Below are 57,671 nucleotides of genomic sequence, written 5' to 3'. Positions count from 1 at the left end.
TTTTATCTCCTTTTAATGTAGATAAAAATGGAACAGCAGTTTTTCCACGATTTTTAATATACCCTTTACTCAATAAATCACCTGAATTAGCGGCTTTTCTTGCGTGGTTTTCTCCAATGTAACCCACAAATTGGGCGAGCTTCATCGCTGCAATATCGTCATATAATTTTTGCTCTGACAGAACCTTATGTAGATCCTCTTTTTTGATATTTAGCTCAACATGTCCTTTAATATTCTGTGATTGCCCATTTGGCTTGCCCTCTATACGTAAAATATATCCGCCTTCTACTCGAGGACCAAAAAGGGTAATTTTAACATTGTCTAAATGTCGTTCAAATGAGCGTACCTTTGGGACTATATGTGACACATTAATTTCATCCAACCCTTTGGTTTGATGGGTATTTGTGATTCTTAATGTATTTGTTTTTGCCATTTTGCTATCCCATCGCCTTATTTTATATTTTGTGTCATTGTCAACGTGCTTTCTTGCCCAACAAAACTTTCAAGGTAAACAAGACTTGCACCACCAGAGGCACTGGTGACACCGGTTAAGGCTTTGGTTTTGACATTTTTTCCAAATAAAATAAACATATTGGCGGCGTGATAACTGGCTTCAAACGCTTTAGTATTCCCTGTTTGGCTATCAAGGTATTTCATTGAATTTAACAGCACGTTATACCCTTGGTTTTCGTTATATCCCAAAAAGGCCGTCATATCTTCAATCGTTTGATTGCCCATCAAAACCACATTAGCGACTTCGCCTGCTACACGGTAAGCCACTTTCCCCCCTAATCGGATAGCGGCGCCAACCCCAGTAAATAACAACGCGATATCGACAGCGATCATCACCCCTTGTGCAAATTTCTCGCCATTTTCATCCGCTTTATTTTGGATATCGATATCTGAGGCAATATATTCAATCAGTTCATCGGCTAACTCTGTGTAGGTTTTCACCGTAAGGCTATCACCCCGAGTTGCCTCTCGCTTTTTGTGCCCTTTTTCATCTACTGTCCATTTATCAATCCAAGCATCGACTACCGTGTATCTCAGAGATACGGCAATCACTTTTTGGAGATCATTGACCGCTGTCATTTGTACATTAGAAGGTGTTGCCATCTGTTGAATATCATGCACACTCCCTGTCGGGCTTGTGTAAGCTTTACTGGTATAAGGTTCAAATGTTCGTTCTAAAAAAAATTCAATTTTATAGTGGTGACGTCCAAATTTATGCGATTTCCCCTTATAATGAAATTCACTGCCTTTTGGGCGTTCATGTTGAGAAACAAAAGCCAACATAAAACCGAGAAAAGCCTCAGGCGTCCCCAGTCGCTCCCTTAATGTCTCAAAAAAGCGATTATGTCCCATAATCTCTTCCGCAAGTTCTTTCATTTTATTCGGTGCGCTAGTGGACTGACTTATCGTTGAAACATATTCCAACAATGAATAGTAATCGACACCAACCGGAATTTTTTCTTTGGGAACTGTGCCGTCTTCATTTTCAGGATACTCTTCCCAGCCTTCATCAAACGGACTGGCAATATTTTGATTGTAATAATCAATATCGGCTTGTTCATGACTTAAAAAAAAGCAATCTTTGGTACTTTGTTCACACGGTTGGGCATCAACAGGATCACTCACCGGTTCATCTGTAAAATGTTTTTCACATTCCATCACGGCTCCTTTACTGCAACACAAGAAACTGGTTGCCACTGACATCATCAGCAAGAATAAATAACAGATTATCCATAAATTCGAGGTAGTCGTTCACCGGTAAGTAAGGCAATAACGTTTTTACGGTGACGGGGTCGTAATAACGAAACATCAACCAGGTTTTCAGTTCTTCATCATAAACTTGGTTAAATTTACGTAAATGATGCGCTAACTTGTCGAGAGATAAACGAGAGCGCAAATAAATGCCCAAGGGTGCTTTTTGACTATTTTCGAGTAGCCATATGACAAACGGTGAATCGGCTTCTAGCTTCACTAAATAAGGCGCATAAAACGAATAATGCTCTGCACTGTCACCTTTCCATAAACAACGATACTCCACCTCAAAGATATCCAATAGCGCCGCGATATCAGGGCGTTTAATTGCATCGATGATCGCCCAGCTTTGACTCAGCGTTGTCAGTTTACCTTTAATCACCTGCTTCTGGTCATGACGAGTGAACAGTACATCGCCAAACAAATAGGCTTGCAGCATCGCGGGTTTATTGCTCTTATCTGCCTCATAAGGCAATAACGTTAAGCGTGATGAACTCATTGAGCCTCTCTCTCCTTCTTCGCTTTCGCACAAATTTCACAAAACGGTTGTCCCTCTTCTGTCGCTGCCATCAGCGCTTTCACTTGATCGACACCGCCGCCGCCAATATCCAGTGATGAAGTATTAATTTTGAGTTGTTTCGCCTTAATCGTGATCCCTGAACTGTCTATCACAATGCTGCCCCCTGATCCTGCAAGTGTCAGCTGGTTTTCCGCATGAATAATGTAGTAAGGCGATTGCGAAAACAGTTTAGTTTTCACTTCTTCATGACGCTGGCCTTCTACCACCGTTTTTTGATTACCACTGATTTGTGTGTGCTTATCTGCAAAAATCACCGATTTATGGCTGCTGTTAATTACTTCCGTTAAGTTCTGATCAATTTGAATTTCTTGATCTTGCAAAATATGGATCACCGAATTGCGACCAATTTTCTCATAATGATCACGCCCTACATCGGTGCGCTTATCTTGACCAATGCGCTCTTCTTGATCGACCCCCACCTGTTTTTGTCGGTTATGACCGATGGTATGGAACTCATCATTGAGGATATGGGTACGGTGATCTTTTTGCGCATGTAGATAAATCTCTTCGCGACCGTTATAATCCTCAAAGCGCAGTTCATTGAATCCCTCACCTTTGTGGGTTTTGGTACGAAACGTGGTGCGCGTCTTGTCTTTGGGTAAGTCTATCGGCGGACGATTTCGACCATTATAGGTACATCCGGTTATGATGGGCTTATCTATGTCATTGTTTAAATAAGATATTATGACCTCTTGCCCGATCCTGGGGATCGCCATAAACCCAAATCCATCGCCGTTCCAACCCTGTGCCACTCTCACCCAGCAGGATGCGCTGTGGTCGGGCTTTCCGCGTCGATCCCAATGGAAATAGACCGTCACCGCCCCTTGTTCATTGGTGTAGATTTCTTCGCCCGGCGGTCCCACCACCGTCGCAAGTTCATTGCCATCGGCAGTCGGTTTATAACGGTACGGCGGTCGCCACTCTTGGGTGCTTGGCATAAAGGTGATGCTGTTGCTCAGCTGGGTTCCTTGACCGCCGCTGTTGTCGGCAAGCGGTTGTACGCCGTGGTGATGCGCAGTGACCACTTGCCAATCATCGTTCATCTTGCTGCTGGGGTGGTTGCTCAGCGAGAAAATTCGCCCCGGTGCCAGTTCGATACAGTTGCTCGAGGCCGTACCCACTTCACGGTTGTTTTGCGATTGCTCGTAACGAATTTGATTGAACACGTTGCCTTCGGCGTCGTCTTGAAAGCGTCCGTAGCTTTCAAACACTTCGTGTTGTTGGTGATTTTCACCCGTCACTTGGTGGCTCAGCGGGTGAGACGGGCGCAGTTGATTGTAATCTTTATCAATACGAATATCGCTGCACAGGTTTTCTACATAACGCCATGCGGTCACCGTGCTGTCAGTGATATCGGTCTCCGATTGTGGGTTATAGGTCAGGTGCAGTCCCGCCTTCATCCCCAAGTGGCGGTCGCTGTAAAACATCATCGAACCTTCCTCAAACCAGAAGGTGATGCCTTCTTCGGCCGCGAGGCGGCACCAGAAATCGAACATCGTTTCGCGCTTTTGGGTAATATAGCGGCGTTCAAGATGCTCTTCGGGGTGATACAACAACTTGTCGTTGGGAATATGCGCTTCCTGTAATAAGGTGTTGAGCACCTTCGGCACCGTGGTGTTTTGGAAGATGCGGCTGTCTTGTTTAAGGGTCATCACCCACATTTCAGGGCGAATAACAAACTGATACCACGTCTTCACCCCGTCAGTATTTCCCTGCTCAACGCTCGCCAATAACCCCTCAATTTTTCGGGTGACTATCCCTTCTCGCATCACCGTGAGTGAGCATTTATCCCCCAGTACCCACTTAAAATCGATATTGGGCAATGGACTCACCGCTTGAATGGTCAGGGTGAACAGTTCCGACAACCCTTCGTGCAAGTCAAATTGAGTGACTTGAAACGTGCCTTCGGGAAGATTGGCAATTTGACACGTAAACACCAACCCTGAATAAAGCTTACGATTGGCTATCGCCTCGTAGATATCAATGCCGCTCGCTTGAGGTTGGTTAGCGAGAGCCGAGCCTGATGGCACATCAAGGCGTGGCGGCTTGGTTTTATTCACTAACGATTGCCAGTGGTTCGCGGCTTTTTCCGCATCGGATAAGGGCTTTTTCGGTATATTGGTTGGCATCAGTGGTTTCCCTACTTAATTCAATGTGTCATCAGGCGCAGTCGGTCACCACGCCATCCTTTAATGATGGTTACAACAGCGATTTATAGCCTTGTAACGGTGAGGGCGATAAATACCACGTCGGTAAATCGCTATCGCCAAAGTTCACTGACATCTCTAACAACATGTTTTCAGATAAACAAAATGGGAAAAAATGGTACAAATGCGTCACAAACATAAAGGCCTCGCCTTCATTTTCAAATTGCGCTCTATCGAGGGTTAGGCTCAGCGATAAGCAGCGGTGAGTCTTACCTTTGAGAATGTAATCATAGAGATGCGTATCCAGTGCAACACAGCCCGAAAGGAGACGTTCCAATTTTCGGGTCACTTGCCGGTCGTTTTCACGGTATAAAATATAGTCTGATAACATCTGCTTGATGGTCGACAATGACATCAACATAAAGGCATTGGCGCTGTAATGGGAAAGCAGCTGCCAATAATATTTATCATTCACAATCGGCGGATAACAATTTGATAATGCAGTGATATTTTTCGTTACCACCCCTTCAGGTACGGCTTCATCGTGCCGATTTAAGACTCCCACACGGCTGTCTTGATAATGTTCAAAACTAATGTATTGGCAGGAGAAACACAGGCTCGGCGGTAACGTCATGGGTTCACCCTGATTGGTATAGAAATTCAAGTAATACAGGGTGCGCCCGCGAATATCGGTATCGATAGTCAACGCATAAAACAGCGCTTGTTGATATTGAGGGAGTAATCGCGATGCCGCCGTGAAATCGGTCATCGGGTAAAAATCGCAATACACCCCACGCTCGGCTTCATGAGACTGCAATGCCAGCTGAACATCCGATAAACTCGCCAAATAGTGATTAGCAGGGATAGGCAATAAATAAGACGATTCACCGTACTGAAAATCCATTTTCAATTCGTTTTGTTTTTCGCGATCAATCGTCGGCACACAGTTTAAATAGAAGCTTTCTTCGCATTGGGCGGGGGTGATTGGCAACTGCTGATTGAAGTAAATATTGATCACGACTATGGGATCAGTTTGCCAATCCAGTTCTTTCACTATTGAGGGTACATCAATATCAATAAAATGATGCACATGCGGTAGATAGAAGCCTTCAAGCAACTGCTGAGGTGCCGATAGACCACGCTCCGATTGCTGAAAAATTTGATACTGTTTACCGATTTTCGGTTCAAAGTAAAAATCGATATTGTTACCACGATATTGCTTATTATTATGAGACAGCTCGATATAATCAAAATATTGGCTAAAGCCTAGCATTAAAGCATCTGCAACAATTTTTTCTTTACTTAAAAACAGGTTCAAGGCTGCTGTTGCCTGTGAAGTCGCTTCACCACGATACTTCACACTCAGTGAAATGCAGCTGCGGTTAGGTTGATGGGTAATTTTTTTCTCAACAATTGAAAATGGTTGTAAAGTCATGCCGTAGCACAAACTAAAACTACTGCCATCAGGCCCTAAAACTGAATGACCTGCTGGAATATCATAAGGATAGCTAACCACCTCAGTTTGATCGACCTGAATAATGGTGGTCGAAGGTAACCCTTTGATAGCCTGAGAGCCTAGACGCTGTAATAGCGGTAAGGTGATCTCAGGAAAAGCATCATCGATTTTTTCTTGCAATCGCGCGGAAAGAAAAGCAAACCCTTCAAGTAGGTAGCCCGTGTGCGGATCTTGTGGATCTAAAACATGCGCAAGGTGAGGTTTCTCTTGTGCATAATTATCAGCCAATTTCTGCAAATATTGCTTTTCTTGTAGGTATTTAATTTCACTCATTATTTATCTCTTTCCGCCGTCACGCTATCAACCTATGTTTTAGTATGAGTTGGGTTTTAGTCCCTGCTTTTCCGCCTGCTTTTGCAGTTCGTAGTAACGCGCCAGTAAGCCGTTAATTTGCCCATCAATATTGCTAATCAGCGTTGGCGAAATTGGCTGGCCACTTTCGATTTGCAGTGCAAACTCACGCAGTTTTTCTTCTACTGGCGTGCTTTTGTTATGTTGTTTTTGAATGTCATAAATCGCCGTTTTTAAATAAGACAGAGTGAAACTCCCGCGATTACGCTCTTGCATAACAATCTTGTCTGACAACTGTTGTAATAACGACGATGTTTCTGACCAGCTATCATCAATAGGGGCATTCTCTAACCGAGTCGTAATGAGATTTTGCCAATTGCGGCTTGCGTAGGCTTGATCGGCATCGTTCGGCCAGAGCCTTTTTGCTGTGTCCACTAGGGCATCAGACTGTTTTAAACTAAAGACTGGGGATTGTTTTTCTAACAGATTAAGACTGTCTGAATAGCTGGCTAGTTCAGGTTTAAATAACCAGTGCGCTGCGGCACCTTCAGGTACTGAAGTGGTCGCAACAAGCGCTTGTTTGAGTGAGTAATATATCGGATAACCAATACTTGCAAAGACCACGGCACTCGCAATTACGCCGATAAGAAAGCCTTTTGTTGCACTCATTTTGTCATGGATAGGTAACGGAGCAGGCTCTGAAGGCGTCGGCGTTTCAATAACAATCGATTGTATTGGCGGTTCTTGCTGAGCTTTCGGTTGTTGGATATACACCAACGGTGGCAGTTTTACCGCTTGGCTTTTTATTTTACTCAGAGAGTCTTCGCGCTGTTCTAGATTTTTCGCCGAGTTTTGGAAGAACCACAGTAGATTTTCTAGCTTAGGCACCTTTGACCATGTGGTTTGTGCCAGTTTATCGATAATCAGCTGTAGAGCTCGTTCGGAACGGTAGATCAGACGTAAATCATTGGTATCAAAAGTAAGTTGGCGCAGGGTAGAGCCTGCGCGGCTGTTAAACCAATTTAGAATATCGGCGCGATGATGTGGCTGCTCTGGCCACAAGTGTTCCCACTGAGTGACAACGACACTGGCTAGCAGTTCACACCCTTCAGTAAAACCACTTAATCCATGCAGCTGTAATCGTGCCATGGTGTAATAAATACCACTTTGTAAATCAATACCGTGGTTTTTGAATAATGTTAGGCAAAGCGATTCAATTAATGTCCAGCTCACTTCAGGACGAGCGGGATGGTTCAGTTTATTGAACTCGGCTTTCAAGGCGATAAATTCAGGGGTCTCCAACGGAGACCCTCCCACTTTGATCACTAAATTTTCAGATTGCGTACTCATTATTTCGCTATTCCTTTGTTGTTATACCGAAAAGCACATTAGTAAAGGGTTTCCGGTAAACGGAATCGGGTAAATAATCCCCCAAAGAATGGGTTGTTAGATTCGTCGATTTGCACACGGTAAGTCATGTCACCGCCATCGATACTGAAACGAACATCGAAGGAGTTTGGTTTTACATTCATTAACTTACCGCTGTCGATCAGACGTAACTGCGCCCATGGGCCACTAAAACTTAAGGCACGCGGCGATTTATCACCTGAAAGCGGAACTAACGTGAGCTTACTTTCAATATTTGAACGCATGGAGTTTGGCCAAACCATGTGCACGGTATTACTGCGACCATGTGAATAATCAATAATCTGTCCATCAAGGTTCAAAATACTGCGACGCTTGTTGCCTGAGAGTGACAGTGGTTCAACCGCAAACTGGGTTTCAAGGTTACCTTGAGCAGTAAAGAAGGTGTCTCGAATACGATTTGCGACTTCGATTTGTGCCAATACATCAGGGCGGATCAGCGACTGCCCATCCATGTTTTCAATCAAGTTATTTTCTACAAACAAGCGTAGATTTTGCTGATAGAAGCTATCGATAGTGCCATTTGGTTTAAAGAAACGTTCAAATTCACTCAGTGGTACGTCTTGGGTTGATTTCGGATTGAATGGATAACGCCCTGCAATATAAGCGTTATATTGTTTGACCACATTTTCATTCCATTCCACTTCCATGTAACGGATCGCTTCTTTTTGCACCACATTCCATGCTTGGTCAGCAAGATCGCCCACCCAACGGTTCAATGGCTCTGGCAATGTTTTGGCCATTTGTGATAACTCAAAAATCACATCGCGATTGTTGTCATTCAAACGCATCGATACCGCTTTTAATGCCGCTTTGCCCGGAACAGGTGAGTTTTGAATACTCAACAAGTAACGGTGTAGGTCGTTCAGTTTTTGATTGAGATTTTGGAGGTTTTCACCGTTATTACTGACTAAAATCTCCGTTTCTGGTGAAAACTCTCTGTCTAGTCGACTTAACAGCTTGTATTTAGGCTCTTCCATCAGTTTCTTTTGTTCTGACGAAGATAATGCGCTATCAATGGCAGGCAGAGAGGTGTTGTCTCTGAGTACTTGCAGTGCGCGACGTAGTGGCTGCTCACCACTAATGATTTGTTCCAATGCGTTGATTTCGTCTTGGATTGTATCAAACTCGCGGATCTCTAAGTTGCTCATTGCACCACGCCATTGCGCAGTGTAGTCGCTGAGATATTGCTCGCTGATCTGACGTTGGATCTCTTTACGGTCACTGTCACTGTATTGAGTATTACGTGCTAGGTTCAGCACCCAAGCATCCAATAATGTCAGATCAACCAGCTCATCATTTTGTCTGATGAAATAGTTAATGAGTCCCGAACGGGTCAGAAATTGTGGAATTTCTAGCTTATCTTCATCAATTGCCGTGAATACTGAGTTAAAACCAGGGCCAATTTGATGGCGTAGGTTAAGTGGCGATGACAATGTTTGGTTGGCTTTCAATTTGAGTGTTTGGTAAACACGTTGATACAGCGAGAGGGCGCTGAGTTCTTTTTGTGCATCACTGATTGGTTTTGCAAACGGTGCAAAGGTTTTATTGGCAATAGCCGAGCCGCTATTACGTTCTGCCTGCCAGTCGGTATGCTCTAACGCGTAATGTAAGTGACCACGTAGTTGCGATTGGATGTCTCTTTGCCCTGTGAAGATTTGGCTCCAATAATTCGCCATATAGTCCTCAACTAAACCATTGTTGCGACCACTTTTATCTTCCAACATGCGCATTACACGCAAGATTTCCAACTTCTCTTCACTGCCTTTTTCTGCGCTATTTAACTCAGTGAGCAGTCCTGCCATGATCGCAGGCAAAAAGCGCTCCGTCAGCAATTGTAGATAAACGCTCTCAACCTGTGGCCCCACTTTTTGACCTTGATATAGGCCCATTTCCGATAGTAAACCACTCTTCTCGCGATGGTTTCCATAGGCCAATGTTGCTTCTCTTAATGGGTTCAATACAGGAAGCTGCTTGCTACCATCCACATCTTTCGTGGTGCTCGATTCTATCGCACGGAAAGATTTCACTTCGTTGAGGACGTTTTCACCCGCACGGTAGTTTTTATTGTAGTAATGGCTCCAACCATTCCATACCACCAGCAAACCAACCACACTCACCGCTGAAGCAACCAGCAAGCGAGTACGGTGTTTTTTCAACCAATAATGGTTTTCTGCCGCGAGATTTGGTTCACTAAATAACACATCACTGAATAAGTTTTGGGTGAAATATGGGTGAGTATCGGCGATCGGCCAAGTGGTTAACGGTGCTGTAGGTAAATGATATTGAACAGAAGCAGTTTGGCTAAAGACATCATCGATTTGCCCAACTTGTGTTGCTGAAGTGAGATATACCCCTCTTAGACGGATATTTTTTTGCTCGTTGTTCGCTATCAATGAGGATATCAGTTTGGTAACACTGCTTTGCAAACCTTCAATTTGGCGAACAAAGCTGAACAGATCGCTACGTTGACTGCCTTCAGGGCGATTTAGCATCATCTCAGGCAATGCGCTATTCATTTGGCTTACCCATTGCGTCCAAAATGCATTGAGTTGCTTTTCCCAATTTGCATTTTCTTTAGCGCTAAAAGAAATACCGAGTACTTGGCTGCGTTGCTGAGCGTCCAACGACTGGAACATCGCGTCGAATCCACGTAATAAATCGAGCTTAGTGAATACGATATACAGTGGTAACTGACTATTGAATGTCATACGCACCTCTTCAATGCGCATGTGTAAATCAGCAATCAACTGGCCATTTTTTTCTTTCGAGTTCGTTAATAACGCTAAGGTATCAATGGTTAAAACAATTCCGTTCATCGGTTGTCTTGAACGATTAGTATTTAACCAATCCAGCAATTCATTCCATAAACGATGGTATAGCTGAGGCTTATCGTCTGGTCCCATCGGTTGGGTTAGTAATTTGCCATCAGGAACAAATAACACAGCGTTATCTGCCAGCAAACATTGAATATGTATAGGTAATTTATGATCACTGACAACATTTTCAGTCGGTGCAATATCCAAGGTATTGAGGCTGTTTTTCAACAGGGTTTGCTTGCCACTCTCATTATCGCCTAAGACAAAGTACCAAGGGCGTAGATAAACTGAGTTGGTATGCCCATTTAGATGGCGAGTGAATTGGGCTTTCCAGTAATCAAGGTAACGGTTCTGGAAATCAATATCATGACGAACAGGATCAACAACGGCTAGCTCAACATCTAGCTTGAGGCTTTCTAGTTTTTTCACCCGTTTCCATGTGGCGTAACCTATCCAACTGACAATAACCAGTACGATCACAATTGTTGCCAACCAACGTGCACTCAGCTCTTTCAGTGGATAGTCGTCTTGATAGCGAAATTCAGGCCCCCACCACCAAATCCAGATAATCAAAATGGCAGGGATCAGTGCTAAGCACAGCAGTAAAAATGATTTAATTTTTGATTTATCGCCAAAAAACAGTTTCTTAAGAGAACCTGTTATTTTTGGTATGGATAGAAAAGATAATTTCATTGTTGTGAATTCCTATCAAAGGTCATTTCCTGCTTTTCTTGCGCTTTGCGTGCTAAACGATTGAGCAAATCGGGCTCCCAGTCTGATAGCGAATAATGTAATGCGGCAGTATGCAGTTGCAGATAAAGGTTCTCAGCCATGTGTGTCATACCTGCTTGCTCAAATAACTGTGCAGATAACAACTGGCTATAAAAACGTGCTCTAGGCTCTTCTGTTGCAGCAATAAAGCTTTCAACGCGTTTTAGTGCTTCACTGAGCCCATGCTCTTCAAAACATTGTAAAATCTCTTGTTGCTCAGCCTGTAAACTGTGCGAACCCGTTGCTGATTGGCTATTGGCTGATTTTTGGAAGCCATTCAACCAAGATTGCACCTCTTCAGGTAAGAAAGGGCTCATATCGGAAAAACTGAGCTTAGCCAGGTCAGGTAAACGATTTAAAAATAGCTGTAATTCTTGAGCGATAGCTTCTCCTACCAGCCCGTAGCCTAGTTTTTCTGCGACCTGTCCAGCCAACATATGGCCTTCAAGCCAATACGGAGACAACGTCAGGCTTTGTTCAATATTGTTCAGCAGCGTTATTGATGGCTGAGCCATTTGATTTTTATAATCAATGATGCGGTCTTGAGAAACGGGCGCTAATGGTGTTTTGCCATCATTATTCGCCATAGGTAACGCATTGATGGCATGCCAAATTGCATAACGACGTAAGCAATAACCTACCGCGTCCGAAGGGGCTTGCTCACACAACGCCTCAGAGACTTTAAGCAGTGTTTGCTTCCATTGACGTTCATCGCTTTGATTGACTTCAACCTTAGGTGTACTGATAACAGGGGCTTGCACTTGAGGAGCATTGTCAACGACGGGTTGTTCACTGGTGGCAGGCGCGGTAGCTGCGACGACTAAAGCAGGTTCACTTTGTTCGATGCGGCTATAACGACGGCTAAGTGTATCAACTTCTGCTGATAAATCAGGACATTGTGCATGCCATGATTTCGCCAAGAAAGCAAAAGAACCCAAAATATTATCACGCTGGTTTACATTTGCTTGTCGGCAAAAACTGTCTTGAACGGTATCAAAACGCTTCAGAATTTGTCCTGCTAAGCGTTGTTTCAATCGCCTATTTTGTGGATAGCAGTTTTCCCAAAAATGGCGTACAAACTCGGCTAATAAGTCAGCCGCCAGTGCTAACTCATTGGGTTCCCCTGCATGTTGCAAGGTGCGCAATAGATGTACAAGCAAGCGGAAGTCTTTGGTTTCATTAGCAAACAGCTGTAGCGCTTTGCGTTGGATTTCATCTATATTTAGTTGAGTGTGGCTTAACGAGCCAAACTTAATCATTTCCCCATCAATGTATTCCCAATCGGGGTTATCATCCGCGATAGGTGCAACTTGCTTTTCCTCATCAAGAGGGGCCAGTAGCTGCTCTTTCCATTTTAGTTGTTTGTTCATCGTCATGATAATTACCAGTGGCAAGCCGCTCTGAGCGGTTTTATCTCTTCCGACATTTCAGAAATATTGAAGGTTAACCGGTCATTGTTGGCGAGCTTCAAAGTCAATTTTTCACCATTTAACAACCGCTTAATTTCATCAATACCAGGAATGCCACGGCTAGCTTCTAAAACGTAGCCGTTTTCACGCAGAAACCAGTCAGCGGTAAATTGGGTTTTATCGGTGGTGAGCATCACACTACCTGCCTCTTGCTGGCGTGGTAGCGCGACCTGTAGCCGAGTAATGTTGTCGATACAGCTGATCATCATGACCGGACGTGGCGGTGCAAAACCAATAGCAGGTATGGTCATGATCACGGGATAATCCCCTGTTTCTGGCACAGTGACTAAGAAACCTGCACTGTTGTCTTCTCGGTGCATTTCATGTTCCATAGCTTGGCGCCACGCCTTACCCATTTGGCTCGAATCAAGATGCGTTTCGACTGGTGAGTCCGATATGATCTTGTCATAACAGGCAAGCCGGATCAGTTGTGATGATTCTAAACGGCATTCTGATAGCGCTTGGGTTAACGCTTGCAGTTCCGTCGTGTCCGCTGACGCCGTTGTCGTAGCCAGTAAGGCAGCAATTAGCCCTCCTGCTAGCGGTGAAATATTCATCTCATGCTCCCGTATTTTTTCAATTTATAGATTAGGGACCGCTTTGATAAATTCAGGCTCGATGCCATCGTCTCTAAATCACCATCAAATTGTTGTTGTCGGTCTTTTAGAATTTGCTCTTCGTAGGCTTCTATCGCGACAGTTAAGTCATCTATTTGCTTAAAATCAGACAGATTGTTATTTCCTATTGGCGTCGTGGGTATCGTTAGCGCATTCACCGCAGCTTGTAACTGCCGCTCACGATCTTGCTGTAACGAATTGAGATATTGCAGATGAGCAATTTTTTGTTGCGTATGTGATAACTCAAGAATGCTCTTAAGCTGATGATGAAATAAGGCGCAATAAATAGGGAAAATGCCTTGATCACAACTTTCCATATTCAGTGCTTGACCAAACAGGGTGATCGCACCACACGTTTTATTGCGCAAATCTCGCAGTGGTAAGCTATATAGTCCCGTTCTCGGAGGGAGTTCTGCAACAAACTGACGAAAGTGGCTGTCGTTAATATATGTGCCTTGCTTTAAGTCTTCCCATAATACCACTTGCCCTTTTGATATCAGTTGGATCAATGGATGGTCAGCATCGCTAATATCGACATCCAAATACCCTTGCTCAACTTGGCTACATTGCTTAATACTCCAACTTTGTAAACGATTTTCAGGTTGGTTTATTAATGAAACAACGAGAGCACTAAATGGGCTACGCGTAAAGCTGAATGCCAAAAATTGGCTCGCCAATACGTCCAAGTGAGTGCATTCAAGCAAAGCTAGGGCATTTTTCAGTCGTGATTTCATAGTTCAGCATTCACCGTCGCAACGAACTCATCGTTCAGTGTGGATAATTGAATAAGGTTAATCGCTTCATTTCTCGCACTGTGTTGGAGCAACAGTAGTGATAACGGGGGTAATAACGCTCCGTCGATAATTGACTCTAAAATTCGAGCGCCATTTTCTGCTCGGGAAGCACGACGCAGAATTTCATGAGCGACACTGTCATCAAGTTCAACTTGTGCGCCAAAACGTTGCTCAAGCAACGAGGTCAAACGAGCGAGTTTGCCACTGACTATTTGTTGTAAAACTTCTGGTGGCAGCGGTAAGTAAGGAATAACTTCCATACGTGCCAAAAGTGCAGGTTTGAAAAAGGCCGTTAATTCAGGGTACAGTGCATCTTGCAACTCATCCGGTCTATCTGCATAAGCCGCGATAACCTGATCGCCAAGGTTAGACGTTAGGAAGAACGCAACGTTTTTACAGTCAATCACTCGACCTTCACCATCCGCTAACTCACCTTTATCAAAGGCCTGATAGAATAAATTCAGAACATCTGGGTGTGCTTTTTCAACTTCATCCAATAGCACGACAGAGTACGGTTTCTGACGAATAGCTTCCGTTAACACACCCCCTTCACCGTAACCCACATAACCCGGAGGTGAGCCAATTAAGCGTGAAACGGTATGTTTTTCTTGGAATTCTGACATATTGATCGTAGTCAGATACTGGGTGCCGCCAAACATCAACTGAGCGATTTGGATCACTGTTTCGGTTTTACCTACCCCACTTGGGCCTGCCAACAAAAATGCCCCAAGAGGACGCCCAGGGCGACGTAAATCAGCACGTGCAGTCAATAAATGCTTATGTAAACATTGAATTGCCAACGATTGGCCTTTGATGGTCTGTTCTAAGTAGGTAGGTAGCTCGGTCACAACGGATAACGCATCTTGTGATAAGCGATTTAATGGCACCCCTGTCCACTCCGCGATCACCGCTGCAATCTGTTTTTTATCCACATGAGGTGATACCAGTAAATGCTGCTCATGCAGTTCATTAAGCTGCTCATTTAACTGTTTGAGTTGCTCTTTAAGTACCAAACTATCGTTGATTGCGAGCTGTTCATCGCTTTCCAGAAGTTGTGCCCTTAACGCAACAATTTGCGAAACAATGGCTTGCTGGGTTTCCCATGCCATTTGCAGCTCTTCAACTTGTTGCTCGATGGCCTCAGATTGTTCAGCGAGCAGCTCAAGGCGAATGCTGTGGTCATTCAATCCAAGCTGCTGCTCACGCTGTAACACATCGGTTTCCATACCAATTTGGTGCAGTTCAGTTTTCAGCAACGAGAGCTTTTTCGGTGGAGAAGAAAGATTAATAGCTGCGCGTGCACCTGCTGTATCAAGAACATCAATCGCTTTATCAGGAAGCTGACGCCCAGAAAGGTAGCGCTCACTCAGCTCAGCACTAGCACGCAACGCTTCATCATCAATAAATACTTGATGCGCCTTTTCATAAATAGAACGTAGCCCACGCATGATAATCACAGCTTCTGCTGCGGTTGGCTCTTTAACTTGAACTAATTGGAAACGACGCGCTAAAGCGGCATCTTTTTCAAAATACTTTTTGTATTCACTCCATGTTGTCGCCGCAATAGTACGCAATTCACCACGCGCTAACGCAGGTTTCAGTAAGTTAGAGACATCTAACCCCCCCTGCTGGTTACCTGCACCAATCAGAGTATGGGCTTCATCAATAAATAGAATGATCGGATGTGACGACTGGCTCACTTCCTGCATGATGCCTTTGAAACGTTTTTCAAACTCACCTTTAACCGCAGCGCCAGCCTGTAATGCGCCGAGATCCAATGTCATTAATTCACAGCCACGTAGCTTTTCAGGAATTTCACCCGCAATAATGCGTAGTGCTAACCCTTCAATCAACGCGCTCTTACCCACCCCCGGCTCCCCCACAACCACTGGGTTGTTTTTACGGCGACGGCAAAGGATATCGATCATCAAATCAATTTCATGATCACGACACAACACGGGATCTAGCTGCCCATCACGTGCTTGTTGCGTCATGTTTTGGGTGAATTTAGCCAGTAATGAATCCGTAGGGCGAGTCTCTCCTGCTTGCTGCTGCGCTTCTGTCAAAGGTGCTTCCGCCGAGCCTGCCGTCCAACTGTCAAAATTCAACCTCAATTGCTCTCGATTGACCTGAGAGAGTAAATCAGCAACGGGTTTCGATAAATAACGCAGTGGCATTTGCAGTAAGGTCAAAAATAGAGTCCCTGAACGCAGCTCACTGTGGTTATATTCAGTTGAAGCTAACAACCAACTGTCTTTCATCCATTCAATCAATAATGGAGAGAAACTTGGGTAGCTTTGGGTAATTGCATGGTGTGGTGGAATTTGCACTTCAAGCAACTCAACCAGCTCGATGACATCTAAATCCGCTTTATGGCTGATCAGGCGAATGTCAGTTAATGGTGTTTCGACCAACTGCTGAAAAAACTGTGAAACAGTAATTTCAGGTTGTTGGTGGCTAACACAATAAGCTGCCGCACTTTCTAACGCATGCTTCGCTATAGGATGTAAGCGGTTAACCAATGTCGAAAGATCAATCTGAATCATAATGCGTCCTAACCGAGTAATGTATTAAGTTGTTCCACGATACTGAGTGTCTGATGATTCAGTCGCGATGAATAAATGGTGTAAATGACAGCAGCCAAAATCACGACAGCAATCACGATATAGCGGACACCGAAGCGCTTACCTAGGCGATAGCGATGATGTTTATTACCGCCTTCATCAAATAAAACGATAGGTTTCGCATCCCCTCTCAGCTGTTGGATTTGTTTCTGCAAGCGTCTTAGTAAGTGATTAAATTCATCATTTTGCCCAGTCGTCACTTTGTAACGACCCCGATAGCCGAGACACAAACACAGATAAATAAACTCCAACAAATCAAGGTAACGTTTCGGCTCACCGAGTAACCGTTCAATTAATACGAATACTTTTTCACCACCCCAAGACTCATTATGAAAATGTACCAATAGTGACTGTTTGACCCAGTCATTTTGCTGATCCCAACCTAAGCCCAATGCGGTTTCATCAATAAAGGTGCACAATACATAACGAAATGAAACAATGGCTCCCGGTTCATAACCTTGAGTTTGTAATTGCTGTTCTATCGAGGTGATATCGGTAACGACCTGCTGGTAAAGCTTCTCAGACAGCGGTGTTTCTGACATAGCTTTCATTCTCAACACCATGCCTAGCAGTGGTGTTGCAGCATCAATCATTGGGTTGATGCTGTTGCCTCTCAGTGGTAGCTGATAATTTTTTTGTAAATGGTTCTGTTTGATATAGTCATCAAAGAAAGCGGCATTAGTCATTATCTATCCCACCTCTTACCGCCCACAACTGGATGTCCAATTCAGGGAAGTTGCCAGAAACATGGAATGCGATGTTGGAATGCTGCCTAATCTCTTTCCATACCTCACAGTTTTTATCGAGCTCAAAATAGTTATAACCCGAATGATATGGGAGCTCGCGCGGTGCGGTTGAAAGCGGAATCAACTTGACCCCAGGGATCTGTACACTCACCACTTTACGAATATTACTTACTGACGTGATCTTCGATTGTTGTGGGAACTGTAAACGTAGCTGCTCTTGCGGCATGTTCGCTTTAACCGCAATGATAAAGTTGGCTTTTCGTAGTAACAGTTTGTCGTGGATCGTCGCAACACGAATACCGTGATCTTGGATTTCCATTGGAATAGAAACAGCACGAGGCGTTAACACCACACTCAACGCTTCCCTGATATCTTTAATCAGGGGGAAGTAGCTTTCAGCCAAATTAAAATGTTGATATTTAGCAACACTTTCTGACAATCGAGTGTTTTTAGTGAAGGTTTGTAATTCCCCACACAACTCCAGTAAATCGCGGAACAGCTTTTCAGGGTGAATAACTGGCTCTTGAATATAGTGGGTATATAACGGGTAAGTACGGTTAACTACCTGTAGCATGAGAAACTCAGCGACATCCGCAACACCTTGTTGCCCCGGAGAACCGATACGTGATGCAATCTGTTTGGCGCGTTCAAACAGGGCTCCTTGTAGTTCAACTAAAAATTCGCTCAGCCTCGGGAAGATACGGATATTTAAACAAGCAGGGATAAAATCTGTTTCTAGGATTAAACCACCATCAGCACCACGCTCTCTTATTTTACAAATAGGTAGCGTGACATAAGCATCCATTTCCTTGGAGCCTTGTTTTAGGATCGGTCTCAATTTAGCCACATGAATTGGACTAACATCGCCCCCTTCCGTGTGTAAATCACGCACATCTTCCATACTATCGCTATAGCGTGATAATAAACGGTTACCACTGTGCTCAGTCGACACTTCATTAACCGTGCTATTCACTAAAGGAAATGCGAGGTAAATAACGTTGTTATCACCTTCGTTAATATTTTTAATATCAATAGGCTGAGGAAGAATATCTTGATCTGGGAGTGAAAAAACGGTGCCATCAGGCATCACACCGGAAGCCTCTTTGATACCAATGCGCCCCATGCTGTACAACTCTTCACTCATGGTTAATGAGGTTAATCCCCAATAATGTGAGATATAACTCTTCAGTATGCTTTCCGTGACATAATCTTGATGGCGTTGCTGTTGCTGAAAATGTTGTGGCTTAATGAATAAGCCCTCACGCCAAACCACTCTGTTTTTTGTCGACATACTAGTCATCTTCCTCTTGTCTAAATTCGATTTCATTTCCTCTAATATGCGCTAGAAGGAAGTAATGGCGCCCCTTACCACGAGCTTTGACGATTTTTTTCCATTCAGCATTGTCGGGATCGGAGTAATAACCGATCACACCGATATAGCGGTTATCAGGGTAAAGTTCGATGTTGGGTAATGGCTTATATTGCCCCGGTAAAATGGTGTAGTCCTGATGGTCGATATAGTTCTTTTTCAGTACCTTTTCGAGATTTCCGTCTTGCTCCTCAATTTGATCAAAATCGAGCGCCGCAAACAGAGAATCTTCATTCATATAAACGATTTGTAAGTTGATCGGTGTAGCCTCACCATCCTGATTAGGATTGATATTTGGCTCCGCTAAAATCGTTAACGAGATGGTCGATGGTCTATCTTCCGGTGGACCGATTGGAATCGACGGATCTAAGATGACTTGACCTATTTTCGATACTGCTTCCAATGGCCTAGTACACCCACTAAGTACGACCATAGAAAACAGTAAAAATAGGTAACCAAATAAGGTTTGCACTCGCATATTACGCTTCCTCAAGCCCTTTTCTTAAGGCTCTGTCATAGGCATGGGTGTAAACTTCATAAAACAACTTTTCAAAGCCTTGCTGACGCGAAGAAGACAGTTCTTTGTAATAGTTGTTATACATTTCCCATGCCCAAGCATCGTCGGTTGATGTGTTATCTGATGCGCGGCGGTAGTGCGCAAAACGGTTTAACAAGTGCTCAGGTGAAAACGCAGCAAGCATGGTAGACAACGCTGTAGAGATTGCCGCTTGGTTTGCTTGATAATGCAGTTGCATATTATGTAAGCTCTCAGCAACCGCTGAAGGCGCAGAAAGGTGTACAGGGCTACGAGCATCAGTAAACATCAGTGCCATTGTTTCCTGATAACTGCTATTAAGCCGCAATGGGTTGTCCTCAATCGGACGTAATTGTTTATCTTGTAAGCTTTCTTGCTGTTGTTGTAATGCAAGTAAGCCTTCTATCGCAGAGCGAACCGTTTTCCCCAACTCCACTAAAAAATCATTCGCTTGCTGCGAAGTTTGGAGATTTAAGTGAATACCAAGCCCTTGCATTAATGGGTTTACAGCGACGTGCTCAATATCGGTAATCGAGTCATCGAGTGTTGGAGTGATTTTTGGTAAATCCATAAATTCCTGAACCATGGTGTTCCCTTGATTATCTGAAGATGGGTTAGCAGAAAATTGAGCGAAGTGAGTGCCATTCATCAATAATGGATCGGCAGATTGCTGTTTTGTCTGTGAAATCAAACTTAAACTCTCATTTTCTAATGCTTGAAGTGGATCATAAGTTAGCGAACCCTGCACTGTCGGTGCGAGTTCATAATGAATCGGCTCATGGGACTGCGTTGGCGTAGTATCAAACAAAGAATCAAGAGGATTACTGTTGCTGGAAACCAACGACTGCGGTGTTACAGCCATTAAGTCTTCTTTAGGCTGCCCTGTTAAACTGATATTCACAGAAAGCTTAAGTTGACCAAGTTTAATTTGATCACCATGAGCAAGCCTGACCGCATCAAGGTAACTTGGTACAATTGCATTGTTGACATACACCGACTCGGTGCTGGCCTTAAGACAAAAGTGTTTATCCTTCCATAGGATAGAGCACTGTACTGGCGCAACCGAGTTATGACTGTCTTGTATCTGCCATTCACATTGTGGGCTACTGCCTATTTGGCCGCCGTCTTGCGAAAATGTCATACTCGAAACATAACCGCTTTCGAGTAGTTCACTATTTATCAAACGAAATGAAATTGTCGGTAAATACTTATCCATGCGATTTATTCCAGTACAGTAATGGTGACGTTAGGCCGCTGTTCAGGCTTACCTAAGAAGCTTTGCCACCCTAATTGGTTGTGTTGCTGGCGGCCCAAACACAGCCCTTCAGCTTGCTCTTCTGCGATTTTCAATCGCAAATCCCACGCTAATTGTTCGTGAAAGATGTAAGACACAAAAGCAACAAGAGGAAGGAAATCAGCGCCATTTGGTAAAAACGCCATATAACGCTCAAGTGATAGCTCACTAAGCTCAATAGTGCATTTGCCATTACAATCATAAATGTGCGCACCCAAGCTGAAATTCTCACCGAGTAGCATACGAGGTTGTGACTTTTTCCCTGCCTGATGTGAAATCACACCTAACCGGTTTTGCTGGTTTTCAGGGATCGGCACTTTGCGAGTTTCCCATCCGATCACATTGACATGCTCGAGGTCGAAACAATGTGCAACTAAACTACTAATCACATCGGGGGAACGACTTGGACTGGCTAATAACCCTGCATAAGCCAACATCTTGCTATGATTGATATGTACGCGTTCGCGGTTGACTTCATTGCCTAATCCCACCAGTGAAAACATATAGCGGGAGAATGAATCAACGCCTTCATTTTCAAAGCAAATGTAATAACGATACTTACGCCAAATGCGATGTAACAAAGAAACTAGACGATGATTGAATAGGTTCAAATAATCAGTCACACCGGGTAGCTGTTGGGCATCTTCCCAAGCAAAATCATCAAGGTAATAGCTGGGTAATGGTGACTGACTTCCATGTAAACCTAAAAATGAAACTTCAAGTTCAAGCCGCCCTTGTTGATCTTTATTAACTGAAATCACATCCCTAGTAGGGAAGGCAATGTTGGCACACGATGTAAAGCGGATAAGTTCATCCGCTTTCTCTTTTTCTTGTGTTGATGTAGATTCAGTTATCAACTTATTGAGCAGTTCAACAAGTTGATAAAAGTTGTAATCGGTAACAGCAGTGCCAGCCTCATCTAGCCAGCGCTCGATTACCTCAGTGTTTGCTGATTGATTTGAGCCGGCCACCGATAGGTTTCCTTGTTGTCGATATTGAAGACTTCCAGTTCATGAAACATGTTCACACTGGTGTATAACGCAAAAAACTGAGCGATCACGGTACAAAATAAGTACAAACTCCCCTCACTCAAAAAAGCACTTTGACGTACAGTTAGCGTTGTTTTCAGACCTCTCACAGGTAAACCACGGTAAGAATGCTCAATTGGCGTGGTTTGTAAGCCAATTAATGCATCTAAACATTGCTGAGACTGCCTTGCGGTCTGACGATGAAATACTGCGGGTAAATCGTATAGTTGAAGAATTTGCTTTAATGACGTTAAATTCAGTAGTGATTGATAATTCAACGAAAGATTAGTGAGCTCAGACCAATACAGTGTTTGCCCTAGTAATGGGTATAACGGCATGCTTGGTTTGAATAAATTACTCGCGGATACCACACCATCAGGAACGCAGGCCTTATCAAGAGAAATCGCATGTGTTGAAAGCCGTGAAGCGACATTTCGATTAGTGCAATTTAGAGAAACAGAAACTGTTTCTTCACAATTTTGCAGTTTCGTTTCACTATCACGGACAAAAGACATCGTGTGAGAATAGCCAATATCTTCTTTTGCGTGATTAATCTTTAGTCGATAGTAGCCATGGTTTTTGTTTTTGAGGTTGTGGCTTTGATGATGAAAACTTTCGAATGCTGTGTAATTGACGGCATACGGTGTGCCATTTTGTGGGTACCTTAACCCCTGCACTTGGTTAACTGAAAAAATGTCATAACATAGTGGGGTGCGATAACTAGCACTCAATACGTAATCATCATTTTTACCTGTTAAATCAATTGCTTCACTATCTATAGTAAAAAGATTCGCGATAGGTACACAGTTAAGTTTGATACTATCATCGCGGATCATCACTGCATCAGGGATTTCGCAATCAAAATTGATAACAAGCTTAAATGAATCCGTATTCAATGCTAAAGGAAGATCATCAAGTCCCTTAAAATCCATAAACATAAATGCTTCAGGGAAACAAAAGTACTCCTGAAGGATACGATAGCCATCGTAGCTATTTTTAGGGTAAGGCAGTAAAGCATCTTCTTTTTTAAAGCCAACAGGGATAGCCGCAAAATTATCTAAAGGAAGACGATGATGTTCAGCCAACAGTGTGACATTCTTAATTTTATGGCTTAACAGATAGAATAGCTGGTTAGTGGTGTATGTTGCGCCATTTAAATGAATACGTAATTTATCTAGCCCTATTTCAGCAAGCACGCGGGGCTTATCTAATTGAAAAGTAATTTCAATACTTGCAGCCTCCTGCTGAACTTGTGAAATTTTTGCAGGCAGCAACCAGAGATCGCGACACTGGCTAAAACGGCATTGGTGCAAGCTATCCGAATTAGGGTTATCACCTTGCACATACAATGGCCTCGCCACGAAAGGATGGCCCGCCGAAACTTTGCTTGCCTGATCCAGTACGTGAGTATCGACTTGATATTCCACAATTGTCATACTTGGAAAAGGACGTGCGTACGCAGGCCACAGCATATTGACTAAGCTGCTAGTTAGCTCAGAGAACTGCCTGTCGAGCTGTTCACGCAGGTTTCCAGATAGGTAGGCGACGCCTTCCATTAGGCGAGCACCATCAGGATCCTGTAACGGGCTAGACAGTAAGTCAACGAGGTGAGGCTTTTCTATTGCTACCTCGCGAGCGAGTTCTCTCAGGTACTTTTGTTCATTTTCAAAATATGGGTTTGAGGACATATTAGAATTGTTTCAATTGATATCGTCGGTTATTGTCGAGCTGCATGTTGAACTCGATGAGTTGGCGCTGGCTGTCTAAATCAATAAAAGCGGTGATGCTGAATTGAAGCAACAATGCATCTGCATCGCTTTCAATAAATGAGACCTGTACATTACGGATACGAGGTTCATAGACTCTGATGCAATCTGAGATGGAAACTTCAAGGCTCTTGCGAAAATCCATAGCCGCTTGCGTTGCGTCATTTAAATCAGGCACACCTAAAGCAGCTGAGCTTTGGCAAGCATCAGGGCGACTATTCAAAATTTGATTTAAATTTTGTTTGATTGATTTAACCAATGCGTTCATACGAGCATGATGGGAAGAGCCTGAGCTCTTCCCTTGGATGCGCTCAAATAAACTGGCAGTCTCTGAAGACTCCCAGTTATAGTTAGCGGCCATGACGCTTACTCTTTGTCTAAGCGGCCAACAAGCGACAACTCAAAGTTTGCACCCATATATTTAAAATGAGGGCGAACTTGGATTGCCACTTGATACCAACCTGGATCCCCTTCGACATCGAGAACTTGGATCTGTGCTGAACGCAATGGGCGCTTGCTACGCACATCTGCTGGTGGGTTTTCTTGGTCAGCAATGTATTGCTTCAGCCAGATGTTCAGTTCACGTTCCAAATCTTGACGCTCTTTCCATGAGCCGATTTGTTCACGCTGAAGCACTTTAATATAATGTGCTAAGCGGTTGATAATGAACATGTAAGGTAATTGAGTTCCCAATTTATAATTGGTTTCAGCAATTTTACCTTCATGGGTATTTGGATAGGATTTTGGTTTTTGCACTGAGTTTGCAGAGAAAAATGCCGCATTGTCGCTGCCTTTACGCATCGTCAAGGTGATAAAACCTTCTTCCGCTAATTCAAATTCGCGACGATCAGTAACTAAAACCTCAGTTGGAATTTTAGCCTGTAATTCACCCATCGCTTCAAATACATGCACAGGTAAATCATTCACTGTTCCACCACTTTGTGGACCAATAATATTTGGACACCAACGGTATTTGGCAAAGCTATCGTTAATACAGCTTGCTAGCAAGAACGCCGTATTACCCCATAGGTAATGGTCATGGTCTTGCTTCACATTTTCGTTGTAATTGAAAAGCTTAACTGGGTTTTCTGTTGGTGAATATGGCAGACGTAGCAAGAAACGTGGAGCAGTTAGACCCAAGTAACGTGAGTCTTCAGCTTCACGCAATGCACGCCATTTGGTGTGCGCAGGACCTTCAAAAACAGATTTGATGTCTTTGATTGCAGGTAACTCAGCGTAACTGTTAATACCGAAGAAGTTAGGTGATACCGATGATAAGAATGGGGCATGTGCCATTGCGCCAACCGCGCTGACATATTGCATCAATTTCAGATCAGGTGTGGTGTTGTTGAAGGCATAGTTACCAACAACAGTTGCCACTGGCTCACCACCAAACTGTCCATAGCCTGATGAGTAAACATGTTGATAGAACCCTGATTGAACAATTTCAGGAGAAAATTCAAAGTCTTCTAACAACTCTTCTTTCGTTGCGTGAAGAATATTAATTTTGATATTTTCTCTAAAATCAGTACGGTCAACCAACAATTTCAATGAACGCCATGAAGATTCCAGCTCTTGAAATTTAGGCGCATGCAGAATTTGGTCAACTTGCGCACTTAACTTGTTATCCAATTCAACCAGCATCTTATCAATCAATAGCTTATTGATTTGCTCATCTTCATTTTGGCTAGCAAAGATATTGCTGATAAATGCAGCAACACCCTGTTTTGCAATACCATAAGCTTCTGACTCAGGCGACATACGTGATTGAGCCATAATTTCATCTAGTAGCGAACCACTGGATGATGAGGAAACTTGTTGTTCCTGAGTTTCACTATTTAACGACATGAAATAATCCTCTATAAACATTATTTTTGGCTAGCGATATCAAGCTCTTTCAACAGCTGCTCACGAGTATCTTCATTTTCCAGAAGCTCTTGCAGACGTTTTCTAAAAGCTGGGATATTACCAAGAGGACCTTTTAAGGCGACTAATGCCTCTCTCAGTTCCAATAGTTTTTTCAATTCAGGAACTTGACGCGCAACATTATCAGGAGAGAAATCTTGTAAGGATTTAATATCTAAATTGACATTAAGCTCAGAATCACTTTTCTCATCAAGTGTATTTTCAACATTGATGTTTAAACTAATTCCAGCGCTTTCCATCACTGAATTAAAGTTATTTTGATTTACCGAAACAGCTTTACGCTCTTCAATAGGAGTTTCCTCCGTTCGACCAATCATATCACCTACGATCAGCATATTAAGCGGTAACTCTATTTCAGATTTAGCTCCACCATCATTAGGAGTATATTTGATATTAATTCGTTCTTTTGGTGCGACACTACCGAGATCTTTTTTACTCATTATAAGTTAAGCTCCTTATTAGCTTAAAATCTTATTGCATGATTAAAAAATGCTCAAAATTATAATGAATAATAAATTCAGAGCATAGGACTTCTAATGAGCAATCGCTCACCCATTAAAAGAGTTAAATTGTCCCGGTGATAAAAAAAGAATAATTATTGATATTTTACTTTGTTTCCACACATCCTATATAAATTCGGCTTATGGTCAATAGTAAATTGCTACTTAATGCAAATGTTTTTTGCAACCATATGTTGCAGAAAGGATAAAATCATTGAAGAGTCAAACAATTAGAACAATTATGGAGGAGTTAGAAAATACGAGAATACACTTAACATGATTAGATAGTTAATTAAATGCCACATTTAACTGTGGCATTGGTAATGATAGAAATTCTAACGTATATAATGAGTATTTAATTTATCCTTTATCCTGTAGCAACCCTTTAAAATATAGTTAATTATCCGTATAACTCATCGCTAAATTCCATACGTTAATTAATAATTATATAACGCTGCTTATACATAAAATACAAAAAAAGACTAATTAAATATGAATAGATGAGTGTTCAATGAAAAATAATTGGGCTACAATTCATAATTATCTAATTAACACAAGCATAAACAAAAAAAATAAAAATTAGACTATATTAATTATATTTAAATGAGTAATAAATTTAGGAATAAGATTAGTAATAATCAATATTGATTATAGTTTAGTTTGTTTATTATGTATAATATTTTAATGCTAGTTGAGCCATTTTTAGGATTACCATATAGTTTATACCATTAATCAGTGTATAATCATTATCTCCTACCTACTATGTACATAAATATCCCCAACTATTTGTGAATTCATTAAAGTAATTCTCTAGAAAATTAAAATCGCACACTATAGGTACTCTTATTTAACTTTCCTATCTGAATCACGATCTCCTCAACAACTCAAAAAAAGTTATTTTAATTTTTACACGTTAATATTTACCAAAGTGATTAAATCACATAGGATAATAATTTACAGTATTATTTTATTTGTTATTTAAGAGCAGCGAGTACGTTAAAAACGTACTCGCTCAGACTGTTAACGAACATATTATGTTTAGCTGGAGCGATTAAGCTTTAATATCTACATGCCAATCTTGGCCTTCCCAGCCTCGGCCATCAAATCGACGTGTAAATCGCAGCGTTTTTCCCGCTAATACACTGATATTTAATGGAACACCATAAAGCCCTAAACCAAGAGGTTGGCTACTTTGTTCTTGAATATCCTGCCAATTATCATAACCATAATGTAGAACAAATGGCTCTTGTGCCTCAATCCACAGCTCATGAGTAGTGGATACAAAACCACAAGGCTGGCTATCACGCCAATGACGAGCTCTAGCCATTGGCGGCTGAACGCCATAACGCCCACTGACTGATTTTAATTGCTCAATAGGGATACCGGTTTTCTGTACATAAATCAGCTTAATCAGCTCCGCATGAGCCCAAATCAGTGGCATTGCACTACCGCTCGGTCTTCCGGTTATCAACCCTCGTTCAGGAATACTTTCCTTATCCCATATTTGCTCAGGCAACATCCCGCCTGTACTGGCAGAGGCTAAAATCGCATTCAAGTACGGTGTAACATCTTGTTTGCAAGCCGCAGCATAATGGCCTCGTTCACCACTTAATAACGGCCACAAACGCCCAACGCCACTACCATCAAATGCACGTCCGTCTTCATGTTCGCCATAACCATCTTCGTTATAGCGATAGTAATATGGGCCTGCGGGTAATTGCATGCATAGCAACTTATCAACCAGTTTTGTCGTATCTTCAATTCGTTTATCAGTGGCTTTCCGTAATCCTAAACGAACTAAATACAGATACTCCATGCCTAATAGCGCACGTGTACTGATAGTTTCGTTGTTACGGTTGCGTAACATCACATCACCAAAGCGTGCAGAATGGCTATTTGGGTTTAAACGAACATAATGCCCATCAATTCCTAGCTCGCGATCGAGTTTGGTATCCTTGACATAGACCCAAGACTCAAGACGCTCATTCCAATCATCAGCTAAATCAAGTGCATATTGTTTATCACCTTCTTCTAAGAATCCGGCTTTTGCCCCAGCCACCAGTGCCGCAATCGAAACTGACAAAGTAAACGGGTTAATACCTGCATTCTCTTCCCAGCGATCTTGTGGGCTAGCTGGACCATATTGAGCGATAAATGCTAATGCCTTACGTGCCATTCGAATTGCAGCACCTTGCATTTCACCCAATAGCCCTTGTTCATGTAGTTTCGCAGCAAAAAGTACCGGTAATGCCACTTCGTCCAGTTGTATGCCTTGCCAATAAGGTTGACCGTCGGTGAAGTTATTTTGCATCCAATGACCATCAGGCTGCTGAATAGCAATCAAATAAGCCATTAATGCACGCACCTCGGCAATTAAACCACAAGCCAACATAGCAAAACCGACTTCAACAGAGTCGCGTGGCCATACGAGGTGATAACCCCCAGCGTCTTTATGCGTATCCCCCCACGGAGTGCTTAGACTTGCCACTAATGAGCCAGGAAAAGTGCGTCCTTCGTGTGTTTTGATCACCGCAATCGAGGTACGAACAGCATCGGATAAATTTTTAGGTAATTTGTCCAAACCGGGAAAATTGACCGTTTCATTCCATGCTGCCCATAAATAAGCGTACTGGCGTCGCGCTTCTTGGTAGCCCGCTGCAATCGAGCTCGCCGCCAGCGTTGCTGCGCCTTGTGCACTATCTGAAAACGCTAACGCTAATACCCCTGAGTTACGATTGAGTTCCCCCATCATCGCGAGATTACCCGGCCCTGCTTGCTGGTATTCCCAGCTCATATAGCCATTTTGGCTAAAATCCTGCCACCCATCAGAGCTGCCAACATAACCCACGCTGGCGCGGTTAAAACCGCTTTCTGCCGCTAATATCAGATGGCGTCCTTTTTTATGTGCCGTTAAGCCATGAGGAGAGACTGAGCCATAATTATCATCACCATCGCCGCCGATATGTGGCGCTAACAGCGGATATAACCTTAGCCCTTCTCCTTCTAGGTGATACCGAATCAGCAGCACATCACGCGCAGGATCCGTAATAATTTCTAATTCAAGGCGATAGCGTTCATGGTGGTGAACAATTTTAGGGATCGGTAAAGAAGATGATGGTGTAGTCAACTCATATTGATTGACTCGCTTCACTTCAGACCAAAAATCATCCCCTGCAATGATAAAACCTAAATCACGAATATGGGGGGTACTACAAGAAGGCCAATAGACTTCATTTAAAATACCATACCCTACAGTAAACCATACGCGACCTTGCCCTATCGCCGTTCCGACCATATCTTTTGCACTGCTGGTCCATGTTGCTGTGCTACCCGGTCCTCCGGGGGCGTGTTGCTGATTCATTCGCTGTTCTCCTGCTCGAAGAGAGAACGCCATTGATGCCCAGAACGCATAATTCTTGATTGTGTATCAGGCCCTTGAGTTCCCGCTTTATACAAATCAGGCATGCCTTGTTGCCAAGCTTTTAATGCAGGATCAATGATCCGCCATGCCCATTCCACTTCATCAAAACGTAAAAAGTGAGCCCCCTCACCATTCAATGCATCAATCAGTAACTGCTCATAGGCGGATACCTCATATTGGCCAGGCTGAGTATAAGGTGCACTCAGTGTGATCCCATGTGTATTCAAATGCATACCGGGTAATTTTGCCGTCATGTGCATATCCATACCCATGGTTGGGGATAACCTAAAGACGAGCCAATTATTATCGACTTCAACGTCCCCCGGCAGCGCGCCCGCTGGAGCTTTAAACTGCACCGCAATTTCTGCGTAGTTATTGGCTAACCGCTTACCACTACGCAGATAAAATGGCACGCCTTTCCAACGCCAGTTATCAATCTCAATTCGCAATGCCGCGAAAGTTTCTGTATTCGTATCCACAGGGATCCCCGGCTCGTTACAATAATCCGTTGCCGTTTCACCATTGACTTGCCCTGCGCAGTATTGCCCGCGCACCGCCCAATCATTTGCGTTCATATCATCGGTCGGGCGAATTGATTTCAACACTTCAACTTTATGATCACGCAGAATTTCACCATCCCAGCGACCTAATGGTTCAATCGCTGCCAAGGTTAATAGCTGCATTAGGTGGTTTTGTAACATATCGCGCATGGCGCCCGAGTGGTCATAATAGACCGCTCGGTTTTCAACCCCTAACGTCTCTGCATAGGTAATTTGTACTTGCTCGATATGCTCGGCATTCCAAACAGGTGCCAATACACGATTAGCAAAGCGGAAAATCATCAAATTTTGTGTCGCTTCTTTACCAAGAAAGTGGTCGATACGATAAACCTGTGATTCGTCCCAATAAGCGTGGACTTGTTCACGTAGTAATTTTGCAGACGCTAAATCGGTACCAAATGGTTTTTCAATGATAATACGTCGCCAATTGTCACCCTCTTCTTTGGATAATCCTGCTTCCCCAATCGCTTGCGCTGCCTGTCCAAATAAAGTTGGCGGTAATGCGAGATAAAACAGAGCCGATGGCGTTAATTTGCCTTCCAGTGCTCGTAATGCATCCGCTTCAAGTGAACCACTAACAAAATCTAGCTGTTCACTAAAAGCTTTCCATTCTGTCTCATTGAAGTCTGTAATAAATTCAGCAAGGGCATCATGAATATGTTTTAAAAAAGCGTCGCGATCCCATTTATCAATCGAATAACCAATAATATTCAAGTCAGGGATCAAACCCAGTCGATGCAAACGAAATAGTGATGGCATTAATAATCGTTTGGTTAGATCACCACTTGCCCCTAAGATCACTAAAGAAGAACGGCTCATTTGGATCCCCCTTGATCGGCGGATTTTTCTTTATGTCCACCGAACGCATGACGCATTGCCGATTGAACACGATCAGCGAACAAGTCATTATCACGCGAAGAGAAACGTGAATAGAGCGCGCTAGTCAGGACTGGTGCAGGCACACCAAGATCGATTGCCGCAGTGGATGTCCAACGGCCTTCTCCTGAGTCAGAGACTCGGCCTGCATAATTTTCGAGATCGGGTGATTGATGCATCTCTTGTGCGATCAAATCAAGCAACCATGATCCAACGACACTACCTCGGCGCCATAGCTCACTGATCTCACCAACCGGTAGCTTATATTGATAATATTCAGGATGCTCAAGTGGTGCAGTTTCGGCATCCGCCGCAACTGGATTTAGCCCTTGATCCGCATGTTTCAGGATGTTCAAACCTTCCGCATAAGCGGCCATCAAGCCATATTCAATGCCATTGTGAACCATTTTGACAAAGTGGCCAGCGCCACTAGGGCCGCAATATAAATAACCTTGTTCCGCTGGAGAAGGCTCACCGTTATTACCTTCCGTACGTGGTGCGGCATCCACTCCCGGAGCTAAGGCACGAAAAACTGGCTCTAAATATTGATAGTGCTCTTTCGGCCCACCAATCATTTGGCAATAACCACGCTCTTCACCCCATACTCCGCCACTGACACCCACATCCATATAGTGCAGTCCTTCGGCTTTTAATGCATTGGCTCGGCGAATATCCTCAGTGAAATGAGAATTACCCCCATCAATCAGCGTGTCACCTTTTTCTAATAATGGCTTCAGTTGAGCGATCACTGTGTCAACCACGGCCGCAGGTAACATCAACCAAATATGTCTTGGTGCCTGCATATTTTTCACCATCTCTTCAAGAGAGTGGCTAAAAATGACGCTATCAGGCAATTGCTGGCGGATCGCTGCATTTTGGTCATATACCACACATGAAATGCCGGCTTGCTGGATGCGGCGTACCATCGCAGCGCCCATTCTGCCAAGTCCAATAAAACCTAGTTGAAGCTGATTTACAGATGATTGATTCATAGGTTATTTCCCCAAATTCTGATCCCACCAAGAAAGGCTTTGTCGTTATCTCCACGTCGGACATACTTAGGTAATTGAGTAAAGTGATGTACATTACCTCCACCAATCACAATGTAGTCCGGCATTAATGCTTGATAAAAATAGTCCACAATCGTCAATACGCTTTGTCGCCATACCTCATCGCCAACCAATTCACGATAATGCTCACTCGCATAATATTCATAATCATGCTCAAGATAGGGGAGATGGGCTATCTCCATAGGTTGTAGTTGCTGATTAACCACCAAAGCGCTCCCTAGCCCCGTTCCTAATCCTAAAAACAACATACTGCCACCTTCATAGCTACCTACAGCCTGCATGGCTGCGTCATTAATCAGGCGAATTGGGCATGGAAAAGCATTCACTAAATCAAAATCAACCCAGCCCTCCCCTAAATTAACCGGTTCTTTAAGAATACGGTTACCTGAAATAGGCGAAGGAAAACCAATACTCACACTATCAAATGAAGTAGGGTCAACATATTGATTAATATCATGAATAAATTGTTCTGGTGTCATTTTATCGCCAGAAACAAATTCAATTGCTGGTGTATTTGGTGCGGTATAGAGTTTGACGTGAGTGCCGCCGACATCTATCACTAAGATCCGTTTGGTGCTAGGAACATTCGAGATAGTGATCACACAAGATGTTTGACTCTTTAAAGGCATAGAAAGGTTTCTCCGCTTTAACAGCTTCGACAATGGATGCTTCCACTCTATTAGACCTATGTGTACTCTCAATAATTCGAGGTGCGACTAGATGGCACAACGTGAAGTATTACGAGTCGTTAGTCTAAACCTTTTCCCTTTGGGCGATGTAATAGCTGGCATTAATACCAGTCAAGAATTGATAATAAATTTAAATTTTATTTTTAGTTGATTAAAAAAGTATACCCATAAATAGTTTTAATAAAAGTAAAAATGACGTCAATTAAATAATACTTAATTAGCATTTTATATTCATTATCATTTAGCGATGTCATTAGTGTTTAATTTCAAACTTTAACAAAATAGCATTGGAAAGCAATAATCATATAAATACCATCGGTTTACGCTCTTTAAATTTTATTTTTCATCATCTATGATTATTAAAGAATAGGACGCTCGATTTTCTAACTCTATTACAACCTTCTATGAAAACTACATTTATTGAACGTTAAACATTAAGGTGAAATGATGAAAAAATATTTTGTTATCGGTGCGGTTATTACCTCATTAGCGAGTATGTCTGCAATGGCAGCAGATAAGAAAGATGAAGCTAAGCCTGTTGCAGAGTGGACCTGTGAAGAATTTTTAGCTATCGACGATAATTTCTATCCAACCGCGGTCGGTGTTGGTGAACTATTAACCAAAAAAGATAAAGTTGAAGATGCGGTACTTGATGTTGATGGTATCCAAACCATCACTCCTCTCGTGATCGATGCCTGTAAAAAAGATACCAAAGCAAACTTTGTCGAGCAGGTTAAGAAAGCCAAACAATAATAAGGCTCAATGTGCGTAGCTAACGGCTACGCACCTATATCTATGAAGCACCCATCTCAATATTCTCTACAGCCAACTCAACACTGTTAATTTATTTCAGTATTCTTGTTAGCACTGATTTATCAGCTTGCCTCATTCGTGTTAATTCCCTCTTAAAGATACTTTAGTTAATGAATCTCGTATTTATTTTTTGCACATATCAATGGTAGTATTCGTACAAGATATGATTATCAATATCATTTACATTTAGATTTTCATTTACTAAGGGATACTATGTCAATTCACTGCCACTACACACGATTAGCGGCTGCTGTTATCGCTGCTACAGCCTCTTTTAATGCTCTCGCTCAAGAAGATGCAGATAAAATGATTGTCACTGCGTCAGGCTATTCACAACAATTACGTGATGCACCTGCCAGTATTACCGTCATCACCAAAGAACAACTACAAAATAAACCCGTCCGTGACCTTGCTGATGCTGTTAAAGATGTTGAAGGTGTCAGTGTTGTTGGCAGTGCGAATAAACAAGATATTAATATTCGTGGTCTACCGGGTGAATACACCCTGATACTAGTGGACGGACGCCGCCAAAATAGCCGTGAATCGCGCCCAAATGGTAGCGGTGGTTACGAAGCTGGTTTTATGCCTCCCGTTGAGGCTATTGAACGTATTGAAGTGATCCGTGGCCCAATGTCTTCTTTATATGGTTCTGATGCCATGGGCGGGGTAATTAATATTATCACGAAAAAAGTCACCAATGAGTGGCATGGTAATGTCGCCATGGGCGGTATTTTGCAGGAAAACAGTGATAGCGGTAACTCAACTGACGGTAACTTCTATCTTTCAGGCCCCCTGATCAAAGACAAGTTAGGGTTACAATTATATGGCGGGGGAGATTATCGCCAAGAAGATAAAATTCTTGAAGGTCATGACCAAAAAGATAATCGCAGCCTGACCGCTAAACTGACTTTCACGCCATTAGAAAACCAAACCTTTTTACTTGAAGCTGGTAGAACAACCCAAGAAAGAACCGCAACACCGGGTAAATCAATTAGCGACTACGAAATCCGCGGCGGATTAAAGCAAGATAACGACAAAACAGAGATCCATAACAACCGTAATCATATGGCCTTAACCTATAAAGGTGATTGGGATGTGATCAAAACTGAAATGAGCGTTTATCAAGAACAAACAAAACGCAAAACTAAGTCACAAAAACGCGATGATGCCACAGGAAAATGGGTCGGTGGTTATGAAGAACGCGTCCCTGACATCACCAATACGGTCGTTGACGGCAAAGTTGTCGCCTTTTTACCTGATAACGTGCTCACTGTCGGTGGCCAATATCAACATGCTAAATTAAAAGACAGTTCGCTGGTTGCACCAGAAACCATGGAAAAGACCTCGATGTCGGTAGATCAACACGCCTTATTTGTTGAAGATGAGTTTACTGCAACAGATGACCTGATTTTAACCGGTGGTTTGCGGTTAGATCACCATGAAACCTATGGCAATCATTGGAACCCAAGAGGTTATGCCATTTATTATCTGACTGATGAAATCACCATTAAAGGTGGGGTTTCACAAGCTTTCCGTGCGCCAACCTTACGTGAAATCAGTGCAGGTTATGGGACATCAACCCAAGGTGGTAAAGGGATCATTTATGGCAATCCAAATTTAAAACCCGAGAAAAGCCTGAACGAAGAAATCAGTATTGCGTATGACCATGCATCAGGGTTCAATGCCAGCCTAACCTTCTTTAATACTGACTTTAAAAACAAGCTAACAAGTTATGCAACAGGGGAAAAAGAGTCAGGAACTAACTTTAATATCTACAAATATGACAACGTGGGTAAAGCGAATATTAAAGGCATTGAAGTTGCAACGGGGATCCCACTGGCTGAAGATTGGAAACTTAGCCTGAATTACACCTATGTGGATTCAAAACGTGAAAGCAATGACGAAAAACTGTCTAGCGGTCAGTCACTCAAAGGCTATCCGTTAGATAAAACGCCAAAACATACTGCAAATGCAAAATTAGATTGGCGCTACAGTGACGATCTCAATCTGTATACCCGAGCCCACTACGAAGGTGAACAAGTTTGGGCATCCCAACGTAATGGTTATACCAAACCACGCTACCGTAGCGGTTACACCACGATGGATGTTGGGATGACTTATCAACTGTTGAAAAATACTAAGCTCAATTTAGCGGTACTGAATATCGCAGATGAAAAAGGCCCTAAAATCGATAAGCAAGGCGGTAACTGGGACGTTGAAGACGGTCGCCGTTATTGGGCAAATGTTGATGTGAGTTTTTAATATATTTTAACCTTAAAAAGCAGGTATCATCTGATATCTGCTTTTCTGTATGCTGTCTATCTGAATATGATAAATAAATTAATTATTTCTGGTTTAATACTCACCGTGACGTTGTCTACTGCCTTTGCTCGACCATCACAAGTACCTCCCTCATTAGATGAGCGAGTCAGTCAATTCTATGACGTACAACATCACGACATGGAAAATACCCGTAGTACTCAGGGAACACGCAGTTATCGGGTTTTTAGTGCCATACCACATGCTGCGGGTAATTCACGGCCAATACTCTACATGCTTGATGGAAATGGCTTATTTCCATTGGTTGTCAACCGTGCAATACAACAGCTGCCTGCTGATAAGCTACCTATCATTATTGGTATTGGTTATCCAATTAATGAAGCTTTTCCTAAATCATTGCGTGATTACGACTACACTCCGCGGGTTTCAGGGAGTGATTTCCAACAAGGCGGGGGTTCTGACGAATTATACCAATTTCTTAATAGTCAAATTCGTCCTTGGGCTGAACACGTTTTTAGTTTTGATAAACAAAAGCAAACTCTCTTCGGGCACTCATTTGGCGGTTTATTTACGTTGATGGCCTATCAAAACCACCCCGATGCATTCAATGCATTTGTCTCGGCGAGTCCTTCATTATGGTGGGGTAAAGGTGAAATGATTAATTTGGGCAAACTCACTCAGCCACAAAAAGCATCACCACTGTTTATCACTTTAGGTGGTTTAGAAGAAAAGCCTGATTTATCAAAACTAAGTGAAGAACAAATTAAGCACTATCAATCCCGCTCTAGCTGGATTAGTGCACGGCAATTATGCACTGAAATTGATAACCACGAGCGCATATGTGAATTTACTTTATTCCCTGATAAAAACCATGGCAGCGTTATCCCAGATGCTATCGATAAAGCGTTGGACGTCGCTTCCCAATAATGGTCAGTAGTCGTTAACGTTTAAAATAAAATAGGAAAATCAATTCATTGATTCTCGACTGATAACACGGAGCGGGTCCCCCCACGTTTATCCCGCTTCATCAACAACCTCAACCCTTCATTGGTTGATGGGTTTTAAAATATCACTATATAACTTAGTTAACATACCATTTGCAGCAAATTCTCTACGGATCCATTGTGTGACTAACCCTGTAGCTGAGTGCTGGGTGGCTAATAACATGTGTGAATCCTGTCGTGGATTTTGGATCTGCTTAATCACCAATAAACCACTTTTTACATGTTCTTTCACCAGATAATCAGGCAGAAAGCCGATCCCTTCCCCTAAAATCTGGCATTGGCATTTAGTATTAAAATCAGGAACTTGTATCGCTTCTTGACCATGTAGCAGCCAACCTACTCGTTTATTAATTGTATGTGCCGTATCTTCCACCATGATGTTTGGATATAACCGTAGCTGACTCTCAGCAATAGGCTCAGGCATCAATGCCAGTGGGTGAGTTGCCGCAATGGCAAATTGCCAATGAATAGCACCTATTTCGGTATAATCAATGCCGCCTCCATCCATTAATGTGCCAGGCGCCCCAATTGCAATATCCGAATGGTTATTAATGATCGCATCCCATACACCATTATACACCTCAGTCGTTACCGTGATCTGGCAAGTAGGAAATTGCTTTTTAAGGATTTGTAATAGCTTAGCGGTATGATACGGGGTATATAACAGCTGATTGATACAAATACGCACCCGTGCTTCTATGCCCTGTTCAATCGAATAAATGCTTTTTTTAATCAGATGAAAGTTATTTAGCAAATCAGTGGCTTTACGGTAAAAATAATAACCCGCTTCCGTCAATTCAATATTACGAGTATCTCGGATAAACAACGCGACATCGAGGTAGGTTTCAATGCGTTTGATGGTGTAACTGACAGCTGAGGTGGTAATTCCCAATTCCTCTGCGGCTTTGCTAAAACTGGCGTATTTTGCCGCGGTGGTATAGGTCAGTAAATTTTCTTCGGTAAATATCGAGTTCATACTGGAAGTCCAAACAGGAGAAAAAACAATCAAAAAGAACAGGTTCTGTGAATTATATTTAATAACTGCTAAATCAGATTAATTTAGCCGCGCTATTTACTAGATTAACAGAAATAGATCGACATACCGAGGCATAAATAATGAATGCCACTTTTCGCCTAATTTTACCTAAAAAAAATTAACAAAAGCAGATAACCAATTAATATTTATAAGCTTATAACTAAAAGTCACATAGAACAACATGCTATTTCTGAACAATCAATTTACATTTTTAACCGTTATGAAACGCTTAATTTGATACCCGTCACAAAACTCATTAAATTATTTTTCCACTCGCTCATTAGCCAATATTTCTTGATGTCTTTGCCGTTTTTTTGGACAAAAAATATCAAAAATGGCTAAAAAATAATGCTTCTCCGCACAAAAAAGTATAATTATTGAATATAATTCAATAATGGCATTCACTATTGATGAATTAAATTTAAATGGATTTTATTTCTATTAAGTGCTTGCTATGCTGAGTTCATCATAAATATCAGATAGATTTTTATACTCTAAGTAGTTCGAGGCGCAGCTAGGCAACAAGCAAAAGAGTCGCGAAGGGCATAGCAAATACGCTGACATGTGCCAGTGAGCACAGTCACTTATACCTTAACGAACAGCGCTGTCACTTGAAGTACAGCGACTATAAAGAGATATTGGGTTTAACAACCTTAACAGGGGACTATCATGACAATCGAACAGGAATTTTTATCCGCCGCAGAGCAAGGCAATCTAGACATATTAAAAAGCTGTCTTGAAAAAGGGGTTGATATCAATATCACCAACCGCCAAGGACGTACTGCTATTGTCAATGCCAGCCTCAATAAACATTATGAATGCGTTAAATTTCTGATTAATGCAGGTGCTGATATTAATAAACAAGATCAAACCTGTTTTAACCCATTTTTATTAAGCTGCTTAAATAATGATTTAACATTATTGCGTATCGTACTTCCAGCGAAACCAAATTTAGATTTATTAACTCGCTTTGGTGGCGTAGGCATTACCCCTGCTAGCGAAAAAGGTCATGTTGAAATCGTTCGTGAGCTACTAGAAAAAACAGAAATTAATGTTAATCACACCAACTTTGTTGGCTGGACACCCTTACTTGAAGCTATCGTGCTCAATGATGGCGGAGAGAAACAACAACAAATCGTCAAGCTGCTGCTCGACCATGGCGCAAACCCACATATGACCGATAAATACGGTAAGAAACCTTTAGAGTTAGCACGTGAAAAAGGTTATCACGAAATTGCGGAATTGCTGATAGCGGCTGGCGCATAATGCATCACAAGGAGGCTTGTGGATACCATCAAGACTCAACGACAACAACTGTATGGTATTTCGGCTGATGTAGCATTTCTGCAATTGTTAGATCAGCCTGCTTTTTCAGGTACAGTAGAGCAAATATTTCATAAAGCACTCAATATTTCTGTAGGTGATACACTTTTTACTTTGCTCAGTACTGAATTAGATAATGCGCCAAACAGTTGTCGAATATTAAACAATGATTTTACTCGATTAAATTTACAGGAAGGGGATCAGGTTTATTTTTCTGAAAAAATTATTTATTTGGCTGACCATTATTTTTTATCTTTTTCTTTTTGTCAAAAATGGCTTCCAAAAGAAATTTTTTTTAATCCTAATAAAATAAACCAAAAACAGTACCTTTCTTTTTTAAATAACAAGGTAAATATCATTGATGAACTTCTAAAAACAGAAGGGAATTCGTTATTTAATTATTGTGGTGATAACTTATTTTATTTAGCTACATCTGAAAAATTAAATTTATTACGAAATGAATTAATTAATGTATTGCTAAAACAGCAGTATCAAATACTACCAGATATTATTAAACAATTTATTGGGTTAGGCATTGGTTTAACACCATCGGCAGATGACTATTTAGTGGGGCTAATGGCATTTTTATTGCTCAAGCACCATCCACTACAACATCTTAAATGCCAGTTTCAACAAGGTATTAATAATGCACGCACAACAACCACCAAAGTCAGTGCCATTACCTTAGAAAAAGCCATTAATCATCAATATCGAGAAAACATATTACAGCTACTGCAAATGTTAGTAGCAGCAAGCAAAAAAGATATTTATCCACAGTTTCGTCAGATTTTAGATATCGGGTCTAGTTCAGGCAGCGACATGCTATTTGGCATTCGTGACGCTTTGTATCTTACCCATTATTTTGGAGAAAGGTATGTCGACTAAAGTTGTCATCAAAAAGAATACGTATTTTGATTCCGTATCACTGATGTCTATCTCCACAAAAGCGAATCAGCTCGATAATGTCGAGCAAGCCTTTGTGGCGATGGCAACAGAAATGAATAAGGGAGTACTCAGAAATTTAGGGCTATTAACCCCTGAATTAGAAGACGCTAAAAATGGTGATTTAATGATCATCATTAAAGGCAGCAGCGATGAAGCTAATGAAGCGACTTTAATTGCCATTGAAGAACTCTTTAATAAGAAAAACCAAGGTGGTTCACAGCACGAAGCCAAATATGCCACCATTAATTCAGCCCATACCCATATCCCTGAAAGCAACTTGGCGGTGATTTCAGTTAATGGCCAGTTTGCTGCTCGTGAGGCGCGTATTGCACTCGAAAACGATCTCAACGTTATGCTGTTCTCGGATAACGTTTCCATCGATGATGAGCTAGCGCTCAAGCAACTCGCCAGCCGTAAAGGTTTATTAATGATGGGACCTGACTGCGGAACCGCGATTATTAATGGTGCGGCACTCTGTTTTGGTAACAGCGTACGCCGTGGCAGTATTGGTATCATTGGGGCATCAGGAACGGGTAGCCAAGAGCTTAGTGTACGTATTCATGAATTTGGTGCAGGTGTTTCACAGCTGATCGGGACAGGTGGGCGCGATCTGAGTGAAAAGATCGGCGGGATCATGATGATTGATGCCCTAAAAATGCTCGACGCCGACGATGAAACCAAAGTGATCGCTTTAATTTCCAAACCACCAGCACCTGCGGTTGCTAAAAAAGTCCTAGAGCAAGCCGAGAAATGTCATAAACCTGTCGTCGTTTGCTTCCTTGGTAGCCAACCGATCCCAGAAGATAAAGCTGGACTCAGCTTTGCGCAAAGTACCAAAGAAGCGGCGTTAAAAGCGGTTCTACTAACGGGGATCAAAAAAGAAGATCTCAATCTGCACTCTTTAAATTGGCCGTTAATTGAAGAAGTACGAGCAAAACTCTCCCCTCAGCAAAAATATATTCGAGGTCTATTCTGTGGCGGAACCTTATGTGACGAAGCCATGTTTGCCGCCCTCGAGAAATATGATGATGTTTACAGCAACATTCAGCCAAACCCTGACTATCGCTTAAAAGATCTCAATCGCAGTATCGCTCACACTTTCCTTGATTTTGGTGATGATGATTTTACCAACGGCAAGCCACACCCAATGATTGACCCAACGAATCGTATCGAGCGCCTATTGCAAGAAGCGCGTGACCCTGAAGTGGGTGTGATCGTCATGGACTTTGTGCTCGGTTATGGCTCTCATGAAGATCCCGTTGGCGTGATGATTGAAGCTATCAAAGCAGCAAAAAATATCGCTAAACAAGATGGTCGTGAATTAGAAATTTTAGGTTATGTGCTGGGTACAGACCAAGACACACCCTCAATGGAGGCACAAGTAAAAATGCTAACCGATGCTGGCGTGATTTGGGCAAGTAGTAGCACCAATACCGGTTTGTTAGCACGTGAGTTTGTCTGGAAAGGGGAGAACGCATAATGACTTCATTATTTAAGCAACCATTGAATGTGATTAATGTTGGCATCGAAATGTTCAGTGATGATCTGAAAAAACAACATGTTCCTGTCACACATTTAAATTGGACTCCTCCGGGACAAGGCAATGTTGCCGTGATCCACGCGCTAGACAAAATTGAAAGTAATGCAGCGCTACAGGAAAAAATTGCCGCGGCCAATGCACAAGCGCTTGAGCGGATTATTCAGTCACAACCTGTATTAGTCGGTTATGACCAAGCAATTAATGTCGTACCCGGTATGACTAAAAATACCATACTGCACGCAGGTCCCCCTGTGGCATGGAAAGATATGTGTGGCGCAATGAAAGGTGCGGTCACAGGCGCATTAGTCTTCGAAGGCTTAGCCACTGACTTAGCTGATGCAGAGCGTGTTGCCGCTTCCGGTGAGATTATTTTCTCACCTTGTCATGAACATGATTGTGTGGGTTCGATGGCAGGTGTCACCTCTGCCTCCATGTTTATGCATATCGTTGAAAACAAAACTTACGGTAACCGCGCTTTCACTAACCTGAGTGAGCAGATGGCGAAAATTTTACGTATGGGCGCCAATGACCAAAGCGTGATCGACCGTTTAAATTGGATGCGAGATGTATTAGGCCCAATGCTACGTGATGCGATGAAACTCGCAGGCGAAATTGACTTACGCCTGATGTTAGCTCAAGCATTACATATGGGTGATGAATGCCACAACCGCAATAATGCAGGCACCACTTTACTGATCCAAGCGTTAACCCCTTATATTATCCAAACGGATTTTACTGTAGCCCAGCAAAAAGACGTATTTGATTTTGTGGCAAGTAGTGATTATTTCTCAGGCCCAACATGGATGGCAATGTGTAAAGCCGCCATGGATGCTGCCCATGGCATCGAATACAGCACGGTTGTCACGACAATGGCACGTAACGGGTTTGAATTCGGTTTACGTATCAGCGGATTACCTGGTCAGTGGTTCACAGGACCATCACAGCAAGTTATTGGCCCAATGTTTGCGGGCTATAAACCTGAAGATTCAGGTCTTGATATTGGTGACTCGGCGATCACGGAAACGTATGGCATCGGTGGTTTTGCGATGGCAACAGCGCCAGCGATTGTTGCTCTTGTGGGTGGGACTGTTGAAGAAGCCGTTGATTTTTCAAGACAAATGCGTGAAATCACCTTAGGTGAAAACCCGAACGTGACCATTCCATTACTTGGATTTATGGGTATTCCAACTGCGATTGATATTACTAAAGTCGCCGCTAGCGGTATCCTTCCGGTCATCAATACGGCTATCGCTCATAAAGACGCAGGTATCGGTATGATTGGTGCCGGTATTGTTCATCCACCATTTGATTGCTTTGAAAAATCAATGTTAGCTTACGCAGAAAAATACGCTTAGTTGTGCAATAAGTGCCCAGTTTCAGCTGGGCACCCAACAATAACAATTTTTTACCAAGGGCTTTTAATTGTTTGACTGCACACGCGGTCTCTTCCTTGAAGGATACATTCCATGAGTATAATGAAACTAAAATGGAAACGTGGTGACTGGGCGGCCTACTTTGGCCTAATGACCAATAACTTAACTAACCTACTCACCATGATGGGGTTGCTGATCTTTGTGGTCGGTATCCCGAAAGAGATTGTCTATGGGCGTATTGCCCCCGCTTTTGGTTTTGCCGTATTGCTCGCCAGTATCAGCTATGCCTATTTTGGACAGCAACTGGCAAAACAAACCGGACGCGATGATGTTACCGCCCTGCCATCTGGACCCAGTGCACCGTCTATCTTTACAGTGACCTTTTTGGTCATCATGCCAGTCTACCAAACAACCCAAAACGCCGAGTTTGCTATCCAAATTGCACTCGTTTGGTGTTTTGTTGAATCGATGATCCTTGTCGGCGGCTCATTCCTTGGCGAAACCATTCGTAAAATGATCCCGCGTACCGTATTACTTTCCTGCCTATCTGGATTGGGTTTGTTATTACTTGCCATGAATCCGATGCTGCAAGCATTTGAAGCACCAACGGTTTCATTTATTGTGTTACTGCTGATTTTTATTAACTGGTTTGGTAAAAAACCTATTTTTGCCCGTATTCCAACAGGCTTATTACTGCTCATTGCCGGTACTGCACTAGCATGGATTTCTGGCCTACAAAGCCCTGAAGCGATTAAATCCTCGATGTCATCATTTGGCTTTAACCCACCAGGTATTCATATTGATAGCTTCTTACAAGGCCTACCACACGCACTGCCTTATCTTGCATCTGCCGTCCCACTAGGCTTAGCAAACTATATTTTTGACCTTGAGAACATTGAAAGTGCGCATGCCGCAGGCGATGAATACAATACTCGTAAAGTAATGTTAGCTAACGGTTTATCATCTACTGTCGGCTGTTTTATGGGTAATCCATTCCCTGTCACTGTGTATGTCGGTCATGCAGGTTGGAAAGCGATGGGGGCAAGTATTGGTTATACATTAGCTTCTGGTATCACCATGTTTATCGTGCCACTGTTTGGCTTAGGTGCCTTCATGTTAGCCATCATTCCAATGACCGCTATCGTGCCAATCTTAGTATTTATCGGTGTTGTCACGGCTAACCAAGTGGTGCGAGAAACACCTAAAATTGAAGTCCCTGTGATCTTTATCTGTTTGTTCCCTTGGATAGCCAACTGGGCCCTTACCATGATGAATAGCATGATGGGCGCGGCAGGAACCTCTGCTGCACAAATTGGCACCGATGTTTTACTCAGCAAAGGGGTTTACTATCAAGGTTTGGTACATCTAGGTAATGGCGCACCGCTAGCCAGTATGCTTTGGGGCTGTATCGCCATCTTCGCAATCTTAAATCAACCTCTACGTGGTGCTATCGCCGCTGCTGTAGGTGCGTTATTAGTATTCTTTGGAATAATTCACTCCCCAATGGTAGGAATTGCACAGGGATCTGCCTTGATGTTTGTGTACGCTTACCTCATGATGGCGGGCTTGTTTGTTATGAAGTATTTTTTGGATAAAGGCAAAACTGTAGAACAACAACAATCTGAAAAAGCTGAAAAAATAAGTAAATCAGCGTAATACCACTAACCTTTAATTGTTGGTGCGCCTAGCGCATCAACAATGACACTCTGTATCAGGACACATTAATAATGAAAGAACTCGTGGTTGTTGCCATCGGGGGCAACAGTATTATCAAAGATAACAACAGCCAGTCTATTGAGTCTCAAGAAAAAGCTGTGCAAGAAGTCGCATCTCATGTCTGCGATATGTTGGAAGGTAACTACAATATCGTACTCACTCACGGTAATGGCCCGCAAGTTGGTTTAGATTTACGTCGTGCGGAGATCGCTCATTCAGTAGAAGGTTTACCATTAACACCATTAGCTAACTGCGTTGCCGATACCCAAGGTGGTATTGGCTATTTAATACAACAAGCGCTGACGAATGCTTTGGCATCACGCCACCACCGCCAAGCCGTTACAGTTGTGACTCAAGTGGAAGTGGATAAAAACGATCCTAACTTCCATTCACCCACCAAACCTATTGGGGCATTTTTCAGCTTAGAGCAGGCCGAAGAGCTAAAACAAGCCAACCCTGATTGGCACTTTGTGGAAGACTCTGGGCGTGGCTACCGCCGTGTCGTTGCGTCTCCAGAACCAAAACGTGTTATCGAATCAGCTGCCATCCGCACATTGAGTAACAACGATTATGTCGTCATTGCCGCTGGTGGCGGCGGGATCCCTGTCATCAGTAACGGTCATGGTGGCTATCAAAGTGTTGATGCCGTTATCGATAAAGACTTATCGACGACGTTGTTAGCAAAAGAACTGCAAGCTGATATCTTGATCATTACCACTGGTGTTGAAAAAGTGTGCATCCACTTTGGCAAACCTGAGCAGCAAGCACTCGGTGAAACGACCACTACGGCCATACAGCAATATATGCAGGAAGGGCACTTCCCAGCAGGCAGTATGCTACCAAAAATTGAGGCTAGTCTGTCATTCATCGCTAATGGTGGTAAACGTGTGATCATCACCACGCCAGAAAAGCTACCACAAGCATTACGTGGCGAAACCGGTACTCATATCATTCAAGGTTAATGATTTACACTCTAAATAATTCGAGTTGCAGGTAGGCGACAAGCGAAGAGAGGTGGGGAGCATCGATCAACACGGTGACCCGTCGAGCGTAGTGTAGTCATTTATACCTTAGCAAAAGCCCTGCAACTTGAAGGATGACGAGTATATCCAGTCGGGTTACACACTGTAACCTGACATCGCTTGATTAAGGAGTTTCTATGCAATCTAACAGAAGAGAGTTCCTTACTACTGGTGCAAAATTAGCGGCAACTTGCACTCTATTTGGTGCTATATCTGGTATCGCAGCCGCAGAAACCAATACACTGCCTACCAGTAGTACATCAACAATTAAAGATAAACACTATTATCTTGATGATGTATTACTGGAAACGGGCTTTAACTACCGTGATAACACGGTTATTGGGACTCAAACTTCGTTACAAACCCTTGAAATTAACGAGGGTAAAATAGCGGCTATCTTACCTAATAAACAGCATACAAATAGTGAGCTAAGTTACTATAGTGCTGGTGGTAAATTAATGTTACCAGCTTTTCGCGACATGCATATTCATTTGGATAAAACCTTCTATGGCGGCCCTTGGCAAGCCCCTGGATCACGCGAAGGTAAAACCATACTGGATATGATCGCTCTGGAACAAAAACTCCTGCCTGAATTACAACCTTATACTCAAGAGCGTGCACATGCGCTGATCAAACTGATCCAATCTAAAGGATCGACAACTGCACGTAGCCATTGCAATATCGAACCGGTTTCAGGTTTGAAAAACTTAGAAGCGCTGATCACCGTACTGAATGAGCACCAACAAGATCTCACGTGTGAAATCGTCGCGTTTCCACAGCACGGTTTATTATTGTCCAAGTCAGAACCTCTGATGCGAGAAGCCATGCAGGCAGGTGCTCATTATGTGGGCGGACTTGATCCTACCAATGTGGATGGTGCGATGGAAAAATCTCTCGATACCATGTTCCAAATTGCATTGGATTATAATAAAGGTGTTGATATTCATTTACATGAAACCAGCCCAGCAGGCCGCGCAGCCATTGAATACATGATTGATACTGTCGATAAAAACCGCAGTTTACGAGGTAAAGTCACTATCAGCCATGCATTCGCACTCGCTACATTAACCCCTGAACAAGCCGATGAAACAGCTAAACGCCTTGCTGAACAACAAATTAGCATTGCCAGCACCGTGCCAATCGGCACGTTACATATGCCATTAAAAACACTCAATGAAAATGGCGTATTTGTAATGTCTGGAACGGACAGTGTGGTTGACCATTGGTCACCTTTTGGTTTAGGTGACATGTTAGAAAAAGCCAATTTGTATGCGCAGCTATATACCCGCCCTGACGAGTTATCGCTATCGCGTTCATTAGCTATCGCAACGGGTAATAAACTACCGTTAAATAATAAAGGTCAGCAAGTTTGGCCTGTGGTAGGCGATGATGCAAGCTTTGTATTAGTCGATGCATCATGCTCCGCCGAGGCAGTTGCACGCATCTCCCCAAGGCAAGCTAGCTTCCATAAAGGTTATTTAGCTTCTGGCGCTGTGGATAAAAAAATAGGTTAGTCACTCCTACCAAGGCGGGAGCCACTCCCGCTCTGTTATTAATTAAGAGTTTAATACTTTTAATATCAATGGAAATTCACTAAAGCCTTCTCTATCTAAAAAATGCCCTGCATTTTCTACGGTAATAACCTCTGTTTCTAACAAAGTCGCTAATGTTCTAGAAGATTGTGGTGAAACAATCGAATCGTTGCTCGAAATAATTGAAATACGCTTATCTGACAATGATTTTAAATTCGCATAATCGAGGGAAATATCAGTATGCGCTTTTAGTTCAGGCAATGTTGCTTGCTCTTCGGTAAAACCAGAAACTAGCAGATAACCACCTACCTGCTGCTGTTGGCTAGCGAGATAACGCAATAACGTGACACAACCAAGACTGTGGCCGATCACAACAGTATCTTTATCCAATTCAATCTGTGCATCTAGCAAATGTTGCTGCCAGCGTTGTGGGTCAGGCGATAATGGATCAGGCATTGCAGGTACCTTCACCACGACCCCTTGCTGTTCTAACTGTTCCTTTAACCAAGGGAACCAGTTTTTCTCAGGTGATGCCGTATAGCCATGAATAATAATTACTTTTTTATTGGTTAACTTTCCATTTTGAATATTTGTATTACTCATAATTAAGTTCCTTTTTATCGATGCGGATAAGGTCATACACTAAGATACCGTCTAATCAAGACCCTCTATACTGAAGGTTTTTCACGTAAAAACGATAGCCATTTTGGTAATAATCTCATTATTATTCTTCAGCTGATCTTTATAATTCACTAAAAATCAACATAAATGGATATTTTACCTGTGCAAAATAATCTTCAACTTTCAGATAAAGTTTTAAATGCCTTCCCGCAGCGAGCACTGACTTTAACCCCACTGTCAGGGGATGGAGGCATGCTCCGTTCCCTATTTTTAATTATCGTCATGGTGATATTAACCGCATTTTGTGCTTATCAACTACCGAATATCGCCTATGACTATAAAATTGGTCAAAACGCCATTCCAGTTGATGCTGATGTTGATGGCTCATGCAAAACCAGTTTATTGGTGATCACCAACTGTAGCGTTGATCTACGTTATAAAAGAAATGCCGTCTCCCATAATTTCACCTTCTTAGGCTTAAACGGAAAAGATATCGCTGTAATGCCATTGATGGATGCGACAGATAATTCAAAACTCACTGTGGATGTGGCTGTCGATAGCGTGATGATCCGCTTTATTACCACCATTGTGTTAATTGGCTTATTTATTTTTTGTATCTTCTTTTTTATTCGTGCTCAAATACGCATCAGTAAAATGAGAAAAGAGTTATTGTCAGTAGGCAGTCAGCCTTTGAAACTCATCGCGATCCCAGCCAAGGTGATTAATGCCAATCGACAAATTATTGCGACCTATAAGCGCGAATTGGATGGAAAACAAATCTCTACAGGTTATTCAGGTAAGAAAAAGAGTGCGCCTATCGTGTTAGAATCAAATGGTGCCACCTATGTACTCGCCGTTGCCAGTGCGCAACAAAATATTCCTTATGTGCTTGATTTCCCGATGCAACGCATTCAGGCTACGCCTGAAGAAGTTCAGCATTTTCATGATGTGCTACAGGAAGAGGGGATAATTTGATTTTATTCAGTAAATTGGGCTAAACGGCCCAATTTACTGAAATTATTTCTAATCCAAATATTATGGATAAGTAAACATAATATTTAATACATCTTGAATAAACACTAAAAGATAATCTCAACGGCTGTATACACTACTATGCAGGTTGCTTCACGATGAACTAGGGATTCGTAGAGGATATAACCTGATTTTATGAATCTGCTATCTTCAGTAACGCTTATTTTGACCTAAAATAAATACGAACCTACTTCTTCCTTAAAAAAGAACGCCGCATAACGATGAAAGTGATAGAAACCCTTTCATTACCATAATAATTTTGTCAGTATTACTCATTTTTTCATTTAGTATTCATAGTAAAGCATGGTATCAATTAGCATTATTATATGCTTAGCAATATTCATATCGTGATCAAATGATTTTTATATATCACGCATAGCAGCGATGAATTTTTAATATACTGACATTATAGGTTAAGTACTTATAATAAATATTTAATCTCATAGCGATTACTTAGCTTACTTATAACTTAATTGAATAAATAAGTTTAATTATATTATCAGAAATTACCACGTTATTGAGAATGATTATTAATAGCGATTTTATTATAATAATCTGATTTTGTTTGATTTACAGGTGTTTTGTTTTTATTTTACTCCTTTAATGTTGTGTATTTAATTTTATTTACCATTTATTTCTTGGGATAATTGCCTTTTTTATGTGTGAATTTAGTTTATTAAACTAAACAAAAAGTACAAATTCGGATAGTCTTTAAATGATTTTGTTTTTATTTGTTGTTTTTTATGAGTTTTATATATTTCGCTACAAAACCAAATCGCCCTATAAAGAATATCGAAAAATGTCACAATATTGTGTTTTATTATATTACGGTGATAATATCTCAAATGAATAATTTATAACATATATTTTACATTTTACCTTGTTATTTTTTTACATTAAGGGAAACAAAATGAAAAATAAAAAAACTTATCAAACAAAAACATTGATTAAAGTTATCATTGGATCCCAGTTAATGGAACTAAGGCGCTCCAGAGGAATGACTGGATTAGAATTAGCGAATAAACTCGGCATATCTCAGCAACAGGTTTCTCGATATGAAAGAGGAGTCAGCCATATTGATACCGATATGCTATTTTGTATATTAATACAATTAAATGTTTCACTATTTGAATTTTTTTCTAATGTCTTTGAAGAATTGAAAGAGAAGGATCCTGCTTTCTACTTGAAACATAGTTTTATACATAGTTCCTTAGATATAAGTAGTTTACATCAATATTCTTTATTTTCTTCTAAAGAAGAAACTCTTCGCTAAAAAAATAGCTATTAATATATTATTAATAGTATTACTTATTAATGAAATGAAGTAACTCAATAAATTTTTAAATGCCTATATCTAATTTGATGCCTCTCTTTTACGTGCAAACGCAGAAGAGAGGCAGATAATTATATTTAATTGTATTCTGCGGTCACTACCATTGGCAAATTATACGTCCCGCTGACTGTTTCTCCTGAAAGTACAGCATTAACGCGTGTGGTATCAGTTACCCCCCCAGGTACGGAGAAGGTATAACTCGAGGATCCACTGCCAGGAAATATCACTGATAGGGCTCCCCCAGCAAAGGTGTAGGGACCCGTTCTCCCTGAAGTATCAGTGATCTTCAAGGTAACCGATGCGGTATCAGAACACACAGATGAAAAGTATTCTTGTCTCTGTTCTTGTGTAGTACCAGCAGAAACTTGGCCAAAATCAATATCGGGCATATCGAATTCACAAGTTATTGGTTCCGGATCGACCACCTCAGGTGGCACATATATGGGAGGCTGAGCACTTCCTGTTGCGACAGTGGCTAAGGTAGTGCTGTTGCTCGGTGAGCATGGACCCGTGCTTGGGTTGTCATAACATACATACACAATATACGGTATGGGGTCAGATACGCTATAGCCGCTAAAAGTTCCAGTAAATGGCCCTGTATAATTTCCATTTGGCCCATCGACTACCAGTACCCAAGTAGCGTCGCTGACTGGGATACTGAATGATGCCACAGAAGAATTAGGGACGCTACCTATTGATGAACCCATTAGCCCTGGAGCGACGGGTGATACACCATGGAAATAAGCAGTCCCCCCCATAGTTCCAGGGCTACGAGAACCTAGATTACGACTCGGAGCGAGGCCTGGTATACCGAAACTCCCTCCTGTTCCTATCACAAAACCACCAGAGCAACCCGAAACGAGGCAGTTACCACTATTAGGATTGCCTTTTCCTAATGTGCCTGAAAATGAGCCATAAAGACCAATCCACCGTCCCGTATAGTTTTGACCATTGGACACATTACGTACGGTCATGAGTGTATTATCTCCAGTTGTCCACGATACAGAGGAGGAACCTTCAAGACAAAATATTGTTCCGGTGTCACTATTACACTGAACAAGATCTCCGAGGCTAGCAGCAGACATCGCAATCCAAGTAGAGGATGCCGGCGCACTGAACAAGCCGAAAAAAGATGAAAATAATAGAGATAATATGAATGTGGAACGTAGGCTCGATCGTCTCTCCGAGACGGAGATAGAACTGAGTTTATTGATCCCATTGTTATTTGACATACGGAAAGATCCTCGTTGTATAATTTATTGGTGTCAATGGGTTATTATGTACAATCAGGCAAGTGCTCGACTGACCCAAGTTTTCATCGCCGCCGATAATTAAATATGCGTTTCCGTGGCGACTCAGGCGATCACTACCACGCTCGCTAATAAAACCTTTGATGCTCTTCTCGATGGTTAGCTAACTCCCGTATGCCTGATCGTACCTCTATGTTTATTAGCCATATTCCTAATCAGACAACACATTTATTAATACACACAATAAATGCTGCCTGGATATTTGGTACAGCCAAAAGGCACTATGCTACTGACTTGCAAGGCTAATGTATTCCGAGCTCGCGACATCATTTCACGATCTGTACCTACCAGCGACATGGGTTTGAGTGAATCTGTTCCCGACTGAAGTTGTGCCGATATATCTGCTTTTCTAAAGACCAATGAAATCGTAAATTCCAAATATCTTTATTGATGGCATGTTTTTTCGGCTGTAACACAATCATTGCCATTCGACCATCAATCGGGCATCACCTCAGTACTCCGTTTCGGATTGGCACTCGCCTTCTAAGCGACACAGTGGTTATATTAAGTAAAAAGTGTTATATTATTCATAGCTCATGCTGTACGTCAGTACCGCCGAAAAATCTCCGGCCTCCAAGCTCTTATTCGCTAACGCATTTTGTTGGCCCTGCACATACGCCTTCATTCGAATGACCATGTCCCCATCACGAAGCGGCACCTTGTACACTGTTCCATCATTAATCGGAATAGGACGACCATCCAAGTATTCCAACCCAATGCCTGCACCTTTTGCGGTACTACCAGATGAAAAGGTCAATAACCCTTCATTGTCCATCGGTCCCGTAAACGTCGCCGTAATCGCATTTCCCAACGACGTATCACAATCTTCCAAATAAAACTCAATCGTTTTTCCAGCGGTGCGGGTAAAACGGTACAAGGATTTGGTCGGGATAGTGCCCATGTCCACGTACAAATTGTTCATTCCCGGTACGATGGTGCAGGGCAAGGCAATTAACGTGCCGCTGTATTCAATACCAACACTACTGTCAGCTTGCGTAGCCAATGGCATGAAGAGTATTCCGCCTAGTAAGCCCAATAAGGCACCATTACACACTGTTATTTTCATGGTTTATCTCCTCGCCTAGGGATACTGTATTTCCATTGAGGCCATAGCGCTAAACGCCCCTTCCAGCAACACGGTATCGGGATCAGAGTCTTTTACCGGTACAGCCATAAAAGAAAGGCTTTTCTGGCCATTACTGGACATCGTGACCGGCAAACCACTCCCCGATTCCGGTGGAAAAACCGGTGGCATTACTGTTCCATCATGAGAAAGTAAAATACCTAACCCGCGACGGTCAGTTTGCAAGGCTTGGGTGTTAAATGATGCTGCATCCACACCGATATACTTCAATACCAAAGCCACGTTATTGCCTAAATTCGAACCACATGTAATCGTCAAACTAAACGGCTCCGCATAGTTCACCCCATCAATTCGTGTAATCCCCACCTCGCCAAAATCGATCTGTATCGGGTCATTGTCCCCGTACACATCGCACGGCGGGTTACTGATCAAGGTGCCACTAAAACTGGCATCTGCACTGGCAAAAGATGACACCCCCATCAACGTAGCGGCGATAACGACGTGTTGTAATTGTCGAGCACACACAATGCTTTCTCGCCACCGCATCATTGATACTCCACTGTCAGGCTGGCTGTCGCGTAAAAAAATCCGTCGTCATTATCACTCAACGAGTCACTCCCTTCCGGTGCCACTGTAATCGTTGGCTCATAACCATATGAAAATGAATAATCATCATTCAATTCATATATACGTCCATCAACATAGAACTGCAGGCCTAAATTCGCTTTCGACGTTCTGAGCAAATATCCATCCCAAGAAGTCGGTGTACCGCCAATCCTTAAATTCATCGCATCGGAGGTATTCGCATTCTCACAATCAATGGTATACGGCACATCGCGAGAATATTGCGATCCCTCTTGCCCTTGCACATCTCGAATGAGGACATCGCCAAAATCCACCTCGATCGGATCATTGTCATTCACCACACACGGTGAATTGCCAATCAAGGTGCCACTGAAAGTGGCTTGTACCGCCAGTGCACTTAATGGTGCCGCAAGCAGTGTTATCATCATCCCAGCGCGCACACAGAGCTGAGCACGTAATTGTTTTTTTTCCATTATTCATACTCCACATTAAACGTTGCTGAGGCAAAAAAGTCCCCACTATCGACACCGATAGGGCTACTCAAGACAGGAACCACGCTAAGATCAGGAAGATCACCGTACGTAAACGGCACCCAATCATTCACGGCGAAAATCGCCCCGTCTGACTTAAAACGCAAGCCCAGTGCAGACTCAGAGGTTTTCAGTAAACCGCTGTTAAAATTTGCGCCCGTACCACTGAACTGCAGCTTTAAACCTTGGTTATTCGCGGCCCCCGCACACTGCAACGTGTAGTAAATGGGCATTTCATAATTCACACCATCAATGGTATTAATCTGCATATCGCCAAATTCCACCGTAATCGGCTCATTGTTGTTGACCTGACACGTGCTTTGAACAACAGATACTTTGACATTAAAATTGACACTGTCTGACCCCGCCTGACTTTGTAAGCTCCACATTAATGCGCCACTCATTAGCCATGGCATTAACTTGGTCAACCCCTGCCGAGAAGGGAATGGAATGACGTTCATCTCTGTAAACTCCCTTACTCGTACAACATTTCAAAAGCAATCAAGGCGGAGTAAGCACCTGGCTCCAATAATCCAATTCTGACTGGTGTGACGTAATACGTCAGTTGGCTCTGTCCAGACGGTAATAATTGCGGGTCACTTTCTTGCCCCATCGGTAATAAAGCACCACCCGGTGTTGTCACGGCTAACCCTAGTCCTTGAACCCCATTTACTTTCACAAAATCGCTATAAAATGGCACTGTCGGTGCTACAAAACGAATTTTGACAGCAGGCTGTGTTGAACTCCACGCCGTCATGCCGCTTTGCACATTGGTCAAACGTGTCGCCATTTCGATACAGTCTTCCAGTTCAATTTGGAATGGAATGGGTGTACCTTTACCGTTGTGTTGCAGTTCTGCTGTTTCAATATTTCCAAGGTCAACCGATTGGTATGCCGATGTCATCGCTAAGCGACATGGGCTTTCCGTGAGTGAGCCTGATACATACAACACGCCATTCGCGCCATCCACATTCCAGTTATCAACAGGACGGTAAAGGCGACTATTATTGTCTGCTGCCATCGCATTCACACACCACGCCAAGGCGCTACCCAATAATACGCGCTGTCCATAACGCCACATTTTGCTTGTTTTCATCGCTCTTTCCTCCTGTCGTCACTCTGAGTATCCGCCTTACGGATTTTGGGATTGGCTATCAGCTACTACGTGGCATTCATTACCTTGACATTGGAATGTCAGTGCAGGACGACCACCGTAATCATTGATATACGTTAAGACAGGCTTTGCACCTAATGCGCTGGCTTTCATCCCTAATGACATTTCACCAAATGGAGCAATCATCACTGGCGCAAACTCTTTTCCTTTTTCACCTGCCGAAGATGCATTAGCGGCAGCATTGATGATCGTCACGTAATACGGCGTCGGGTTTTTCACCATCATTTGTTCACCCACCTTTTGTAAGGTAAGTTTTTCCTGCCACGGCGTACCATTTTTATCCGCTTTGATAGCTTTAGGGCGATAGAACAGCTTCACGCGAGTTTGCAACGCAATTTGTAACGTATTGGGCTTATCGCTTTTTGGTGGAATTTCACGTAAGTTAAAATAGAACAAACTTTCTCTATCTTGTGGTAATGCATTGATAGCCGGTAATGCCTCAATTTTCACTTGGCTGGATTTCCCAGGCTCAATACGTTGAACTGGCGGTAACACCACCAATGGAGAGGTAATTTTTTTACCCTCTGCATCATCAATCCAGCCTTGGGCAAGATAAGGCAATTGCTTATTGTTATTCGAAATATTCAATGAGATAGACTTTTGGCCACCGTCAAAAATGACGCGGGTACGGTCTAGTGATACTGCGGCCTGTGCCACTTGGCTGAGTAACATCCCACCCAATAAACACATCATGGCATAATGTTGTTGATTCTTTTTCATACTGTTATAAACCTTATTTCTTCTTAGACTGTTTATGCTGTGAGCCAGTCAGGAGTAAGCCGCACGGCTAGTAAGTTCCAATGAATTTATTGAGTCACTGGGGTACACTGCAGTAATAAAGCGTCATCCAAGCTACCCAACGTATCGGGGAGTTGAATTTGGCACGTGCTGTTTTCCCCCCACTGCACGGTCATGATTTCATTGACATTAATCCCACTGATATAAGCGCTGCCAGCATCACCGACAAGACCTGTACTCTGCCCTTTTGAATTGAGAATTTGCGCGCCGAAAGGTGGGTAACTTCCATCCGCTAATCGCAATACCGTCATGGCTTTTTGGCCTGCGACAACAGAAAACTTACGGTAACCCACCGCACCTTCTGTCAGCGTGGCTTGCACGACGGATTGTTGTGCGTCTACGTTGTCTGGTAAGGTGTTTAAATCAATCTGTGCTTTACTGCGGTAATAACTACTCACATCACCCACAATCGCTTTACCAAACGCATTCGATTCCACAGGTGCCCCAAATCCTTTTATTGGCACGCCTGATACACCTTCTGTATCCACCAACATACGTGTCCCACCCAGCGAGCTCATACGATGGAAGCCAGCACCTTCCGCTGTCACTGTCAATCCGCCACTCGCTGAAAGCCCATACGCACTGTATTGATTATGTTGATAACTGGCATTGGCCGTTAAACGAGCAATATCACCTTGATGGGTAATAAAGGCCGATCCAGAAGCCCCTTTGCTACTACTACCTGCGCCAAGCTGGTACGTTGTACGCGTGTTAATACGGTCGTGATAGGTGACACGATTCGTCGTATCGTAACGATTATTGTTCATTGAATAGCCAACATTAGCTCCATTGCTTAATGGGAACGATGTTGATAAAAAGATGCTGTCATCTTTGACGCCGTTATACATGTTACGATTTGCTGAAACATTGACACTGATATTCTTAATTGAACCAATATCAAAATATTTAGAAGCCGACACACTGTAATAATCATTATCTGGACGATCCCAGTATGTTTGATGGTTATAATTCAGGAATACGGACATTCCCATATCACGGAAATTTTTACTCAGTGAGATCGTGTATAGCTCTTTGTTACCGCCATAGCGTTCCCCACTTTTTAGTGCCTGCAAAAATTCAGACATGCTCATGAAGTCACGTTCAGAAAAACGATAACCTGCAAATTGAATTTGACTATCAATCGCATCAAAACGCTTGGCATAGCTTAATCTGTATGATCCACCGCTCAGCGTGCTCTGGCCCGGCAGCTTAGAAAAGGCTTGTGTGATATCAAACGACAAGGCACCAAATGCCATCAAATCGCGCCCAATACCAAGTGACACCGCATTGTAATTTTTGCTATTAAGACTTCCCCCGAAGAGTGACCATCCATTATTCACCCCCCACGAAAACTCTCCTGTGACAAAGTTGTCACCTTCACTGTGGCGCTGATAGTTTGTCGGCTGCCCCAAGGCAAGTTTGTATTGAATTTGTCCAGGACGCGTTAAATAAGGTAAGTTCGCCGTATCAACTTGAAATTCCTGCACTGTTCCATCTTGCTCTTCGACTTTGACATCTAGCTTCCCACTGACCGCGTCATTAAGATTTTGGATACGAAATGGTCCCGGAGCGACTTGTTCGGTGTACAATACCCGTCCTTGCTGGCTGATCGTCACAGTCGCGTTCGATTGCGCAATCCCTGTTATTTCAGGCGCGTACCCTCGCAAATTAGGTGGAAGCATATTCAAATCTGAACGTACACTCGCCCCAATAAACCGGAAGGAATCAAACATGTTTGATACTAAGTAGTCTTCCCCAACCACCAATTTTGCAGCCAAATTGGGCAGTGCACGATAGGCGTAAAAACGACTCCAATCGAAATCCTTATTGACGGCATCGCCAGATCCCGTCGCATGATTTAAACGTCCTTGCCAATCCGCGCGAAAACGCCATGCTCCCAAGTTAATTCCTGTCACACCATTACCGTTAAGCGCATAACTGTTGTGCCCTCCCGTATAAGAACGGTTGGCATTACCATTGACGTTGTAATCCAAAATCAATGCTGCAATACCCTCATCCCACC

46 protein-coding genes (2 of these 46 running past the window's edge) are annotated in these 57,671 nt (G+C 42.7%); 12 read left to right on the top strand and 34 right to left on the bottom strand.

All coding sequences use genetic code 11. The annotated features are described in order from the left end of the window. The 24 genes from JI723_RS01280 to JI723_RS01165 form a co-directional block, all read right to left on the bottom strand. On the bottom strand, positions 1-433 hold the 5' portion of the coding sequence (locus JI723_RS01280) for a hypothetical protein (protein WP_070929516.1). It extends 449 nt beyond the left edge of the window; the window shows 433 of its 882 coding nt (coding positions 1-433); its start codon is at positions 431-433; its stop codon lies beyond the left edge, outside the window. A gap of 17 nt (positions 434-450) precedes the next feature. Beyond that, positions 451-1,671: a hypothetical protein gene (locus JI723_RS01275; protein ID WP_337979731.1), complete on the bottom strand. Its 1,221-nt coding sequence runs from the start codon at positions 1,669-1,671 to the stop codon at positions 451-453. Positions 1,672-1,681: 10 nt separating this feature from the next. Beyond that, entirely contained in the window at positions 1,682-2,263 is a 582-nt protein-coding gene (locus tag JI723_RS01270; protein WP_070929519.1) for a DUF4123 domain-containing protein, read from the bottom strand. After that, on the bottom strand, positions 2,260-4,473 hold the full coding sequence (locus tag JI723_RS01265; RefSeq protein ID WP_337979730.1) for a type VI secretion system Vgr family protein: 2,214 nt from the start codon (positions 4,471-4,473) through the stop codon (positions 2,260-2,262). The genes JI723_RS01270 and JI723_RS01265 overlap by 4 nt, the downstream gene beginning before the upstream one ends. 70 nt (positions 4,474-4,543) lie before the next feature. Beyond that, on the bottom strand, positions 4,544-6,280 hold the full coding sequence (locus tag JI723_RS01260; protein WP_337979729.1) for a type VI secretion system baseplate subunit TssF: 1,737 nt from the start codon (positions 6,278-6,280) through the stop codon (positions 4,544-4,546). Between the two features lie 39 nt (positions 6,281-6,319). Next, positions 6,320-7,648, bottom strand: coding sequence for a VasL domain-containing protein (locus JI723_RS01255; protein WP_272580540.1), 1,329 nt, complete (start codon positions 7,646-7,648; stop codon positions 6,320-6,322). Between the two features lie 38 nt (positions 7,649-7,686). After that, positions 7,687-11,235 (bottom strand): type VI secretion system membrane subunit TssM, encoded by a 3,549-nt coding sequence (gene tssM, locus JI723_RS01250; RefSeq protein WP_318707840.1) that lies wholly within the window; start codon positions 11,233-11,235, stop codon positions 7,687-7,689. Then, positions 11,232-12,689 carry a type VI secretion system protein TssA gene (gene tssA, locus JI723_RS01245; RefSeq protein ID WP_272580542.1) on the bottom strand — a complete coding sequence of 486 codons (1,458 nt, stop codon included), beginning with the start codon at positions 12,687-12,689 and terminating at the stop codon, positions 11,232-11,234. The genes tssM and tssA overlap by 4 nt, the downstream gene beginning before the upstream one ends. Before the next feature lie 5 nt (positions 12,690-12,694). Further along, positions 12,695-13,339, bottom strand: coding sequence for a type VI secretion system-associated protein VasI (gene vasI, locus JI723_RS01240; protein ID WP_070929523.1), 645 nt, complete (start codon positions 13,337-13,339; stop codon positions 12,695-12,697). Beyond that, positions 13,336-14,133 (bottom strand): Fis family transcriptional regulator, encoded by a 798-nt coding sequence (locus JI723_RS01235; RefSeq protein WP_337979728.1) that lies wholly within the window; start codon positions 14,131-14,133, stop codon positions 13,336-13,338. Before JI723_RS01235 ends, vasI begins: the two co-directional genes overlap by 4 nt. Continuing rightward, positions 14,130-16,739, bottom strand: a complete 2,610-nt coding sequence (gene tssH, locus JI723_RS01230; RefSeq protein ID WP_272580545.1) for a type VI secretion system ATPase TssH — start codon at positions 16,737-16,739, stop codon at positions 14,130-14,132. The genes JI723_RS01235 and tssH overlap by 4 nt, the downstream gene beginning before the upstream one ends. Positions 16,740-16,747: 8 nt before the next feature. Next, positions 16,748-17,503, bottom strand: coding sequence for a type IVB secretion system protein IcmH/DotU (icmH, locus tag JI723_RS01225; protein ID WP_070929525.1), 756 nt, complete (start codon positions 17,501-17,503; stop codon positions 16,748-16,750). Continuing rightward, entirely contained in the window at positions 17,496-18,854 is a 1,359-nt protein-coding gene (gene tssK / locus JI723_RS01220; protein ID WP_180737813.1) for a type VI secretion system baseplate subunit TssK, read from the bottom strand. The genes icmH and tssK overlap by 8 nt, the downstream gene beginning before the upstream one ends. A 1-nt stretch (position 18,855) precedes the next feature. Beyond that, positions 18,856-19,410, bottom strand: coding sequence for a type VI secretion system lipoprotein TssJ (gene tssJ, locus JI723_RS01215; RefSeq protein ID WP_070929527.1), 555 nt, complete (start codon positions 19,408-19,410; stop codon positions 18,856-18,858). A 1-nt stretch (position 19,411) separates the two neighbouring features. Further along, complete coding sequence (gene tagH, locus JI723_RS01210) at positions 19,412-20,683, bottom strand: type VI secretion system-associated FHA domain protein TagH (RefSeq protein ID WP_070929528.1); 1,272 nt, start codon at positions 20,681-20,683, stop codon at positions 19,412-19,414. A gap of 5 nt (positions 20,684-20,688) precedes the next feature. Further along, the gene (gene tssG, locus JI723_RS01205; RefSeq protein WP_070929529.1) at positions 20,689-21,732 is read right to left on the bottom strand and encodes a type VI secretion system baseplate subunit TssG; all 1,044 of its coding nucleotides are present in this window, start codon (positions 21,730-21,732) and stop codon (positions 20,689-20,691) included. Further along, on the bottom strand, positions 21,696-23,477 hold the full coding sequence (tssF, locus tag JI723_RS01200; protein WP_070929530.1) for a type VI secretion system baseplate subunit TssF: 1,782 nt from the start codon (positions 23,475-23,477) through the stop codon (positions 21,696-21,698). The genes tssG and tssF overlap by 37 nt, the downstream gene beginning before the upstream one ends. Position 23,478: 1 nt before the next feature. Beyond that, complete coding sequence (gene tssE / locus JI723_RS01195) at positions 23,479-23,916, bottom strand: type VI secretion system baseplate subunit TssE (protein ID WP_070929531.1); 438 nt, start codon at positions 23,914-23,916, stop codon at positions 23,479-23,481. 5 nt (positions 23,917-23,921) lie between these two features. Further along, positions 23,922-25,403, bottom strand: coding sequence for a type VI secretion system contractile sheath large subunit (tssC, locus tag JI723_RS01190; RefSeq protein ID WP_070929532.1), 1,482 nt, complete (start codon positions 25,401-25,403; stop codon positions 23,922-23,924). A 20-nt stretch (positions 25,404-25,423) separates the two neighbouring features. Then, positions 25,424-25,921, bottom strand: coding sequence for a type VI secretion system contractile sheath small subunit (tssB, locus tag JI723_RS01185; RefSeq protein ID WP_070929533.1), 498 nt, complete (start codon positions 25,919-25,921; stop codon positions 25,424-25,426). Between the two features lie 1,111 nt (positions 25,922-27,032). After that, complete coding sequence (locus JI723_RS01180) at positions 27,033-29,342, bottom strand: glycoside hydrolase family 15 protein (protein WP_337979727.1); 2,310 nt, start codon at positions 29,340-29,342, stop codon at positions 27,033-27,035. Further along, positions 29,339-30,781, bottom strand: a complete 1,443-nt coding sequence (zwf, locus tag JI723_RS01175) for a glucose-6-phosphate dehydrogenase (protein WP_319067947.1) — start codon at positions 30,779-30,781, stop codon at positions 29,339-29,341. Before zwf ends, JI723_RS01180 begins: the two co-directional genes overlap by 4 nt. Beyond that, complete coding sequence (gnd, locus tag JI723_RS01170) at positions 30,778-31,830, bottom strand: phosphogluconate dehydrogenase (NAD(+)-dependent, decarboxylating) (RefSeq protein WP_070929535.1); 1,053 nt, start codon at positions 31,828-31,830, stop codon at positions 30,778-30,780. The genes zwf and gnd overlap by 4 nt, the downstream gene beginning before the upstream one ends. After that, on the bottom strand, positions 31,827-32,537 hold the full coding sequence (locus JI723_RS01165; RefSeq protein WP_070929536.1) for an ROK family protein: 711 nt from the start codon (positions 32,535-32,537) through the stop codon (positions 31,827-31,829). The genes gnd and JI723_RS01165 overlap by 4 nt, the downstream gene beginning before the upstream one ends. 507 nt (positions 32,538-33,044) lie before the next feature. Between JI723_RS01165 and hdeA the strand changes: the two genes are divergently transcribed. From hdeA to JI723_RS01150, 3 genes are all read left to right on the top strand, one after another. Then, complete coding sequence (hdeA, locus tag JI723_RS01160) at positions 33,045-33,350, top strand: acid-activated periplasmic chaperone HdeA (protein WP_070929537.1); 306 nt, start codon at positions 33,045-33,047, stop codon at positions 33,348-33,350. 273 nt (positions 33,351-33,623) lie between these two features. After that, entirely contained in the window at positions 33,624-35,672 is a 2,049-nt protein-coding gene (locus JI723_RS01155; protein ID WP_272580547.1) for a TonB-dependent receptor domain-containing protein, read from the top strand. A gap of 66 nt (positions 35,673-35,738) precedes the next feature. Then, positions 35,739-36,617 carry an alpha/beta hydrolase gene (locus JI723_RS01150; RefSeq protein ID WP_272580548.1) on the top strand — a complete coding sequence of 293 codons (879 nt, stop codon included), beginning with the start codon at positions 35,739-35,741 and terminating at the stop codon, positions 36,615-36,617. 117 nt (positions 36,618-36,734) lie between these two features. Here JI723_RS01150 and JI723_RS01145 read toward each other — a convergent pair whose 3' ends face one another. After that, entirely contained in the window at positions 36,735-37,670 is a 936-nt protein-coding gene (locus JI723_RS01145) for a LysR substrate-binding domain-containing protein (protein ID WP_070929540.1), read from the bottom strand. Between the two features lie 729 nt (positions 37,671-38,399). On the opposite strand from JI723_RS01145, the gene JI723_RS01140 reads away from it, so the two are divergent. The 7 genes from JI723_RS01140 (at position 38,400) to JI723_RS01110 (ending at position 47,163) form a co-directional block, all read left to right on the top strand. Continuing rightward, entirely contained in the window at positions 38,400-38,996 is a 597-nt protein-coding gene (locus tag JI723_RS01140; protein WP_070929541.1) for an ankyrin repeat domain-containing protein, read from the top strand. An 18-nt stretch (positions 38,997-39,014) separates the two neighbouring features. Further along, positions 39,015-39,938 carry an oxamate carbamoyltransferase subunit AllH family protein gene (locus JI723_RS01135; RefSeq protein WP_272580550.1) on the top strand — a complete coding sequence of 308 codons (924 nt, stop codon included), beginning with the start codon at positions 39,015-39,017 and terminating at the stop codon, positions 39,936-39,938. Beyond that, positions 39,928-41,478, top strand: a complete 1,551-nt coding sequence (gene fdrA, locus JI723_RS01130) for an acyl-CoA synthetase FdrA (protein ID WP_272580551.1) — start codon at positions 39,928-39,930, stop codon at positions 41,476-41,478. The genes JI723_RS01135 and fdrA overlap by 11 nt, the downstream gene beginning before the upstream one ends. After that, the gene (locus JI723_RS01125; protein ID WP_337979726.1) at positions 41,478-42,893 is read left to right on the top strand and encodes a YlbE family protein; all 1,416 of its coding nucleotides are present in this window, start codon (positions 41,478-41,480) and stop codon (positions 42,891-42,893) included. Before fdrA ends, JI723_RS01125 begins: the two co-directional genes overlap by 1 nt. A gap of 111 nt (positions 42,894-43,004) precedes the next feature. Beyond that, a complete protein-coding gene (locus JI723_RS01120; protein WP_140181196.1) occupies positions 43,005-44,567 on the top strand; it encodes a permease family protein in 1,563 nt (520 codons plus the stop codon). Between the two features lie 71 nt (positions 44,568-44,638). Then, the gene (locus JI723_RS01115) at positions 44,639-45,589 is read left to right on the top strand and encodes a carbamate kinase family protein (RefSeq protein ID WP_070929544.1); all 951 of its coding nucleotides are present in this window, start codon (positions 44,639-44,641) and stop codon (positions 45,587-45,589) included. Between the two features lie 197 nt (positions 45,590-45,786). Then, positions 45,787-47,163 carry an amidohydrolase family protein gene (locus tag JI723_RS01110; protein WP_070929545.1) on the top strand — a complete coding sequence of 459 codons (1,377 nt, stop codon included), beginning with the start codon at positions 45,787-45,789 and terminating at the stop codon, positions 47,161-47,163. A gap of 42 nt (positions 47,164-47,205) precedes the next feature. Here JI723_RS01110 and JI723_RS01105 read toward each other — a convergent pair whose 3' ends face one another. Further along, entirely contained in the window at positions 47,206-47,784 is a 579-nt protein-coding gene (locus tag JI723_RS01105) for an RBBP9/YdeN family alpha/beta hydrolase (protein WP_337979725.1), read from the bottom strand. A 180-nt stretch (positions 47,785-47,964) separates the two neighbouring features. Here JI723_RS01105 and JI723_RS01100 point away from each other — a divergent pair, with 180 nt between their 5' ends. Together JI723_RS01100 and JI723_RS01095 are read left to right on the top strand one after the other, a co-directional pair. Next, complete coding sequence (locus JI723_RS01100; RefSeq protein ID WP_337979724.1) at positions 47,965-48,777, top strand: hypothetical protein; 813 nt, start codon at positions 47,965-47,967, stop codon at positions 48,775-48,777. 967 nt (positions 48,778-49,744) lie between these two features. Next, positions 49,745-50,107 carry a helix-turn-helix domain-containing protein gene (locus tag JI723_RS01095; RefSeq protein ID WP_070925978.1) on the top strand — a complete coding sequence of 121 codons (363 nt, stop codon included), beginning with the start codon at positions 49,745-49,747 and terminating at the stop codon, positions 50,105-50,107. 137 nt (positions 50,108-50,244) lie between these two features. On the opposite strand, the gene JI723_RS01090 is transcribed toward JI723_RS01095, so the two are convergent. The 8 genes from JI723_RS01090 to JI723_RS01055 all read right to left on the bottom strand — a co-directional run. Next, complete coding sequence (locus JI723_RS01090) at positions 50,245-51,399, bottom strand: hypothetical protein (RefSeq protein WP_337979723.1); 1,155 nt, start codon at positions 51,397-51,399, stop codon at positions 50,245-50,247. 601 nt (positions 51,400-52,000) lie between these two features. Beyond that, positions 52,001-52,543, bottom strand: coding sequence for a fimbrial protein (locus JI723_RS01085; protein ID WP_272580554.1), 543 nt, complete (start codon positions 52,541-52,543; stop codon positions 52,001-52,003). 15 nt (positions 52,544-52,558) lie between these two features. Next, entirely contained in the window at positions 52,559-53,110 is a 552-nt protein-coding gene (locus JI723_RS01080; protein ID WP_272580555.1) for a fimbrial protein, read from the bottom strand. Next, positions 53,107-53,619: a fimbrial protein gene (locus JI723_RS01075; RefSeq protein WP_070925972.1), complete on the bottom strand. Its 513-nt coding sequence runs from the start codon at positions 53,617-53,619 to the stop codon at positions 53,107-53,109. The genes JI723_RS01080 and JI723_RS01075 overlap by 4 nt, the downstream gene beginning before the upstream one ends. Continuing rightward, positions 53,619-54,137: a fimbrial protein gene (locus JI723_RS01070; RefSeq protein ID WP_272580556.1), complete on the bottom strand. Its 519-nt coding sequence runs from the start codon at positions 54,135-54,137 to the stop codon at positions 53,619-53,621. Before JI723_RS01070 ends, JI723_RS01075 begins: the two co-directional genes overlap by 1 nt. 14 nt (positions 54,138-54,151) lie before the next feature. Continuing rightward, positions 54,152-54,772: a fimbrial protein gene (locus JI723_RS01065; protein ID WP_272580557.1), complete on the bottom strand. Its 621-nt coding sequence runs from the start codon at positions 54,770-54,772 to the stop codon at positions 54,152-54,154. Between the two features lie 36 nt (positions 54,773-54,808). Further along, positions 54,809-55,570 (bottom strand): fimbria/pilus periplasmic chaperone, encoded by a 762-nt coding sequence (locus tag JI723_RS01060; RefSeq protein WP_272580558.1) that lies wholly within the window; start codon positions 55,568-55,570, stop codon positions 54,809-54,811. A gap of 86 nt (positions 55,571-55,656) precedes the next feature. Beyond that, positions 55,657-57,671, bottom strand: the 3' portion of a protein-coding gene (locus JI723_RS01055) for an outer membrane usher protein (RefSeq protein WP_337979722.1). Its footprint extends 505 nt past the window's final position; the window shows 2,015 of its 2,520 coding nt (coding positions 506-2,520); its start codon lies off the right edge, out of view; it ends in the stop codon at positions 55,657-55,659.

Source organism: Providencia manganoxydans (assembly GCF_016618195.1).
GTDB classification, from domain to species: Bacteria; Pseudomonadota; Gammaproteobacteria; order Enterobacterales; family Enterobacteriaceae; genus Providencia; species Providencia manganoxydans.
This window is presented reverse-complemented; position numbering and strand designations above follow the sequence as displayed.

Coding starts and splice junctions, on each gene's coding strand:
- JI723_RS01275 (WP_337979731.1), bottom strand. CDS start 1,671: ATGGAATGTGAAAAACATTTTACAGATGAACCGGTGAGTGATCCTGTT.
- JI723_RS01270 (WP_070929519.1), bottom strand. CDS start 2,263: ATGAGTTCATCACGCTTAACGTTATTGCCTTATGAGGCAGATAAGAGC.
- JI723_RS01265 (WP_337979730.1), bottom strand. CDS start 4,473: ATGCCAACCAATATACCGAAAAAGCCCTTATCCGATGCGGAAAAAGCC.
- JI723_RS01260 (WP_337979729.1), bottom strand. CDS start 6,280: ATGAGTGAAATTAAATACCTACAAGAAAAGCAATATTTGCAGAAATTG.
- JI723_RS01255 (WP_272580540.1), bottom strand. CDS start 7,648: ATGAGTACGCAATCTGAAAATTTAGTGATCAAAGTGGGAGGGTCTCCG.
- tssM (WP_318707840.1), bottom strand. CDS start 11,235: ATGAAATTATCTTTTCTATCCATACCAAAAATAACAGGTTCTCTTAAG.
- tssA (WP_272580542.1), bottom strand. CDS start 12,689: ATGACGATGAACAAACAACTAAAATGGAAAGAGCAGCTACTGGCCCCT.
- vasI (WP_070929523.1), bottom strand. CDS start 13,339: ATGAATATTTCACCGCTAGCAGGAGGGCTAATTGCTGCCTTACTGGCT.
- JI723_RS01235 (WP_337979728.1), bottom strand. CDS start 14,133: ATGAAATCACGACTGAAAAATGCCCTAGCTTTGCTTGAATGCACTCAC.
- tssH (WP_272580545.1), bottom strand. CDS start 16,739: ATGATTCAGATTGATCTTTCGACATTGGTTAACCGCTTACATCCTATA.
- icmH (WP_070929525.1), bottom strand. CDS start 17,503: ATGACTAATGCCGCTTTCTTTGATGACTATATCAAACAGAACCATTTA.
- tssK (WP_180737813.1), bottom strand. CDS start 18,854: ATGTCGACAAAAAACAGAGTGGTTTGGCGTGAGGGCTTATTCATTAAG.
- tssJ (WP_070929527.1), bottom strand. CDS start 19,410: ATGCGAGTGCAAACCTTATTTGGTTACCTATTTTTACTGTTTTCTATG.
- tagH (WP_070929528.1), bottom strand. CDS start 20,683: ATGGATAAGTATTTACCGACAATTTCATTTCGTTTGATAAATAGTGAA.
- tssF (WP_070929530.1), bottom strand. CDS start 23,477: ATGTCCTCAAACCCATATTTTGAAAATGAACAAAAGTACCTGAGAGAA.
- tssE (WP_070929531.1), bottom strand. CDS start 23,916: ATGGCCGCTAACTATAACTGGGAGTCTTCAGAGACTGCCAGTTTATTT.
- tssC (WP_070929532.1), bottom strand. CDS start 25,403: ATGTCGTTAAATAGTGAAACTCAGGAACAACAAGTTTCCTCATCATCC.
- tssB (WP_070929533.1), bottom strand. CDS start 25,921: ATGAGTAAAAAAGATCTCGGTAGTGTCGCACCAAAAGAACGAATTAAT.
- JI723_RS01180 (WP_337979727.1), bottom strand. CDS start 29,342: ATGAATCAGCAACACGCCCCCGGAGGACCGGGTAGCACAGCAACATGG.
- zwf (WP_319067947.1), bottom strand. CDS start 30,781: ATGAGCCGTTCTTCTTTAGTGATCTTAGGGGCAAGTGGTGATCTAACC.
- gnd (WP_070929535.1), bottom strand. CDS start 31,830: ATGAATCAATCATCTGTAAATCAGCTTCAACTAGGTTTTATTGGACTT.
- JI723_RS01165 (WP_070929536.1), bottom strand. CDS start 32,537: ATGCCTTTAAAGAGTCAAACATCTTGTGTGATCACTATCTCGAATGTT.
- hdeA (WP_070929537.1), top strand. CDS start 33,045: ATGAAAAAATATTTTGTTATCGGTGCGGTTATTACCTCATTAGCGAGT.
- JI723_RS01155 (WP_272580547.1), top strand. CDS start 33,624: ATGTCAATTCACTGCCACTACACACGATTAGCGGCTGCTGTTATCGCT.
- JI723_RS01150 (WP_272580548.1), top strand. CDS start 35,739: ATGATAAATAAATTAATTATTTCTGGTTTAATACTCACCGTGACGTTG.
- JI723_RS01145 (WP_070929540.1), bottom strand. CDS start 37,670: ATGAACTCGATATTTACCGAAGAAAATTTACTGACCTATACCACCGCG.
- JI723_RS01140 (WP_070929541.1), top strand. CDS start 38,400: ATGACAATCGAACAGGAATTTTTATCCGCCGCAGAGCAAGGCAATCTA.
- fdrA (WP_272580551.1), top strand. CDS start 39,928: ATGTCGACTAAAGTTGTCATCAAAAAGAATACGTATTTTGATTCCGTA.
- JI723_RS01125 (WP_337979726.1), top strand. CDS start 41,478: ATGACTTCATTATTTAAGCAACCATTGAATGTGATTAATGTTGGCATC.
- JI723_RS01120 (WP_140181196.1), top strand. CDS start 43,005: ATGAGTATAATGAAACTAAAATGGAAACGTGGTGACTGGGCGGCCTAC.
- JI723_RS01115 (WP_070929544.1), top strand. CDS start 44,639: ATGAAAGAACTCGTGGTTGTTGCCATCGGGGGCAACAGTATTATCAAA.
- JI723_RS01110 (WP_070929545.1), top strand. CDS start 45,787: ATGCAATCTAACAGAAGAGAGTTCCTTACTACTGGTGCAAAATTAGCG.
- JI723_RS01105 (WP_337979725.1), bottom strand. CDS start 47,784: ATGAGTAATACAAATATTCAAAATGGAAAGTTAACCAATAAAAAAGTA.
- JI723_RS01095 (WP_070925978.1), top strand. CDS start 49,745: ATGAAAAATAAAAAAACTTATCAAACAAAAACATTGATTAAAGTTATC.
- JI723_RS01090 (WP_337979723.1), bottom strand. CDS start 51,399: ATGTCAAATAACAATGGGATCAATAAACTCAGTTCTATCTCCGTCTCG.
- JI723_RS01085 (WP_272580554.1), bottom strand. CDS start 52,543: ATGAAAATAACAGTGTGTAATGGTGCCTTATTGGGCTTACTAGGCGGA.
- JI723_RS01080 (WP_272580555.1), bottom strand. CDS start 53,110: ATGATGCGGTGGCGAGAAAGCATTGTGTGTGCTCGACAATTACAACAC.
- JI723_RS01075 (WP_070925972.1), bottom strand. CDS start 53,619: ATGGAAAAAAAACAATTACGTGCTCAGCTCTGTGTGCGCGCTGGGATG.
- JI723_RS01070 (WP_272580556.1), bottom strand. CDS start 54,137: ATGAACGTCATTCCATTCCCTTCTCGGCAGGGGTTGACCAAGTTAATG.
- JI723_RS01065 (WP_272580557.1), bottom strand. CDS start 54,772: ATGAAAACAAGCAAAATGTGGCGTTATGGACAGCGCGTATTATTGGGT.
- JI723_RS01060 (WP_272580558.1), bottom strand. CDS start 55,570: ATGAAAAAGAATCAACAACATTATGCCATGATGTGTTTATTGGGTGGG.